The following is a 57671-nucleotide window of genomic DNA, read 5'->3' on the forward strand; positions in this document are numbered from 1 at the left end:
AGATGAACCCGCGCATCCAGGTCGAGCACACCGTGACCGAGGAGGTCACCGACGTCGACCTCGTGCAGTCCCAGCTGCGGATCGCGTCGGGCGAGACGCTCGCCGACCTCGGGCTCTCGCAGGAGACCGTCACCCTGCGCGGCGCCGCGCTGCAGTGCCGGATCACCACCGAGGACCCGGCCAACAACTTCCGGCCCGACACCGGCGTGATCACGACGTACCGCTCCCCCGGCGGCGGCGGCGTCCGACTCGACGGCGGCACGGTCTACACCGGCGCCGAGGTGTCGGCGCACTTCGACTCGATGCTCGCCAAGCTCACCTGTCGGGCCCGCACCTTCGACAAGGCCGTCGAGAAGGCCCGCCGGGCGGTCGCGGAGTTTCGGATCCGCGGCGTCTCCACGAACATCCCGTTCCTGCAGGCCGTGCTGGCCGACCCCGACTTCGCGTCGGGACACGTGACGACGTCGTTCATCGAGACCCACCCGCACCTCATGCGGGCGCGCGGAACGGGCGACCGCGGCAGCAAGCTGCTGAGCTACCTCGCCGACGTGACCGTCAACCAGCCCTACGGCAAGGCGCCGGTGAGCATCGACCCGGCGACCAAGCTGCCCGAGGTCAACCTCGAGGTCCCCGCACCCGACGGCAGCCGCCAGCTGCTGCTCGAGGTCGGGCCCGAGGAGTTCGCCCGCCGCCTGCGCGCGCAGAAGCAGGTCGCGGTCACCGACACCACGTTCCGCGACGCCCACCAGAGCCTGCTCGCCACGCGGGTCCGCACCCGCGACCTGCTCGCGGTCGCGGGCCACGTCGCGCGCACCACCCCGCAGCTGTGGTCGGTCGAGGCCTGGGGCGGCGCGACGTACGACGTCGCCCTGCGCTTCCTGGCCGAGGACCCGTGGGAGCGGCTGGCGGCGCTGCGCCAGGCGGTGCCGAACATCTGCCTGCAGATGCTGCTGCGGGGGCGCAACACCGTCGGCTACACGCCGTACCCCGCCGACGTCACGCAGGCGTTCGTCGAGGAAGCCGCGGCGACCGGCATCGACGTGTTCCGCATCTTCGACGCGCTCAACGACGTCGAGCAGATGCGGCCCGCGATCGAGGCGGTGCGCTCGACCGGCACCGCGGTCGCCGAGGTCGCGCTCTGCTACACCGGCGACCTCTCCGACCCCGACGAGACGCTGTACACGCTCGACTACTACCTCGGCCTCGCCGACCGGATCGTCGACGCCGGCGCGCACGTGCTCGCGATCAAGGACATGGCCGGGCTGCTGCGGGTGCCGGCCGCACGCACGCTGGTGACGGCGCTGCGCGAGCGGTTCGACCTGCCCGTGCACCTGCACACGCACGACACCCCCGGCGGCCAGCTCGCCACGCTGCTCGCGGCGATCGACGCCGGCGTCGACGCCGTCGACGCGGCCACCGCGTCGATGGCCGGCACCACCTCGCAGCCGCCGCTGTCGGCCCTGGTCTCGGCCACCGACCACGGGCCGCGCGACACCGGACTGTCGCTCGCGTCGGTCTGCGCGCTCGAGCCCTACTGGGAGGCGACCCGCCGGGTCTACGCGCCGTTCGAGTCGGGCCTGCCCTCCCCCACCGGCCGCGTCTACCGGCACGAGATCCCGGGCGGCCAGCTCTCCAACCTGCGCCAGCAGGCGATCGCGCTGGGCCTCGGGGAGAAGTTCGAGCAGATCGAGGACATGTACGCCGCGGCCAACGACATCCTCGGCAACATCGTCAAGGTCACCCCGTCCTCGAAGGTCGTCGGCGACCTCGCGCTGCACCTGGTGGCGGCGGGCGCCGACCCGGCCGAGTTCGCCGAGGACCCCGGCAAGTTCGACATCCCCGACTCCGTCATCGGCTTCCTCAGCGGCGAGCTCGGCGACCCCCCGGGCGGCTGGCCCGAGCCGTTCCGCACCAAGGCACTGGCCGGCCGCACCCACAAGCCACCGGTCGAGGAGCTCACCGACGAGCAGCGCGAGGGGCTTGCGGGCACGAGCGACACGCGCCGCCGTACGCTCAACGAGCTGCTGTTCCCCGGGCCGACCAAGGAGTTCACCGAATCGCGCAACCGGTACGGCGACACCTCGGTGCTGCCGACCCTCGACTACCTCTACGGGTTGCGGCGCGGCGAGGAGCACGAGGTCGAGATCGAGGAGGGCAAGACGCTGATCCTCGGCGTCCAGGCGGTGACCGACCCCGACGAGCGCGGCTTCCGCACCGTGATGACCACGATCAACGGCCAGCTCCGGCCGATGAGCGTCCGCGACCGCAGCGTGGCGGCGGAGGTGGCCGCGGCCGAGAAGGCCGACACCTCCAAGCCGGGTAACGTCGCCGCGCCGTTCCAGGGCGTCGTCACGATCGTCGTCGAGGAGGGCCGGCAGGTCGCCGCCGGCGACACCGTGGCCACGATCGAGGCGATGAAGATGGAGGCCGCGATCACCGCACCGGTGGCCGGCACGGTCGAGCGGCTCGCGCTGTCCGGCACGCAGGCCGTCGAGGGCGGCGACCTGGTGCTGGTGCTCGGCTGAGGCGGATCAGGTCGGCGTCACGATCACGTTGATCGCGCGCAGCGGGCCGTCGCCGGTGGCCGTGTAGCGGTGCGGGACGTCGGCCGGCCAGGCGGCATGGCCGCCGGGCGGCACGTCGAGCCGGGTGCCGGCGTACTCCACCCGGCAGCTGCCGGAGAGCACGAGCAGCTGCTCGACCGCGCCGGACGCGTGCGCGGGCGAGCTGCGGGTGACGCCGGGCGCGACCCGGAGCAGGTAGACCTCGGCCGTCGACGTCTCGTCACGCTCGGTGTGCAGGAGCACCCCTTCGAAGCCTCCGTCGGATGCGACCGCGCCGGCGCTGAAGTCGAGCAGGGCGGCGAGCGGTACGCCGAGCGGCCCGGCCACGGCGTACAGCGTGTCCAGCGTGGGGTTGCGGCGGCCGGACTCCAGCTCGGAGAGCGAGCCCTTGCCGATGCCGGCCGCCGCGGCCAGCGCGGTCAGCGTCAGGCCGCGCTGGTGCCGCAGCGCCCGGACCCGGGCCCCGGCGGCAGCTCCCGGCTCGCTCGACATGGCCACCTCCGCTACGGTTGCGTTCTGTTTACAGAACCCCCTGGTGACGGAGTCTGCCCGATGACGACAACCACGACAACCGCGCGTGACCACACCCCGGTGGTCGCCGGGATCGTGACGGCGGTCGTCGGGTCCAGCAGCTCGTTCGTCGTGGTGCTCACCGGGCTGGCCGCCGTGGGAGCGTCCGCGGCCGAGGCGGCGTCCGGCCTGCTCTCCCTGCTCGTCACCCAGGCGCTCGGCATGCTCTGGCTCAGCGTCCGGCACCGCCGGCCGATCACCCTCGCCTGGTCGACCCCCGGCGCCGCGCTGCTCGTCAGCACCGGCACCGTCGAGGGCGGCTGGCCGGCGGCCATCGGGGCGTTCGTGGTGACGGCGGGGCTGATCCTGCTCACCGGCCTGGTCCCCGCGTTGGGCGAGCTGATCTCGCGCATCCCGGTCTCGCTCGCGCGGGCGATGCTCGCCGGTGTGCTGCTGCCGATCTGCCTCGCCCCCGTCACCGGGATCGCGGACTCGCCGTACCTCGTCGGCCCGGTGGTGCTGGCCTGGCTGCTCATGCACCCGGTGTCGCGACGCTGGGCGGTGCCGGTCTCGCTGCTGGTCGCGCTGGTCGTGGTCGTCGTCGAGGCGGGGTCGTCGGTCGCCGCCGGCGACCTGGTGCCGACCGTCGCCTGGACCACGCCGGCGTGGACCCTGCCGGCCGTGGTCAGCATCGCGGTGCCGCTGTTCGTGGTCACGATGGCGTCGCAGAACGTCCCCGGCGTCGCGATCACCGCGAGCTTCGGCTACGAGGTGCCGTGGCGCGAGACGATGACGGTCACCGGTCTCGGCACCCTGGCCGGTGCCCCCTTCGGTGGGCACGCGATCAACCTCGCGGCGATCACGGCCGCCCTCGCCGCCGGTCCCGCGGCGGGCGCGGACCGCTCCCGCCGCTGGATCGCCTGCGCGAGCGCGGCGGTCACCTACCTGGTGCTCGCGCTCGGATCCGCAGCGCTGGCCGCCCTGGTCGCCGCCGGCCCCGGCGACGTGATCCAGGCGGCCGCCGGCCTCGCGCTCCTCGGCACGCTGGGCGCGGCCCTCTCCGGAGCGCTCGCCGACGAGGACGGCCGCGAGGCCGCGGTGGTGTGCTTCCTGGTCGCCGCGTCGGGGATCACCGTGCTCGGGGTCGGAGCGGCGTTCTGGGCGCTGCTCGCCGGCCTCGTCCTGCGTCCGGTCCTCGAGCTCACGCCCCGACGGTGACCGCAGGGTCCGCGGTCGCCGCGGCGAGCAGGCGCACGGCCGCACCGGCCGCCCGTGCGACCGCGGCCGGCGAGCGGAGCCGACGGCTCGAGAGCGAGACGTCGCGCAGCTGCGCGTAGCCGTGGGCGACTGCGAAGACCTGCTCGAGCAGCACGATCGCGCCGTCGGCACTCCCGGCGATCTCCCGCGCGACGGGGAGGACGCAGTCCATCACTCGCCGTCCCGCCCCGGCGAGCTCCGCGTCCCGGAGGGTGCGCAGCTCGGCGAGGTAGACCAGGTCGAGACCGGCGCCGCGCTCGAGGTAGAAGAGCGTGTACGCCTCGGCACACGCGGCGAGCGCCTCGGCCGGCGCGCTCCGCCGCCCACCTCCCCCGGCCCTTTCCAGCCGGTCCGCGAGTGCACGAGCCGTGTCGACGGCCGTGGCGAGCAGCAACGCCTGGCGGCCCGCGAAGTGGCGGTACGGCGCGGCCGGACTGACCCCCGCGCGCCGGGCGGCGTCCGCCATCGACACCGATGCGACCCCGCCTTCAGCCACGGCCTCGAGGGCGGCCTCCACGAGGGCCTCACGGAGACGACCGTGGTGGTAGGCGCCCTTGGGGCTCATCGAGACTCCGGTGATCGACGACGGATGTGACGACACTCTAACTTTGACTGGATGTAATTGGTCTCTTACATTGAAAGTAAGAGGTCACTTACATCGGTGGCCGTGGCGGGACGGATGACGAGATGACCGGCATCGAAGGCAAGGTGGTGGCCATCACCGGCGCCAGCAGCGGTATCGGCAGGGCGGTCGCGACACTGCTCGCGGAGCGCGGGGCGCACGTCGTGCTCGGCGCCCGTGGGCAGGAGCGGCTCGAGGCGATCACGCGCGACATCCGGGACGCGGGCGGCTCCGCGACCTGCCGCGTCACCGACGTGACCCGCCGCGAGGACCTCGTCGGCCTGGTCGAGACCGCTCGCTCGGAGTTCGGCCGGCTGGACGTGCTCGTCAGCAACGCAGGCGTCATGCCGGTGTCACCCCTCGACGACCTGCGCGTCGACGACTGGGACCTGATGGTCGACGTCCACGTGAAGGGCCTGCTCCACGGCATCGCGGCTGCCCTGCCGGTCTTCCGCGCGCAGGGCGGCGGCCACTTCGTCACCACCGCGTCGACGGCGGGCCTCAAGATCGTCCCGACGATGGCGGTGTACGCCGGCACCAAGTTCGCCGTCCGCGCGATCTGCGAGGGCCTGCGGCAGGAGGCGGGCCCCGATCTGCGGGTGACCCTGGTGACGCCGGGGCTGACCGCCACCGAGCACACCCTCGGCATGGGTGACGACGAGGCCCGCGCCCGGTTCGGCGCGACGGTGGCGGAGCTGGCGTTGCCCGCCGACGCGGTCGCCGCGGCGATGGCCTACGCCATCGAGCAGCCCGCGACGGTGGACGTCAACGAGGTCGTCATCCGACCGACTTCTCAGGGGTGAGGGCTCCCCCACGCTACCGGGGCCTGCTCGGACCCGCCGTCGGAGGCGGCGCGGACCAGGCCCGTCTGGTAGGCGATGACGACGAGCTGTGCGCGGTCGCGCGCCTGCAGCTTGGTCATCGCCCGCTGCACGTGGGCGCGGACGGTGAACGGGCTGAGGAACACCCGCTCCGCGATCTCGGCGTTGGACAGGCCGGTCGCCACCAGGGCGACCATCTCGCGCTCGCGGGGTGTGAGCACGTCGAGCTCCGCGGGACGGTGCGGCGGGGAGTCGTCGGGTGCGGCCAGGAAGCGCTCGACGAGGGACCGGGTGGCGGCCGGCGAGAGCAGGGTCTCGCCGGCGGCGATCGTGCGCACGGCGTCGAGCAAGTCGTCGGCCCCGATGCCCTTGCTGACGAAGCCGCCGGCCCCCGCACGCAGGGCCCGGGCGACGTGCTCGTCGGTCTCGTAGGTGGTGAGGACCAGGATGCGGGTGCCCTCCAGCTCGGGGTCCGCGCAGATCTGCTCGGTGGCGGTGAGCCCGTCGACCTCGGGCATCCGGATGTCCATGACCACCACGTCCGGGCGCAGCTCGCGCACCAGCCGGACCGCCTCGCGGCCGTCCCCGGCCTCGCCGACGACGGTGAGGTCGTCGGCGGTCTCGAGGAGGGTCCGGAAGGCCTGCCGCAGCAGGGCCTGGTCGTCGGCGAGCAGCAGGCGCAGCGTCACCGGCTCGCCCCCGCTGCTCCGTCTCCGGCCCGTACGCCGCCAGACCTGGGCGTCGCGTCCTTGACGGGCGGCAGCGGCAGGTAGACGGTCACGAGGAACCCGCCCTCGGGTCGGTTGCTCGCGCGGAGGTCTCCCCCGACCGCGGCGGCGCGTTCGCGCATCCCGATCAGCCCATAGCCACCGGCACCCCCGGAGCCGAGCGAAGCGGCACCGGCACCCCTTCCGTCGTCAGCGACCGAGATCGTCATGCGCTCGCTGCCCCAGACGAGACCCACCTCCGCACGACCGGTACCCGAGTGCTTCGTGACGTTGGTCAGTGCCTCCTGGACGATGCGGTAGGCCGTGAGGTCCACTCCGGGCGGCAGCGGCCGGACCGCGCCCTCCTGGCGCAGTGTCACCTCCAGTCCCGCGCGGCGGAAGGACTCCAGCAGCGTGGGGAGCCGGGACAGCTCCGGCGCCGGCTCGACGGGCGAGTCGGCGTCCCCGGACTGGCGCAGCAGTCCCACCGTGGCGCGCAGGTCGTCGAGCGCGTCCCGGGTGGTGTCGACGAGCTCGTCCAGGCTCTCGCGGGCGCGCTCCGGACGGTCGTCGAAGAGGCGGGCGGCGACCATCGCCTGCGCGTTGGCCAGCGTGATCTGGTGGGCCACCAGGTCGTGCAGCTCCCGGGCGATGCGGACCCGCTCCTCGCCCACCCGGCGCCGCGCCTCGCTCTCGCGCGTCTCCTCGGCGCGTTGGGCTCGCTCCTCCACGGCCGCGAGGTAGGCGCGCCGGTTCTGCGTCGAGCGACCGAGCACGCCGGCGACCAGCGGGAACGCCGCCACGACCCCCAGCCGGGCCGCGTCCCGCCAGGACAGGTTCCCGAACACGGCGGTCGAGGCCACCAGCAGGCCGGCCGACACGAGCAGCGCGGTCGCCGTCGTACGCCACTCGGCACGGACGGCCAGTGAGTACGCCGCGATGACGGCAGGGGCGACGATCAGCGGGGTGAGCAGGAGGTCCAGCGGGGCGACCGACATGCCGGCGGCCGTCGTCGCGGCGACGGCGACCAGTGGTGCGCGGTGCCGCACCGGCAGCACGGCGCAGGACAGCGTGGCGATCGCGTAGGCCGACGCAGGTGGCCAGGACAGCGAGTCGTCGAGCCGCAGGGCGCCACCGAAGAGGCAGAGGACCAACGCCGTCGCCAGGATCGCAGCCTCCCGCCACCACGTGCTCCTTGGTCGCGGGAGGGCGCCACCCGTGCTCGTCATGGTCGGCCGCTGCTAGCCGACCGGTTGCCGCGGGTCCGCGGCGTCCTGGTCGGTCGCCGCGGACGGGAGGGTCCGGCTCAGCGCCTCGCCCTCGACATCGACGTTGGGCAGCACACGCTGCAGGATACGAGGCAGCCACCAGGCACGCTCGCCGAGCAGCGCCATGACCGCCGGCGCGAGCGCCATCCGGACCACGAACGCGTCGAACGCGACCGCCGAGGCGAGGCCGACGCCCATCGTCTGGATGGTCGACATGTGGATCCCGATGAACCCGGCGAACACGCTGGTCATGATGACCGCCGCGGCGGCCACGACCCGCCCGCTGTGCCGGAAGCCCGCGACGATCGCCTCCTCCGGCGATGCCCCGTGCACGTGCGCCTCCCGCATCCGGGTGAAGAGGAAGACCTCGTAGTCCATGGCGAGCCCGAACACGATGCCGATGACCAGGATCGGCATCAGTGACATCACGGGTCCGGTCTGCTCGATGCCGATCAGGTCCGCGCCCCAGCCCCACTGGAAGACCGCGACCAGGACACCGAACGCCGCACCCACCGACAGCAGGAAACCGAGCGCTGCCTTGATCGGCACGAGGATCGAGCGGAACACGACCATCAGCAGCAGCACGGCCAGGCCGATCACCAGCGCGAGGTACGGGAGGAGTGCGTCGGACATAGCGTCGGAGATGTCGATGTTGAGCGCGGTCTTGCCGGTGACCGAGATGTCGGCCCCGGTCGCGGCCTCGATGTCGGCTGCAGCGCGCCGGAGGTCGCCGACGAGGTTCTTGGTCTCGGCCGTGTGCGGCGCGGTCGACGGGACCGCGGTGATGATCGCGGTGTCCCCTGCCTCGTTGAGGACGGGGTCGCCGACCGAGGTGACGCCGTCGACGCCGTTCAGGGTCCCGACGACCCGATCCGTGGCGGCCCGGGGATCCGCCGCGTCGGCCAGGTCCACGACCACGGTCAAGGGGCCGTTGAAGCCGGGGCCGAACCCCTCCGAGAGCAGGTCGTAGGCGCGGCGCTGGGTGGTCTCCACCGACTTCGACTCGTCACCCGGCAGCCCGAGCTCGAGGCCGAGCGCCGGGAGCGCCGCCGCGCCGAGGCCGAGACCGGCGACCAGCAGGACCGCGATCGGCCTGCGCAGCACGAATCGTGCCCAGCGCGTACCGAGTCCGGTCCGGCCGGTCGGCGCGGGCACGGGATGCGGCTCCTGCGCTCCCGACCTGGCGGCGCGCCGGGCCGAGCGGGAGAGGACCCGGTCCCCGAGGAAGCCGAACAGGGCAGGGACCAGGGTGAGGGCGACGAGCACGGCGACGGCCACGGCGCCGGCACCGCCCAGGCCCATCTTTGTGAGCTCGGGGATCCCGACGACCCCCAGGCCGGCGAGGGCGATGACGACGGTCGTGCCGGCGAACACCACGGCGGACCCGGCCGTGCCCACCGCTCGGCCGGCAGCCTCCTCGGGATCGTCGCCCCGGGTGCGTTCGTCGCGGAAGCGGGAGGTGATGAAGAGCGCGTAGTCGATGCCGACCGCCAGGCCCAGCATCAGCGCCAGGATCGCGACCGTCGACGTCAGGCCGAGCGGATCGGCCAGCGCGGCGATCACGCCGAACGTGATCCCCACCCCGAGGAACGCGGTCACCAGCGGCAGGCCCGCCGCGACGAGCGATCCCAGGGTGAGGACCAGCACGACCGCGGCGACGGCCACGCCGACCAGTTCCGTCGTACCTCCCAACTCGGCCTCGGCCTCCAGGGCCGAACCGCCGATCTCCACCGACAGGCCCGCCGCCCGGGCCCGGTCCGCGGCGTCCTCGAGCGCGCTCTTCGACAACTCGGTCAGGTCGACGGCGTCGGCGGTGTAGGTGATCGTCGCGTAGGTGATCGTGCCGTCCTCGCTGACGGTGCCCTCGTCGAACGGGTCGCTCACCGCCGCCACCTGGTCACCGCCACTCAGCGCCTGGAGCGCGTCCTCGACGGCCCTCTCGTTGGCGCCGGCCGTCACCCGCTGCCCGTCGGGCGCCTCGAACACCAGGCGCGCGTCGGCGCCCTGGGCGTTGCTCTGGGGGAACCGTTCGTCGAGCAGGTCGAAGGCCTGCTGCGACTCCGTGCCCGGCATGGAGAGGTCCTCGTCCTGCGCGGACGGCGCGACGGCCGCCGCCACGCCGGCCAGCACCACGGCGATCAGCCAGAGACCTGCGACGAGCCGGCGCCTGCGGAAGGCCCACCGTCCGATCCCGTAGAGCATGGTTGCGACGATCGATCACTCCAGACGTCAGAGATTGAGGGGATCCGCGAGATCTCGCGTGCCCTCAACACTCGCGGCCGACGACCGGCACGGCATCGTCCCTGGCAACCGTCTTCCGACTGGTGCGCCTGGGCCAGCGGACGCGGAGCTAGTGCGTCCGCACTACAGATCGGCCCGGCGAGGGCCGGTCATCGGGCGGCGACCTTGAAGGTCAACCAGGTGGAGCGCAGGCCGAGCACGGCACGGAAGGTGTCGCCTGAGACGACGACCCGTCCCGCGGTGCCGCGCAGGGCGATCGAGCGGACCCGGCCGCCCCAGTCGCCGTTGCCGTCCCGGGCGGTCACCGCGATGCGGGTGAGGTTGCCGACGGCGGGCCAGGCCCGCTCGAGCCGGCTGTCGTCGGTCGCCGTCGTCCAGGTGTGCACGGGGTTGCCCGACCAGCCGTCGTACGGGTCGACCTTCGCGGGGAGGTAGGGCACCGAGCCGGCCGACGTCCAGCCGCCGTTGCTCGACCCGAACTGCGTGAACGCCGGCTGCCCGTCGCTGGTGAGGATCGTCCCGGCGGTGGCGTCCACGGCACGGTTGGAGGCGGGGTACTCCGCGTCGACGCCGCCGTAGACCTGGCAGGACCAGGTGTCGCAGAGCTGGTAGGCCGACGACTGCGGGTGGCGGCGCTCGTACGACGCGTACGTGCGCGCCGCGACCGCCTGGGCCCGGACCGCCTCGGTGCTCCACGAGGCGGGGATCTCCAGCGGCACGACGCCCTTGAGGTAGCTCTCGAGGGCGAGTGCGTTCACCGTCACCCGATCCCCCGACGCGGTGACCCCGACGCGCAGCCGGCCACGGTAGGACCGCTCGCCGCTCGGTGTCAGGAGCGTGATCGGCTCGCCGGCGGCGTAGAACTCACCCTGGCCCTCGAGCACCTTCCAGGCGTGCCAGCGGCGGTCGCGGTAGGAGACCCGGTTGACGCCGTCACGCCCGACCGCGACCCGCCAGCGCTGCGCGCCGTTCTCGGGCAGCGCGAGGCGTCCCTCGACCGCGGTGTCGCGCACGGTCAGACCGGGACGCGCGGCCACGACCAGGTCGTCGGAGGTGTCCGCGGTCAACAGCACGGTGACCAGGCCCTTGCTGGTCCCCCACTCCGTGCCGGGGTAGTAGAACTCCGCGATCTGCCGGTGGGTCAGCCCCTGGCGGGCGGCCCCTTCGGCACCGTACTGCGACATGCCGTGCCCGTGCCCGTAGCCGTGCCCCTTGACCGTGATCGTCGCGCTCGCGGGCACCCGCCAGACGTCCTGGTCGGCCGCGGTCGCCGGACCCGTGGTCGTCAGGACGGCCGCGACGAGCGCAGCCGCCGACAGGCTGGAGACGGCGCGCATGGGTGACCTCTGAGACGACTGGGACGGGTGGGAACCCCAATCGCATCACGGGTCACAGGGCCCTGCAACGCGATCGCCCGAACTACAGATCTGTAGTTCAGGAGACGGTGAACATCGTCGAGCGCAGGCCGAGGAAGCGGGCGAAGGCGCTGCCGGTGGTGACCTGGGTGCGCAGGGTGCCGGTGACCGTCACCTCGGTGACGTGTCCCTGGTGCACGCCGTCGTCGTCACGCTCGGTCACCTCGACCGAGACCAGGTCGCCCAGGCCGGTCCAGTGCCGGGTGATCTCCTCGCCGGTGAACGTCCGGGTGCGCGGGTCGTCCGGCATCCCGCGGTCGAACTCGTCCCACTCCGCCACCAGGTAGGGGAAGTCGCCGGCGGTCGAGTAGCCGCCGTTGCTGGCGGAGAACTGCGCGAAGATCGGCTCGCCCTCGTAGGTGAGCACCTGACCGGCGGTCGCCGCCACCGCAGCGTTGGAGCCGGGGTGTTCGGCGCCGGCGCCGGCGTACACCTGGCAGGCGGCGGTGTCGCAGAGGTCGTACTCCCGGCTCGGCGAGACGTTGCCGCGCTCGAAGACCGCGTAGGTGCGCGCCGCGACCGCCTGCGCCTTCACGGCCTCCCCGGGCCACTCGGCCGGCACCTCCCGCGGCACCACGCCGCGCAGGTAGGCCTCGAGGGCGACGGTGTTGACGACGCCGGAGGAGGTGAGGCGCAGCGCGCCGCGGTACGTCGACGCCCCGAGCAGGGTCATCGGCCGGCTCGAGACGAACTCCACGCTGCCGGGCCGGGTCTTCCACACGTGCCAGGACCCGGTCCGGTACGAGAGCTCCGAGCGCCCGGCGGACGGCTTGATCCGCCACCGCTTGACGACCTTGCCGTCGCGCTTGACCGGGAGCTTCCAGGTCCGGCCGGTCCCGACGTGGCGCGCCTTGAGCCCCGACCGCGCGAGGACGACGAGGCTCTTCTTGGGTGCCGCGGTGAGCAGCACCCGGATCGAGCCGCCGGCCGACCCCCACGCGGTGCCCGGGTAGTAGTGCTCGACGATCTGGCGGTAGTCCTGCCCGGCGTTGGCGCGGTTGCGGGCGCCGTACTGCGACAGGCCCTTGCCGTGGCCGTTGCCCGTCGTAGCGATCGTGACGCTGGCGGGTTCACGCTGGACCGGCTCGGCGTGCGCCGGCGTGGCGGGCAGGGCGAGCGCGGCAGCGGTGAGCAGGACGGCGAGCCGTCGGATCATGAGTTCCCCCGAGAGTTGGGTCGCCGGATGTGGCTAGATGCGATGCAGTCGGCGAGCGGCCTCGGCGATCGAGCCGCTCATGGACGGGTACACCGTAAACGCCTGGGCCAACTGGTCGGCCGTCAGCGACTCGGCCACCGCGACCGAGACCGGGTGGATCAGCTCGCTGGCGCGAGGGCCGACCACCACTCCCCCAACGACGATGCCGGTGCCGGGCCGGCACAGCAGCTTGACGAAGCCGTCGCGCACGCCCTGCATCTTCGCGCGCGGGTTTCCCGAGAGCGGCAGCATCACGATCTCGGCCTGCATCTCGCCGGCCTCGACCGACTGCTGGGACCAGCCGACGGTGGCGATCTCGGGGGCCGTGAAGACGTTGGAGGAGACCTTCTTGAGGTCCAGCGGCTGGACCGCGTCGCCCAGGAAGTGCCACATCGCGATCCGGCCCTGCATCGCGGCCACGCTGGCGAGCATCAACACGCCGGTGCAGTCGCCGGCGGCGTACACACCGCGCGCCGACGTACGGGACACGCGGTCCACGTTGACGAAGCCGCCGTCCTTGAGCCCGACGCCGGCCTCCTCGAGGCCCATGTCGCCGGTGTTGGGCACCGAGCCCAGCGCGAGGATGCAGTGCGAGCCCTCGACGGTGCGGCCGTCGGTCAGCGTGACCGTGACCCGGTCGCCGTCGCGGGTCACCGACTCCATGCGCGACCGCGAGAGCACGTTCATGCCGCGGCGGGTGAGGACGTCCTCGAGGACCTTGGCGGCGTCGGCGTCCTCGCCGGGCAGCACCCGGTCGCGGGAGGAGACCAGCGTGACCGGGATGCCGAGGTTGAGGTAGGCGCTGGCGAACTCCGCACCGGTGACGCCCGAGCCCACCACGATCAGGTCGGTCGGCACCTCGGTGAGGTCGTAGACCTGCTCCCAGGTGAGGATCCGCTCGCCGTCGGGCTGGGCGGTCGGCAGCGTGCGGGGCGCGGCGCCGGTCGCCACCAGAACGGCGTCGGCGGGCAGCTCCTCCTCGGAGCCGTCGGGCAGCTGGGCGACCACCCGGTCGGGCGCGGCGAGGCGGCCGCGGCCCTTCAGGATCGTCACGCCGTCGCGCGCGAGCCGGCGCCCGATGTCGGCGGACTGGTCGGCGGCGAGCTGCTTGACGCGGGCGTTGACCCTCGCGAGGTCGACCCGGATCGAGGTGGCCGCGTCGCCCTCGGCGTCATGGAAGTTCACGCCGAGCTCGGCCGCGTCCGCCAGGTCGCTCATCACCTCGGCGGTGGCGATCAGCGTCTTGCTGGGCACGCAGTCGGTGAGGACCGCGGAGCCACCGACGCCGTCGGTGTCGACGATCGTGACCTCCGCACCGAGCTGGGCGGCGACGTGGGCGGCCTCGTAGCCGCCGGGGCCACCGCCGATGATGACGACGCGTTCGCTGGCCATTACAGGTTGATCATGTGGCCGGCGATACCCTCGACGGCCTCCTTCATGGCCTCCGACAGCGTCGGGTGGGCGAAGATGTTGCGGGCCACCTCGTCGGCGGTGAGGTCCCACTGCTGGGCCAGCGTCAGCGCCGGCAGCAGCTCGGTGACCTCGGGGCCGATCATGTGGGCGCCGATGATCTCGTTGTACGTCGCGTCCGCGACGATCTTCACGAACCCGACGCCCTCGGCCATCCCGCGCGCCTTGCCGTTGGCGCTGAACGGGAACATCGCCGTCTTGACGTCGTACCCCTTCTCCTTGGCCTGCGCCTCGGAGTAGCCGAACGACGCGATCTGCGGCTGGCAGAACGTCGCCCGCGGGATCATGTCGAAGTTGATCTCCTGGGTCTCGGCGCCCGCGATCGTCTCGGCGGCGACCACACCCATCGCCTCGGCGGTGTGGGCGAGCATCAGCTTGCCGGTGACGTCGCCGATCGCGTAGACGTTCTCGACGTTGGTGCGGCCGCGCGCGTCGACCTCGATCGCACCGCGGTCGCTGACCTTAACGCCGGCGTTCTCGAGGCCGAAGCCGTCGATCCGCGGGGCGAACCCGAACGCCGCCAGCATCTTGTCGGCCTCGAGGACCTGGCTGTCGCCGCCGGAGGCGGGGCTGACCGTGACGCGGACGCCGGAGCCGGTGTCCTCGACCTGGTCGACCTTGGTGGAGAGCAGCACCTTCACGCCGAGCTTCTTGTACTGCTTGAGCAGCTCCTTGGAGACGTCGGCGTCCTCGGTGGGGACCATCCGGTCGAGGAACTCCACGATCGTCACGTCGACGCCGAAGTTGGTGAGGACGTAGGCGAACTCGACGCCGATCGCGCCGGAGCCGCCGATGATGATCGAGCCCGGCAGCTGGTCGGTGAGGATCTGCTCCTCGTAGGTCACGACGTTCTGGCTCACGCTCATGCCCGGCAGCATCCGGACCTTCGCGCCGGTCGCGATGATCAGGTTGTCGCAGGTGTAGGTCTGCTTGTTGCCGTCCTTGTCGACCTCGACCTCGGTCGGGGACTTGATCGTCCCCCAGCCGTCGAGCTCGGTGATCTTGTTCTTCTTCATCAGGTAGTGCACGCCCTTGGCGCTGGCCTCGGCGACGCCGCGGCTGCGCTTGTGGGTCGTGCCGAAGTCCATGGTCGCGTCGCCGCTGATCCCGAAGGTGTCCTTCTCCTTCGTGAGGATGTGGGCGATCTCGGCGTTGCGCAGCAGCGCCTTCGAAGGGATGCACCCGACGTTGAGGCACACGCCTCCCCAGTACTTCTCCTCGATGACGGCGACGGACTGGCCCAGCTGGGCGGCGCGGATCGCGGCGACGTACCCACCGGGGCCGGCACCGAGGACGAGGACGTTGAAGTGGGTCACGGTCGCCAGCCTACTGAGGTGAGCGAGGTCACCCGCCAGCCGCTCTACTACTCTTCAGCCGTGACGCTCTACGCCGCCTACGGGACCAACCTCGATCCCGCACGGATGAGCGATCGGTGCCCGCACTCGCCGCTGTCGACGACGGGCTGGCTCCAGGGCTGGCGGCTCACGTTCGGCGGCGAGGAGCACGGCTGGGACGGCGCGCTCTCCACGATCGTGGAGGACCCGATCGAGCAGGTCTTCGTCGCGGTCTACGACATCACCCGCGAGGACGAGGCCGCCCTGGACGGCTGGGAGGCGGCCGACCTCGGGCTCTACCGCAAGACCCGGGTCCGCGTCGCCACCATGACCGGCGAGCTCGTCGTGTGGACCTACGTGCTGGACGCCTACGAGGGCGGCCTGCCCTCCGCGTCGTACCTCGGCGTCCTCGCCGACGCCGCCGAGGCCGCCGACGCCCCCGCCGACTACGTCGCCCGCCTCCGCAACCGGCCCTGCCGGTCGATCGGCCAGTAGTCGGGCCGAGCGGAGAATCCCCGGTGTACCGGGGAACTTGGCGCTTGTCGGCCGTTGCAACGGCTGACAAGCGCAAGAAGTCGCCGAGAAGTACGTCAGGCTGCCGTCGACGACGGGTAGAGAGCACGCCGGATCAGAGCGGCGGTGCGAAGCGGATCCGCCAGGTCCGCCCAGGTGATCCGGATGCACCGCCAGCCCGTCAGCCGACAGATCAGCTCTTCGCGCGCCTTCTCGCGGACGACGACATCGCTCGCGCGTTCGCCCTCCTTGAGGAGCTTCTCGTACTTGATCTTCCCGTCGAACTCGAGGAAGACCCCTAGCTCGGGCCACGCGAAGTCGACTCGCGCCACGACCACCCCGTTGGGGTCGCGGATCTCGACCTGGGGTGTCGGCATGGGCAGGCTCTGGCTGAAGCAGAGGTGGAGCGTGCGGGCCTCGCCGACCGTCTCGATCCGTGGATCGGCCAATCGCAGGACGACCTGGGTCGCCAGGGAGTTCGGCCACTGCTCCATCCGTGCGTACCGCGCGGAGAGGTCCTGCAACGTCGTCAGCCGGCGGTGCAACAGGTCGCAGACGACGACGAGGGCACGCTCTGAGTCGGTCATCGTGGTGACCTCCAGCGCCAGCCGCGCCGGACACGTCACCGCCACGCCGTTGCGCTTGACAACGTCACCTGGGCGAACCACGCCTGCGTGTTGCCGGATGCCTGCTTCATGTCGACCGATGCGTCCGTCGAACCTGGTCACGTGCACGTCACTGAGATCCAGGTCCCAGATCGGAACGTCGAACTCGAGAGCTCCGCTGACGTGCGAGAGCGCGCCAGGTGCCTTGGCCTGCGCCAAGGCGGCCCGGGCCCGGACCGAGTGGCGGCCCACCTCATCGAGATCTCGCCAGACGGGTCCAGCGACGTAGGCTCCGCGACGGGCGCGCGCCAGGGTGCCATCGCGCACCATCCGCATCAGGGCGCGATCGGTGTAGCCGCTGGCGACGTACGCCTGGCGCAGCGTCACCGGCGTCAGGCGCGGGTCATCGGGCGGCCATTCCTTCGGTGGTCTCTTCATGACCGAGGGGATTCCCCGCGCTCGTCCGGCCCACCCCTGTCGATGCGCCGGCTGTGGAGAACGCCGACCTCCAGGACTTGTCGGCCGACTCTCCCGCTTCTCGGCCGTTGCAACCCCCGAGAAGCGGCAACTTCCCCGGTGTACCGGGGAAACTGCCCCCCGTCACTGCTCGAATCGTGCACCCACCAGCCCCCGCACTAGAGTCCGACCCGTGACGCAGCCCGAGACTTCCACGCCGTACGACCACGCGAACCAGGCCGCCGCGCGGCTCGCCGAGCTGACCGGGATCGAGCGACACGACGTCGCCCTGGTGCTCGGGTCGGGCTGGCTGCCCGCCGTGGACGCGCTCGGCGAGGCGACCGCCGAGATCGCCACCACCGACCTGCCCGGCTTCTCCGGGGCCGCGGTCGCAGGCCACTCCGGCAAGATCCGCTCGGTCAAGGCCGGGGACAAGCAACTGCTGGTGTTCCTCAGCCGCACCCACTACTACGAGGGCAAGGGCGTCGCCGCGGTGGTGCACGGTGTGCGTACGGCGGCGGCCGCCGGCTGCCGCGCCATCGTGCTGACCAACGGCTGCGGCGGACTGAAGCCGACCTGGACGCCCGGCACGCCGGTGCTGATCAGCGACCACATCAACCTGACCGGCCGCTCCCCGATCGAGGGTGCGCGCTTCGTCGACCTCACCGACCTCTACAGCTCGCGGCTCCGCGCCATGTGCCGCGAGGTCGACCCGACGCTCGACGAGGGCGTCTACGTGCAGTTCCCCGGCCCGCACTACGAGACCCCGGCCGAGGTGCGGATGGCCGGCATCCTCGGCGGTCACCTGGTCGGCATGAGCACGACGCTCGAGGCGATCGCGGCCCGCGAGGCCGGCATGGAGGTGCTCGGCATCAGCCTGGTCACGAACCTCGCCGCCGGCATCAGCGACCAGCCGCTCAACCACGAGGAGGTCCTCGAGGCCGGCCGCGCCGCGGCCTCGCGGATGGGCGACCTGCTCGGACGGATCGTGCCCAGGATCTGATGGACACCCGCCGGGCGCTGGTCGAGGCCGCCACGACCGCCTTCGCCGAGCACGGCGCGTTCACCGCGTCCCTCGTCGACATCACCCGGCGGGCCGGCCAGCGCAACCGCGGGGCGGTCCACTACCACTACGGCTCCCGGGAGGGGCTGCTCGTGGCCGTGCTCGAGCAGCACGCGGGGTTCCTCGCCGACCGCGAGGGCGAGCTGCTCGCGCACGCCCGCACGACCCCCGACGACGACCTCGCATCCGTCATCGAGGCGATCGTCCGGCCGGCGGTCGAGCTCGCCGAGACCGGCCCGTCCGGCCGCGACTACCTGGTGATCGTCGGGCAGCTGGTCGAGGAGTACGACCGCCTCGACCCGGCCGTCGACGAGGCATTGCGCCGGACCGGCGGGTACGCCGTGTACGACCTGCTCGCCGCCCGGATGCCCACCGTGGACGAGCCCCTGCACAACGAACGGCTGGCGCTGGTCACCGGGTTCATCCTGCGCGCGGTCGCCGACCGCGCCCGCGCCCAGCAGGCGGCGGCGCCGGGGCGCGCCCAGCTGCCCACGGACCGGTTCGTCGCCAACCTGGTCGCGATGGCGGCCCGGATGGCGAGCACCCCGGCCCTTGACGGTTAATACACCCTCTTAGTACGGTCGCCGCCATCCGTCGTGATGGAGGTCACATGAGGGCTGTCCGCGTGGTCCGGCACGGCGAGCCGCACGAGGCGATCGAGGTGCGCGCCGACGTGCCGGTCCCCGAGCCGGGCCCCGGCGAGGTGCGGGTCGCGGTCGCCGCCGCGTCGGTCAACTTCGGCGACGTCGCCCGCTGCCACGGCGGGGTCGCGGCGGTGATGGCGCCGCCGCCGTTCACGCTCGGGATGGACGTCGCCGGTGTCGTCGAGGCGACCGGCCCCGGCGCCGAGGCGTGGCTGGGCCGTCGCGTCGTCGGCATCACGCCGCAGTCGCTCGGCGGTCTGGCCGAGCACGCGCTGGCCGCCACCGTGTTCGACGCTCCCCCGAGCCTCGACGACGCCGAGGCCGCGGCGTTCACGCTGCCCTTCCACGTCGGCTACCTCGCCCTCCACGAGCGTACTGGACTCCTGCCGGGCGAGACCGTGTTGGTCCGCGGTGGCGCGAGCGCGGTCGGTACGGCGGCGATCCAGCTCGCCCGGGCGGCGGGCGCCCGGGTGATCGCGACCGCGGGCGGACCCGACAAGACGCGCCTGTGCGCGGAGCTGGGCGCCGACGTGGTCGTCGACCACACCGACGAGGACGTCTTCGACGCCGTCATGGACGCCACCGGCGACCGCGGCGCGGACGTGATCTTCGACCCGGTCGGCGGCGAGCAGACCGAGACGATCTGGACCTGCGGAGCACTCGGCGGCCGCTACCTCGCGGTCGGGTTCAACGACGACCCGCAGTCCGGGCTGACCGGGCGGCCGCTGCGCAAGCTTTCGATGGCCAACCTCTCCGTGCTGGGCGTGCTGCTCGCCTACCTCGACGTGCCGCGCGACTTCCGCCGCTTCGGCATCAACCCGTTCCCGCCCGAGACCGGCCGCCGCGTGCACGCCGCGCTGCTCGACCTGGTCGCCGCCGGGACGGTCCGGCCGGTGATCGGGCGCCGGATCGGCCTCGACGACGTCGCCGGCGCCCTCGAGGACCACGCCGCCCGCCGTACGACGGGTCGCACCGTCGTCGAGATCAGCCAGGAGACCAGATGAACCCAGCGATCGACCCAGCCGAGCTGATGGCCCAGGCCGGCGAGCAGACCGGCCTCGACGACTTCGGGGACCCGTCGTTCCGCGAGGGCCTGGAGCGCTACTGCGCCGCGCTCGTCGACGAGGCAGGGCTCAACGACCTCGGCGCGGTCGCGCTGCCGGCGTCGCTGGTCGGCGCCCTGGTCAACCGGCTGAGGGTCGTCGACTGGGCACGCCGGCACCCGGCCGTCACCGAGGAGCGCATCGAGGCCCCGGTCGTGGTGATCGGCATGTTCCGCGCGGGCACGACGTTCCTGTCCAACCTGCTCGACAACGACCCGGCCAACCGGGCCCTGCTGGCGTGGGAGTCGCTGGACTCGGTGCCGCCGCCCACGCCCGCGGAGCGGCGCAGCGGCCCGCGGGTGGACGCCGCCCAGGGCGGGGTCGACATGCTCGAGGCACTCAACCCCGCGATCAGCGCGATCCACCACGAGGGCGCGGCCGACCCGACCGAGTGCATCGCGGTGATGGGGCAGGCCTTCCAGAGCATCTCGTGGGAGGCGATCGCCAACGTGCCGTCGTACGGCGCCTGGTGGCGCGCGGTCGACAACACGCCCGCCTACGACTACCACCGGCTGGTGCTCCAGACCCTCCAGAGCGGCGGCGTCCGCGGCCGCTGGACGCTGAAGAGCCCCCATCACGCGATGGCGCTCGACGCGCTGGTCACGACCTACCCCGACGCCCGGCTGGTGCTGCTGCACCGCGACCCGGTCGAGCTGGTGGGCTCCGTCTGCAGCCTCATCGACACGATGTCGAGCACGTTCAGCGACGCCGACCACCGCGCCTACATCGCTCGACACTGGACCGGCACCCTCGAGGAGACCATCCGGCGCGTCGAGGACTTCCGGGTCCGTCGCCCCGACCATCCGATCCACGAGGTGCACTACGCCCAGCTCGCCCGCGACCCGGCCGGCACCGTGCGCGGCATCTACGACGCGCTCGGCCTCGAGCCGGCGCCGGGCGGCTTCGAGGCGGTGGAGGCCCACGCCACCGCCCGGGTGCGCAACGAGTTCGGGGGCCACGTCTACGACGTCGCGCGGTTCGGCCTCACCGAGGTCGAGGTGCGTGAGCGGTTCAGCGAGTACGTCGAGCGCACCGGCGTCGAGCCGGAGCACGCGCCCGCAGGCCGGCGCATGCCTTAGCCTTCGCCGCGTGAAGGTTCTCGTCACCGGCGCCGCCGGCAGCATCGGACGTGTGGTCACCGTCGGCCTCGTGGACCGCGGGCACACGGTCGTCGGCCTCGACCGGGTCCCGCAGCCCGACGGGGACGAGGGCGCCTGGTACACCGTCGACGCGACCGATCCCGACGCCGTCGCCGCGGTGTTCGAGGAGGAGCCGCTCGACGCGGTCGTCCACCTCGCCGGACACCCGGGCGAGGCCAGCCTCCCCGACTCGCTCGCCTCGCACGTGATCACCACCGGCGCCCTGCTGGACGCGATGGTCGAGCACGACGTACGCCGCTTCGTCTACGCCTCCTCCAACCACGCCGTCGGCCGCACACCGCGCGCGGGCCTGGCCGACGGCGTGCTCAGGGTCGACGCCCGGCCCCGGCCGGACACGTTCTACGGCGTGGGCAAGGTGGCCGCGGAGGCGTTGATGAGCCTGTACGCCGACCGCTACGGCCTCGACGCCGTGGCCTGCCGGATCGGGTCGTTCCTGGAGCGACCCGAGACGGTGCGCAACCTGTCCACCTGGCTCTCCCACGACGACTGCGTGCGGATGGTGGACGCGGCGCTGACCGCGACCGCACCGGGCTTCGCGGTGCTGTACGGCATCTCGCGCAACACCCGGGCGTGGTGGGACCTCGAGCCCGGGCGGGCGCTGGGCTACGACCCGCAGGACGACGCGGAGCGCTTCCTCGACTCGATCGTCGCGGGCGAGTGGGACGAGGCCCACGGCGCGCACGTCGGTGGTCCGTACGCGACCGCGGAGTTCGAGCGCCCCGCACTGGACCGCTCGTCCTGACCCGCTTGACCTGGAGTGCACTCCAGGGTCGAGACTGCTCGGGTGAGCTACTCCATCGCCGAGGCCGCCGCTGCGACGGACCTGACGCCCGACACCCTGCGCTACTACGAGCGCGACGGGCTGATGCTGCAGCCGGTCACCCGGTCGGCGACCGGTCACCGTCGCTACTCCGAGCGGGACCTGACCTGGATCCAGCTGATCACCTGCCTGCGCGGCACCGGCATGCCGATCCGCGACGTACGCCGCTATGCCGAGCTGGTGCGGCAGGGCGACGGCAACGAGCAGGCCCGGCTCGACCTGCTGCGCGCCCACCGCGCCCGCGTGCTCGCCCAGCTCGCCGAGGTGCAGGAGCACCTCGGCGCGATCGACCGCAAGATCGGGATCTACCTCGAGAAGGTCGACACCGAGAACGTCGACCAGGGTCTTGACCTGGAGCGCACTCCAACCGCTTGAGTGGTGGGCATGACTCTCCAGAAGCGCACTCTCGGCACCGACTCCACCATCTCCGTCTCCGAGCTCGGCCTCGGCTGCATGGGCATGTCGGAGTTCTACGGCCGCGGTGACGAGGGCGAGGCGGTGGCCACCATCCACCGCGCCCTCGACCTCGGTGTCACCTTCCTCGACACCGCGGACATGTACGGCCCGTTCACCAACGAGCAGCTGGTCGGCAAGGCGATCGCCGGCCGCCGCGACGAGGTCCAGCTCGCCACGAAGTTCGGCAACGAGCGGCTCCCGGACGGCACCCGCGTCGGCATCAACGGCAAGCCCGAGTACGTCCGCCAGGCCTGCGACGCCTCGCTCCAGCGGCTGGGCGTCGACCACCTCGACCTCTACTACCAGCACCGCGTCGACAAGACCGTCCCGATCGAGGAGACCGTCGGCGCGATGGCCGAGCTGGTCGCGGCCGGCAAGGTCCGCCACCTCGGGCTCTCCGAGGCCTCGGCCACGACGATCCGCCGCGCGCACGCCACCCACCCGATCACTGCCCTGCAGTCGGAGTACTCCCTGTTCACCCGCGACCTCGAGGACGAGATCCTCCCGGTCCTGCGCGAGCTCGGCATCGGCCTCGTGCCCTACTCCCCGCTCGGGCGCGGCATCCTGACCGGCGCGATCACCTCCGAGTCGTCCCTGGACGAGGACGACTCGCGTCGCTCGGCGTACTTCCCCCGCCTCAACGGCGAAGGCCTGCGCGCCAACCTCCAGCTCGTCGACCGCGTGCGCGCGATCGCCGACGAGAAGGGCTGCACGCCCGGCCAGCTCGCGCTCGCCTGGGTGCTCGCCCAGGGCGACGACGAGCTCGGCGTCGCGCCGATCCCCGGCACCAAGCGGGTGAAGTACCTCGAGGAGAACGTCGGCGCCGCCGCGATCGAGCTGACCCACGCCGACCTCGCCGCGCTCGACCAGGCGGTCCCGCGGGACGCCGTGGTCGGTGACCGGTACGGCGACATGAGCTCGATCGACGCGTAGGGGTCGGCGCCGCGCCAGCCTGCGGTTTCGGCTGCTGGCAGCCGAACCCCGCGGCCCGCGCCCGACCCCGCGGCCCGCACACCTGAGGGGTCCCGCCGAGATCACGCCAGCGCGGCGACCCGCTCCGAGAGCCCCGCCACACAGCCGGCCATCATCCGGTGGTGGTTCCAGCGCAGCACCGGGCGGGCGACGTACGACGCCAGGCCGAGCAGCCCGCCGACGGTGACGTGCTGGTCGAGGTCGAGGCGGGTGCCGCCGTCGTCGGGCGCGAGCGTGAAGCCCACGGTGCCCGCGAGGTCGCCGGACACCTCGACCTCGAGCCGCGACGGCGAGCGGTCGGCGGCGTGCAGGACCAGGTCGAGGGTGTAGGGCAGGGCCGAGCGGCACAGCACCCGCGCGTCGTCCGGTCCGAGCGAGGCGACCGCGACGACCTGGGGCCACCACTCGGGGTAGCGCTCCAGGTCGAGGAGCACGTCGTGGACGGCGGCAGGGGGTCCGGGGACGTGCCAGCGACCACCGAAGACGAAGGAGGGACTCACCCTCGTATCGTGCCCCTATGACGTCCGCCGATGTGAGCACCGAAGTGCGCGCCCTGCTCGAGACCGCCCGCGCCTGGGCCGCCGACGACCCCGACGAGCAGACCCGTGCGGAGCTCGAGGCGGTCATCGCCGCGGTCGAGGCGGGCGGCGACGCCGCCGACCTGCACGACCGCTTCGACGGCACCCTCGAGTTCGGCACCGCCGGCCTGCGCGGGGCGCTGGGCGCGGGCTCCAACCGGATGAACCGGGTCGTCGTGACCCGCGCCGCCGCAGGGCTGGCGGCGTACCTCATCGAGGCCACGCTCCGCGATCCCGCGGCCGGTCGCGGCGCGGTCGTGATCGGGTACGACGCGCGGCACAACTCCGACGTGTTCGCCCGCGACACGGCCGAGGTGATGACCGGCGCCGGCCTCACGGCGTACCTGCTCCCCCGCCCGCTGCCGACGCCGCTGCTGGCCTACGCCATCCGCGAGCTCGGCTGCGTCGCCGGGGTCATGGTCACCGCCAGCCACAACCCGCCGCAGGACAACGGCTACAAGGTCTACCTGGGTGACGGCAGCCAGATCGTGCCGCCGGCCGACGCCGAGATCGCCGCCCGGATCGCGGCCGTCGGCCCGGTCTCCCGCGTGCCCCGCGGTGGCGGTGGGACGACCCTCGACGAGGAGATCATCGACCGTTACCTCGACACGGTGGCGAGCCTGGCCGAGGACGGCCCCCGCGACCTGTCGATCGTCTACACGCCGCTGCACGGGGTGGGCGGCACGACCGTCCAGCGGGTGCTCGAGGCCGCGGGCTTCTCGGAGCCGGCCGTCGTCGAGCAGCAGGAGCAGCCCGACGCGGACTTCCCGACCGTGGCCTTCCCCAACCCCGAGGAGCCGGGGGCGATGGACCTCGCCATGGCGCTGGCCCAGGCCCGCGGCGCGGACCTCGTGGTGGCCAACGACCCGGACGCCGACCGGTGCGCCGCCGCCGTGCCCGACCCACACGGCTGGCGGATGCTGCGCGGCGACGAGGTCGGCGCGCTCCTGGCGCACGGGCTGCTGAGCCGCGGCAAGCAGGGCACCTACGCGACCAGCATCGTCTCCTCGAGCCTGCTCGGGAAGATGGCCGCCGCCGCAGGCCAGCCGTACGCCGAGACCCTCACGGGCTTCAAGTGGATCGGCCGCGTCGAGGGCCTCGCGTTCGGCTACGAGGAGGCGCTCGGCTACTGCGTCGACCCGGAGCACGTGAAGGACAAGGACGGCGTCTCGGCGCTGCTGCTGCTGTGCGAGCTGGCCGCGGCGGCCAAGGCCGAGGGCCGCGGGCTGGTGGACCTGCTGGACGACATCGCGGTCGAGCACGGCCTGCACGCGACCGACCAGCTCTCGGTGCGGGTCTCCGACCTCGGCGAGATCGCGGCGGCCATGGCCCGGCTGCGCGCGGCGCCGCCGACCGAGCTCGGCGGGCTCGCGGTCGAGCGGGCCGACGACCTCGCGACCGGCGGTCCGGACCTGCCGCCGACCGAGGGGCTGCGCTACTACCTGGCCGACGGGGCGCGGGTGGTCGTGCGTCCGAGCGGCACGGAGCCCAAGCTCAAGTGCTACCTGGAGGTCGTGGTGCCGGTGGACCCCGACGGCGGCGTGGACGCCGCCCGGATCGTGGCGGCCGGCCGGCTCGACGCCCTGCGCGACGGCATCAAGGCGGCCGCCGGGATCTAGGACCCTCTAGAGGACGATCGCCACCACGAGCGCGACGACCAGCACGACGGTCGCGACGATCTCGGGCCAGGCCCAGGTCCGGCGTACCGGCTCCTCGACGTCGCCGTGGAGCTCGCGGTGCTCGGCGGCGAGGTGGAGGATCCGCTCCTCGACGAACACCTGGTAGGTGTCCGCGGCCGTGGCCGGCCGCTTGTCACGGGCGGCCTTCGACCGCAGGACCTGGCGCGCCGTGTACGCGACCACCGGCGACGCGTACCGCTTGCCGGCGGCCTGGACTGCGAGCACCTGGCCGACGACCACCTTGGTGATCGCCCCCAGGGGGACGTGGTCGGTGTGGAACATGCTGCGCATCACCAGGTGGTCGGTGGTCACCCACAGCGCGGGCCGCAGCAGCGCCATCCAGACCAACACCGCGCCGAGCAGTGCCGAGATCGCGATCACGGGCCCGTGCTCGCCGTCCCAGGACCGGAGGGCGAGCACCAGCACGACGGCCGCGGCCGCCAGCCCGACGTAGCCGCTGACCCGCCCGTTGGTCGCATGGAAGCGCTGCACGACGGCCTTCGAGTCGGGCTCGGTCATGGTGGTGCTCTCCTGGTTGTGGTCCGTTGCGCGGACAACCCTATGCTGGGCCGGTGAGCAGCACTCCCACGATCCTCGAGGACGTCACCGGATCGGAGGCCTCCCTACGGAGGTTCCTCCACGGCTTGCCGGGGGTCGACCAGGTCGGCGCGGAGGCGCGGGCCGCCGGGCTCGCCACACGGTCGATCAAGACCACCGCCAAGGCGTACGCGCTCGACCTCGCGATCCGCATGGTCGACCTGACCACGCTGGAGGGTCAGGACACCCCGGGCAAGGTGCGGGCGCTCTCGGCGAAGGCCATGCGCCCCGACCCCTCCGACCCGACCTGCCCGGCCACCGCCGCGGTCTGCGTCTACCCCGACATGGTCGGCATCGCGAAGGAGGCGCTCGGCACGAGCGGGGTCCACGTCGCCGCGGTGGCCACCGCCTTTCCCAGCGGTCGCGCCGCTCTCGACATCAAGCTCGCCGACACCCGTGACGCGGTCGAGGCCGGCGCCGACGAGATCGACATGGTCATCGACCGGGGCGCGTTCCTCGCCGGCCGCTACCAGCACGTGTACGACGAGATCGTCGCCGTCCGCGAGGCCTGCCGCCGCCCGGACGGCGAGGACGCCCACCTCAAGGTGATCTTCGAGACCGGCGAGCTGCAGACCTATGACAACGTCCGCCGCGCCAGCTGGCTGGCGATGATGGCCGGAGCCCACTTCATCAAGACCTCCACCGGCAAGGTCCAGCCCGCCGCGACGCTGCCGGTGACGCTGGTGATGCTGCAGGCCGTGCGCGACTACCGCGCACTCACCGGCCAGATGGTCGGCGTCAAGCCCGCCGGCGGCATCCGCACCGCCAAGGACGCGATCAAGTACCTCGTGATGGTCAACGAGGTGGCCGGCGAGGAGTGGCTCGACCCGGCGTGGTTCCGCTTCGGCGCCTCCACCCTGCTCAACGACCTGCTCATGCAGCGCACCAAGATGACCACCGGCCGCTACTCCGGTCCCGACTACTTCACGCTGGACTGATCTGATGCCTTCACCATTCGAGTACGCCCCGGCTCCCGAGTCCCGCGCGATCGTCGACCTCAAGCCGTCGTACGGCCTGTTCATCGACGGCCAGTTCGTCGAGGGCCACGGCACGCCGTTCAAGACGATCAGCCCCGCGACCGAGGAGGTGCTCTCCGAGATCGCCGAGGCCGACCAGGCCGACATCGACGCCGCCGTCAAGGCCGCGCGCCGGGCCTACGACCGAGTCTGGTCGCGGATGCCGGGCCGTGAGCGCGCGAAGTACCTCTACCGGATCGCGCGGATCATCCAGGAGCGCAGCCGCGAGCTCGCGGTGCTGGAGTCGCTCGACAACGGCAAGCCGATCAAGGAGTCGCGCGACGTCGACGTCCCCACGGTCGCCGCACACTTCTTCTACTACGCCGGCTGGGCCGACAAGCTCGAGTACGCCGGGCACGGCGCCGACCCGCAGCCGCTGGGCGTGGCCGCGCAGGTGATCCCGTGGAACTTCCCGCTGCTGATGCTCGCGTGGAAGATCGCCCCCGCGCTCGCCTGCGGCAACACCGTGGTGCTCAAGCCCGCCGAGACCACCCCGCTGACCGCGCTGCTGTTCGTGGAGATCTGCCAGCAGGCCGACCTCCCGCCGGGCGTGGTCAACATCGTGACCGGCGCCGGTGCGACCGGTCAGGCGCTCGTGGGTCACCCGGGCGTCGACAAGGTGGCGTTCACCGGCTCGACCGAGGTCGGCAAGGCGATCGCCCGCTCGGTCGCCGGCACCAGCAAGCGGGTGACGCTCGAGCTCGGCGGCAAGGCCGCCAACATCGTGTTCGACGACGCGCCGATCGACCAGGCCGTCGAGGGCATCGTCGACGGGATCTTCTTCAACCAGGGCCATGTCTGCTGCGCAGGCTCGCGGCTGCTGGTGCAGGAGAGCGTCGTCGAGGACGTCCTCGAGCGGCTCAAGGCGCGCATGTCGACGCTGCGCATGGGCGACCCACTGGACAAGAACACCGACATCGGCGCGATCAACTCCGGCGAGCAGCTCAAGCGGATCCGCGAGCTCTCCGAGGTCGGCGACGCCGAGGGCGCCGAGCGCTGGGAGGTCGCCTGCGACCTGCCCACCAAGGGCTTCTGGTTCCCCCCGACGCTGTTCACCGGCGTCTCGCAGGCCCACCGCATCGCGCGCGAGGAGATCTTCGGCCCGGTGCTGTCCGTGCTGACCTTCCGCACGCCGGCCGAGGCGCTCGAGAAGGCCAACAACACGCCGTACGGCCTGTCCGCCGGCGTCTGGACCGACAAGGGCTCGCTGATCCTCAAGATGGCCAGCTCGCTGCGCGCCGGCGTGGTCTGGGCCAACACGTTCAACAAGTTCGACCCCACGAGCCCGTTCGGCGGCTACAAGGAGTCGGGCTACGGCCGCGAGGGCGGCCGCCACGGTCTGGAGGCCTATCTGAGAACACCCCACGAAAGCGCGCGATGAGGGCGCTTCGCGCCGAGCGCGCACGCTTCCGCGGGGACCCCGTTCGCCACGTAAGGATGTACCAGTGAGCAGGATCGACGTTCGCAAGACCTACAAGCTCTACATCGGGGGCGCGTTCCCCCGGTCGGAGTCCAGCTACACCTACGAGGTCCTGGACAGCAAGGGGAAGTTCGTGGCCAACGCCGCCCTCGCCTCCCGCAAGGACGCTCGCGACGCAGTCGTCGCCGCCCGCAAGGCCTTCGGCGGCTGGTCCGGGCGCACGGCGTACAACCGGTCGCAGATCCTGTACCGCGTCGCCGAGGTCATGGAGGACCGCCGCCCGCAGTTCGTGCAGGCGGTGTCGCAGTCCGAGGGGCTGACGGCCAGCAAGGCGGGCGCGGTCGTCGACCAGGCGATCGACCGCCTGGTCTGGTACGCCGGCTGGGCGGACAAGCTCGCGCAGGTCGTCGGCAACGCCAACCCGGTCGCCGGGCCGTTCTTCAACCTCTCGACGCCCGAGCCGACCGGTGTGGTCGCCGTGCTGGCGCCGCAGGACTCCTCGCTGCTCGGCCTGGTCAGCGTGGTCGCCCCCGTGATCGTGTCCGGCAACACCGTCGTCGTGGTGTCGTCGTACGAGCGGCCGCTCCCGGCCGTGACGTTCGCCGAGGTGCTCGCGACCTCCGACGTGCCCGGGGGCGTGGTCAACGTGCTGACCGGGTCGGCTGCCACGGTCGGTCCGTGGCTCGCCTCGCACATGGACGTCAACGCGATCGACCTGACCGGCGTCGCCGGTGACACCGAGCTCGCCACCGAGCTCGAGGTCGCGGCCGCCGAGAACCTCAAGCGCGTGCGCCGGGCCCCGGCCGCGGAGCCCGACTGGGCCCTCGACCCGGGTCTCGACCCGATGACGGCGTTCCTCGAGACGAAGACCGTGTGGCACCCCATCGGGGTGTGAGAACGAAGCGTTGCAAGCACGTGTGATCGTCCTGGCCGGGCCCTCGGGGGCGGGGAAGTCCCGTCTCGCCGAGCGCGTCGGGCTCCCGGTGCTCCGGCTCGACGACTTCTACAAGAACGGCGACGACCCGACGCTCCCCCGGATCGCCGAGGGCGCGAACGCCGGCCTGGTCGACTGGGACGACCCGCGGTCGTGGTGGCTCGAGGACGCGCTCGCGGCGCTCGACACGCTGTGCCGCGAGGGCAGCGCGCAGGTGCCCGTCTACGACATCTCCCGGGACGGCCGGTGCGGCGTGCAGACTCTCGACCTGCAGGGCTCAGGGCTGTTCGTCGCGGAGGGCATCTTCGCCCAGGAGGTCGTCCCGCACGTCGGCGAGACCGGCCAGCTGGCCGCGGCGTACTGCGTGCGCCAGCACCCCATCGTCACCTTCTGGCGCCGGCTGACCCGCGACCTGCGGGAGCACCGCAAGCCGCCCCTGGTGCTGGTGCGCCGAGGCATGGCCCTGATGCACGACCAGCGAGGGGTGGTCGCCCACGCGGTCGACCGGGGCTGCCAGCCGGTGACGCCGGACCAGGGGTACGCCGCGATCACGGCGCTGGCCGAGAGGAGCGCGCTGCGGTGAGCGAGGACTGGCCCGAGCGGGTCTTCCGCGAGCGTCTGGTCCAGCCCGACCGGGTCTCCTGCGGCGCCACGGTGCTGGTGGTCGCCCGGATGATCCTCGACCACGTGTACGGCGAGCACATCGGCGCGGCGCCCTCGGTGCCCGACCGGTTCCGCGAGGAGGTCCTCGCGACGCACCGGCGGGTGACCGCCGCCGTCGACCGCGGCCACCTCCAGCTGCCCTGGCCGCGCGCGCTCGGGACGCCCCCGTGGGCCGTGGCCCGCCAGCTCGGGGACCGCGAGGTCCGCTGGATCCGCACCTCCCCCGGCCCCGGCTACGACGCCGTGGTCGCGGCGACCCGGCGCCGGCAGCCCGTGCCGGTCTACGTCGGCAGCCGGTGGCTGCCCCGACACGTGGTGCTCGCCCTGGGCGAGCACGACGGCGCCCTGCGGTTCTACGAGCCCGCGCGTGGGCGGCTCATGGACGTCTCCCGCCCCGAGTTCGCCGACGGACGGGTCGGGCTGGCCGGCTGGGACCACGCCTGGTGGGCGGTCCTGCCCGACTGATCGGGCCGGGAGGTCAGCTCGTCCAGACGACGAACACCAGCACCAGCCAGGCGGCGGGCGTGGCGAGCGCGACCGCGAGGGTCAGCCGGGCGAGCAGGAACGACGTACGTCCCGCGCCCTCGGCGGTCGCCTCGGTCGCGACCAGGTCGACGCGCCGCGGGTGCTCCGGGTCGTAGGCAACCGCCACGCGGTCGCCGACCCGCGGCGGCGGGTAGGGCGCGTCCGTCAGCGTCTCCGCCTCGACCGCCTCACCCTGCGCCGGGGTGAAGCGCACCCGGAGGAAGTAGCGGGTGTCCGGCGACGACCCGAGCGAGACGTCCTTGGCCTCGAGTCCGACGACCTCCGCCTCGGTCTCCACCGCCCGGTCCCGGAAGCCCTCCGCGAGGCGGCGCTGACGGATCCCCCGGGCGAACAGCACCCCGGCGACGACCAGCAGCACCGCGCCGGCGCCGAGCAGGAGCAGCGACGGGACCGGGTGGACGCTCACCCGACCTCCCGGAGTGCTCGGTACTCGGGCTTGATGAGGTCGTTGATCAGCGTCAGCCGCTGGTCGAAGGGCAGGAACGCCGACTTCATGGCGTTGATCGTGAACCACTCCAGATCGCGCAGGCCGTAGTCGAAGGCCTCGACCAGCGACCACAGCTCGTGGGTCACCGATGTCCGGCTCATCAACCGGTTGTCGGTGTTCACCGTGACCCGGAAGCCGAGCTCCTTCAGCAGCCCGATCGGGTGCTTGGCGATCGACTCCGCGGCGCCGGTCTGGACGTTGGACCAGGGGCACATCTCGAGCGGGATGCGCTTGTCGCGCACGTACGCCGCGAGCAGCCCGAGGGTGACCTTGCCGTCCTCGCCGACCGTGATGTCGTCGATGATCCGCACGCCGTGCCCGAGCCGGTCGGCACCGCACCACTGGATGGCCTGCCAGATCGACGGCAGCCCGAAGCCCTCGCCGGCGTGGATCGTGAAGTGCGCGTTCTCCCGCTGGAGGTACTCGAACGCGTCCAGGTGGCGGGTCGGAGGGTAGCCCGCCTCCGCGCCGGCGATGTCGAACCCGGCCACACCCCGGTCGCGCCAGGCCACGGCCAGGTGGGCGATCTCCATCGACCGCGCCATGTGGCGCATCGCGGTCAGCAGCTGACGTACGACGATCCTGCCGCCGGCCGCCTCGATGCCCTGGTCGAAACCCTCCTGCACGGCCCCGACGACCTCGTCGAGGGTGAGCCCCTGGGTGAGGTGCTGCTCGGGGGCGTAGCGCACCTCGGCGTACACGACGCCGTCGGCGACCAGGTCCTCGACGCACTCGCGCGCGACCCGGGTGAGCGCCGAGGTCGTCTGCATCACCGCGACCGTGTGGTCGAAGGTCTCCAGGTAGCGCTCCAGCGAGCCGGAGTCCGAGGCCTCCGCGAACCAGCGGCCGAGCGACTCGGCGGACAGGTCGCCCTCGACCTCGGGCAGCTTGTGCCCGGTCTCCGCGGCCAGCTCGATGATCGACCGCGGTCGCAGACCGCCGTCGAGGTGGTCGTGCAGCAGCGCCTTGGGCGCCCGCAGCACCTGGTCGCGGGTCGGGGTCGGGTTGGGGGACGCGGTCATGCCCCCGATCCTTCCACCTGCGGGACCCGGTAGGTTCCCGGCATGCGCGTCTTCACCACCCTGGACGAGGTCGCCGCCGCGAGCGGCGAGGAGCTGGGCACCTCCGAGTGGCTCCCGATCGAGCAGGACCGGGTCGACCGGTTCGCCGACGCCACCGGCGACCACCAGTGGATCCACGTCGACCCCGAGAGGGCCGCGGGCGGCCCCTTCGGCGGCACGATCGCCCACGGCTACCTCACGCTCTCCCTGGTGCCGTTCCTCGGCAGCCAGGTGTTCGCGCTCGAGACTCCTGGCGCCAAGCTCAACTACGGCGTCAACAAGGTCCGCTTCCCGCACCCGGTGCTGGTGGGCAGGCGGGTCCGCGCGCACGTCGCGCTCGCGGACGTCCAGGACCTCCCCGCCGGCAAGCAGCTCACACTGCGCTACACCGTCGAGATCGAGGACGAGGCCAAGCCGGCCTGCGTCGCCGAGACCGTCGTCCTGCTGCTCCCCTGACCGGGTCCGGCGCGCGTCAGCCGATCCGGTCGATCACCAGCGGCGCCGGGTCGTACGGCGTGCCCGCGGCCGCGATGTCGTAGCCGCCCTCGAGCGAGGCCAGGGCGCGCTCGAAGCGGTGCTCGTCGTCGGTGAGCAGCGTGAACAGCGGCTGGCCCTCCGTGACCTCGTCGCCGGGCCGGGCGTGCCACACCACGCCGGCACCGGCCTGCACCGGGTCCTCCTTGCGGGCGCGGCCGGCGCCCAGCCGCCAGGCGGCCAGGCCGACAGCCATCGCGTCGAGCCGCGACAGCACGCCGGTGGACGGCGCGACCACCACGTGGCTCTCCCGGGCCATCGGCAGCGTCGCGTCCGGGTCGCCGTCCTGGGCTCGGATCATCGCCTTCCAGGCGTCCATCGCGGAGCCGTCGGCGAGCTTGTCCGCCGGATCCACGTCCCCGCGCCCGGCGCCGGCGAGCATCTCGCGAGCCAGGGCCAGGGTCAGCTCGACCACGTCGGCTGGCCCGCCGCCGGCGAGCACCTCGACCGACTCGGCCACCTCGATCGCGTTGCCGGCCGTGAGGCCGAGCGGTGTCGACATGTCGGTGAGCAGCGCGACCGTGTGGACGCCGGCGTCCTTGCCCAGCGCCACCATGGTCTCGGCGAGCTCGCGCGCGGCGTCGACGTGCTTCATGAAGGCACCGGTGCCGACCTTGACGTCGAGCACCAGCGACCCGGTGCCCTCGGCGATCTTCTTCGACATGATCGACGACGCGATCAACGGGATCGCCTCGACGGTGCCGGTGACGTCGCGCAGCGCGTAGAGCTTCTTGTCCGCCGGCGCCAGACCGTCGCCGGCGGCGCAGATCACCGCGCCGACCGACTCGAGCTGGGCCAGCATCTCCTCGTTGCTCAGCGCGGCGCGCCAGCCGGGGATGGACTCGAGCTTGTCGAGGGTGCCGCCGGTGTGGCCCAGTCCGCGCCCGGAGAGCTGGGGTACGGCGACGCCGCACGCCGCGACCAGCGGCGCGAGCGGGAGCGTGATCTTGTCGCCGACGCCGCCGGTCGAGTGCTTGTCGGCGGTCGGCCGGGAGAGTCCGGAGAAGTCCATCCGCTCCCCCGAGGCGATCATCGCCTGGGTCCAGCGGGTGATCTCGCGACGCTCCATGCCGTTGAGCAGGATCGCCATCGCGAGCGCCGACATCTGCTCGTCGGCCACCTCGCCCCGGGTGTAGGCGGCGACGACCCAGTCGATCTGGCTGTCGCTGAGCTCACCTCGGTCCCGCTTGGTGGAGATGACCTCGACGGCGTCGTGCTGCGGTGACATTGGATGTGAGGGGCACGGCGCCGATGCGGCCGCCTCCCCTATCCCCTTTCGATCCGTGCGTGCGGGCAACCCGCACTGGCCTGATGACGGTCCACATGCCGGTGCGAGGCACCCCCGGGTACGGCGCATGTCCACCGAAACCGTAACGCCTCGGACCGTCGCACCCGGCGTGGGCCGGCGTGGTCGGGCCCGGCCTCAGGCCAGGTCGGCCGGGCCGAAGGCCTGGGGCAGGACCTCGGCGATGCTGCGCACGCCCTCGGGGGTGAGCAGCTGCAGGTCGGACCTGCCGTTCTCGGAGAGCAGCTGGCGGCATCGCCCGCACGGCATGATCACGTCACGGTCGCCGTTGACGCACACGAAGTGGGACAGCTTCCCGCCACCCGTCAGGTGCAGCTGGGAGACCAGGCCGCACTCGGCGCACAGGGTCACGCCGTACGCCGCGTTCTCGACATTGCAGCCCACCACGAGCCTGCCGTCCTCGGCGAGCGCGGCGGCGCCGACGCGGTACTTCGAGTAGGGCGCGTAGGCCCGCTCCATGGCGTCTCCGGCGGCCTCTCGGAGGTGGTCCCAATCGACGTCGTGAGCGTCTGTAGTCAAGCGGACGGGACCTCCGGCACGAAGTGATGGGACCAACAGCACAACATGGTAACCGTTGGGTAGTTCAGCCGACATCGACCGTCGTCTTCGGTACCGTGCAGACCGTTGCCTCGCACCCGTCGAGGCCATGACTGGAGGCAGTAGTGAACAACTTGAGGAAGGCCGTTTGCGGCAGCGTCGCCGCACTCCTCTCGGCTTCGATCCTGACCGCATGTGGCTCCGAGCCGGAGGACAAGGCGGGCGACAAGCCCAGCGCCGGCGGCGAGTCCAGCGCAACGGCTCCGGACTTCAAGCCCTGCATCGTCTCCGACGCCGGTGGCTTCGACGACAAGTCGTTCAACCAGCTCAGCTACGAGGGCGCCAAGCAGGCCGCCGACGAGCTCGGCGTGAAGCTCACGGCCGTCGAGTCCAACAGCGAGAACGACTACGCACCTAACCTGGAGAGCCTGGTCGCCGAGGGCTGCGACTCCATCGTGACCGTCGGCTTCGCGCTCTCCGCGGCCACCGTCGAGTCCGCCAAGGCGAACCCCGACATCATCTACATCCTGATCGACGACGCGGCCGACAACGACTTCAACGGCGAGAAGGATGCCGAGAACGTCAAGCCGCTGCTCTACGACACCGCCCAGGCCGCGTTCCTGGCCGGCTACGCCGCCGCCGACTACACCAAGACGGGTGTCGTGGGCACCTACGGCGGCCAGCCGTACCCGACCGTGACGATCTTCATGGACGGCTTCAAGCAGGGCGCCGAGTACTACTCCAAGGAGAAGGGCAAGGAGGTCAAGGTCGTCGGCTTCGAGGGTGGCGACAAGGGCGTGTTCACCGGCGGCTTCGAGGCCAACGAGAAGGCCACGAACACCGCGACCCAGCTGCTCGACCAGGACGTCGACGTGATCCTGCCCGTCGGCGGCCCGATCTACCAGGGCGCGCTCACCGCGATCGACTCCACCGGCAAGGACGTCGCGCTCATCGGTGTGGACGCCGACTTCTTCGAGACCGACCCGAACACCCAGGACGTGGTGCTCACCTCGATCCTGAAGAACATGAAGGTCTCGACCTACGAGGCGATCATGGCTGCTAGCACGTCGGTCAGCGACGGCAGCGAGTTCGACTTCTCGCCGTACATCGGCACTCTCGAGAACGACGGTGTCGGCATCGCGCCGTTCCACAACTTCGAGAGCAAGGTGTCCGACAGCCTCGCCGGCGAGCTGGACACCGTGAAGGCGGGCATCATCGACGGTTCGATCAAGGTCGACTCCTACCTGAAGTAGTCCCGGCTCGTAGTCAGCTCAAACACAGGGGAGGTCGGGCTCGTCCCGGCCTCCCCTGTGCTTGTTGCCTCCGTCGAAATCTAGGATCGCCAACCATGCAGCTTGTCCTTCGTGGCATCACCAAACGCTTCGGGACCCTGGTCGCCAACGACCGGATCTCCCTCACCGTCGAGTCGGGGGAGATCCACTGCCTCCTCGGCGAGAACGGCGCCGGCAAGTCGACACTGATGAACGTCCTCTACGGCCTCTACCAGGCCGACGAGGGCGAGATCGAGCTCGACGGCGTCGTCCAGCACTTCACCGGGCCCGGCGACGCGATGGCCGCCGGCATCGGCATGGTGCACCAGCACTTCATGCTCATCCCGGTGTTCACCGTCGCCGAGAACGTCATGCTCGGCAACGAGTCCACCGGCTTCGCCGGCTCGCTCGACACCCAGGCCGCCAGGGAACGGGTACGGGAGATCTCCGAGCGGTTCGGGTTCGACGTGAACCCGGACGCGGTCGTGGAGGACATCCCGGTCGGCGTCCAGCAGCGCGTCGAGATCATCAAGGCCCTCTCCCGCGACGCCGAGGTCCTCATCTTCGACGAGCCGACCGCGGTGCTGACCCCGCAGGAGACCGACGAGCTGATGGAGATCATGCGTCAGCTCAAGGGCGCGGGCAAGGCGATCGTCTTCATCACCCACAAGCTGCGTGAGGTCCGCGAGGTTGCGGACAAGATCACCGTCATCCGGCTCGGCAAGGTGGTCGGCGAGGCCGACCCGAAGTCCAGCAACGCGGAGCTGGCGTCGATGATGGTCGGCCGGCCCGTCGAGCTGACCGTCCACAAGGGCCCCGGGAACTTCGGCGACGAGGCGCTCGTGGTCGAGGGTCTCACCGTCCACGACGACCTCGGCCGGGTCCACGTCGACGACGTGAGCTTCACGATCAGGCGTGGCGAGATCCTCGCGGTCGCCGGTGTCCAGGGCAACGGCCAGACCGAGCTCACCGAGGCCCTGCTGGGGCTGCAGGCGCACGTCCGCGGGTCGATCCGTCTCGACGGCTCTGAGCTGGTCGGCCGTTCGGTGCGCCGCATCCTGGAGGCCGGTGTCGGGTTCATCCCCGAGGACCGGACGACCGACGGCCTGGTCGGCGGCTTCACGATCGCCGAGAACATGATGCTCAACCGCAGCCACGGCGAACCGTTCGTGAGCCACGGCTCACTGCGCCTCGACGAGCTCCACGAGTTCGCCAGCGACAAGCTGAAGGAGTACGACGTGCGCGCCCCGGGCATCGCCACGCTGGCCAGCCAGCTGTCCGGCGGCAACCAGCAGAAGCTCGTGGTCGCCCGCGAGCTCTCCCGTGACCTGCGGCTGCTCGTGGCGGCCCAGCCGACCCGCGGTGTCGACGTCGGCTCCATCGAGTTCATCCACAAGCAGATCGTGGCCGGCCGGGACGCGGGCGTCCCTGTCCTGGTCGTCTCCTCGGAGCTCGACGAGGTGGTCGCGCTCGCGGACCGGATCATGGTCCTCTACCGGGGCCGCGTCGTGGGCGTCGTCCCGAGTGACACACCCCGCGAGGTGCTGGGCCTGATGATGACCGGCGAACGTCCGGAAGGGGCCGTCGCATGAGCACGCCAGACAACGAGCCCGGCAGCGAGCCGGGCACCGAGCCCGGCACCGAGCCCGGCGACACCCGGACCCAGGAGTCCGCGCGTCCCGAGCCCGAGCACCGCGACGCCGACCGTTGGGGCGGCGTCCTGCGCGAGATCGCCTCCGGCCGGGCGATGACGGCGTTCCTCTCCGTCCTCCTCGCCGTGATCGTCGGGTCGCTGCTCATCGCGGCGACCGACGAGGCCGTCCGGGACGCGTCCAAGTACCTGTTCGCCGCACCGGGCGACTTCTTCAGTGCCGCGTGGGACTCGATCTGGGGCGCCTACACCGCACTGTTCCGCGGCTCGATCTACAACACCAACGGCGCGGACTTCGAGACGAAGATCCGGCCGCTCACCGAGACCTGCAAGTTCGCGGCCCCGCTGATCGCGGCCGGCCTGGGCGTCGGTCTGGCGTTCCGGGCGTCGATGTTCAACATCGGTGGCCGCGGCCAGATGCTGATGGCCGGAGCCGCTGCCGGCTGGGTCGGCTACCAGTTCGACCTGCCGTGGCCGCTGCACCTGACCCTGGCGGTCGTGGCCGGCATGGTGGCCGGCGCCCTGTGGGGTGGCCTGGCCGGATTCCTCAAGGCCCGCACCGGCGCCCACGAGGTGATCCTCACGATCATGCTCAACTACGTCGCGTTCTACCTGTTGTTCTACGCGCTCTCCGAGCAGAGCCTGCTGCAGGCTCCAGGATCGTTGAACCCCAAGTCGCTGCCGATGAAGGAGTCGGCGGTGATGCCGAAGCTCCTCGGTGACCGGTACAACCTTCACCTGGGGTTCGTCCTCGCACTCGTCGCGGTGGCGGTCGTGTGGTGGATCCTGAACCGCTCGGCCCTCGGCTTCCGGATCCGGGCTGTCGGCCTGAACGCCGACGCCGCGCGCGCCGCCGGCATCAACGTCGGACGCACCTACACCACGGTGATGCTGATCGCCGGTGCGCTGGTCGGCCTGGCCGGCGCCAACCAGGTCCTCGGCACGGTCACCAGCGGCATCGGTGTCGACCTCGACGCCGGCATCGGCTTCGACGCGATCACGGTGGCACTGCTCGGCAGATCCCGTCCGCTGGGCATCCTCGGCGCCGGGCTGCTGTTCGGCGCCTTCAAGGCCGGCGGGTTCGCCATGCAGGCCTCCCAGAACATCCCGGTCGACATCGTGCTGGTCGTGCAGTCGCTGATCGTGTTGTTCATCGCGGCTCCGCCGCTGATCCAGGCGATCTTCCGACTGCCCGCCAAGGAGGCGAAGTGAGCACCGACGTCAGCATGCCGATCGAGCAGACCCCGATCGCTGGGGTCACCACGATCGTCGACCGCAAACCGGCCGTGATCTTCGGGCTCGCGACGGCCGGGCTCGCCCTGATCCTGCTGTTCGCAGGGGTCTCCGACGACACCACGTTCCGCCTGGCGACACCGGACGACTGGGCCGAGCTGCCGGCCGTGACCGTGCCGGCCGCGCCGACCGCGTGGCTGCTCGTGCTGATCTGCGCGCTCTGCACCGCCGTATCGGTGAGCCTGCTGCTCAAGGAGCGGCGTACGCCGATGGTGCTGGTGGTCGTGTTCGCGATCTCCTGGATGATCGGCTTCCTCACCTGGGCCGCAGCCGGCGCGTCGATCCCGATGGTCGGGCTGCTCGCGGGGTCGCTCGCGCTCGCCGTACCCCTCGTCTTCGGGGCGCTCGGCGGCGTGCTCGGCGAGCGCGCGGGCGTGGTGAACATCGCGATCGACGGGCAGCTGCTCGCGGGCGCGTTCGCGGCCGCGGTCGTCGGCTCGATGACCGGCGTCACGTGGTTCGGCCTGGTCGCAGCGATGGCGGCCGGCATGCTGGTGGCGCTGCTGCTCGGCCTGTTCGCGATCAGCTACTTCGTCGACCAGGTGATCGTCGGCGTGGTGCTCAACGTGCTGATCATCGGCCTGACGAGCTTCATGTTCAGCCAGGTGCTCGCCCCGAACGCCGAGTCGCTCAACAACCCGCCGCGCTTCGACAAGATCGACATCCCCGTGCTCGGCGGCATCCCGCTGATCGGTCCGATCCTGTTCCGCCAGACCGCGGTCGTCTACATCCTGTACGTCGTGGTCGCGCTGGTGACGTGGGCGCTCTACCGCACCCGGTGGGGGCTGCGGGTCCGCGCCGTCGGCGAGCACCCGCAGGCGGCCGACACCGTCGGCATCAAGGTCAACCGCACCCGCTACCGCACGATCATCCTCGCGGGAGCGATCGCCGGCATGGGTGGCGCGTTCTACACCCTGGTCTCGGTGCCGCAGTTCAACCGCGAGATGACCGGGGGCGCGGGCTACATCGCGCTCGCCGCGGTCATCTTCGGCAAGTGGGACCCGATCCGGGCGACGCTGGCCGCACTCCTGTTCGGGTTCGCCTCGAACCTCCAGGGTGTGCTGTCGGTCATCGGCTCGCCGGTGCCCAGCCAGTTCATGCTGATGCTGCCCTACGTCGTGACGATCTTCGCCGTGGCCGGGCTGGTCGGGCGGTCCCGGGCGCCAGCAGCGGACGGTGTGCCCTACATCAAGGGCTGATCAGGCGACGGATGCGGAGGCGAGCGCGGCGACGGCCGCGCTCGCCAGCACCTTGGCGCCGATGCCGACCGACCGGTCGTCGACCCGCAGGTTGCCCTGGTGGAGGTCGTACGTCGGGCCACCGGGGGTGCGCGTGCCGAGCCGGCCCATCGCGCCCCGCACCCGGTCGAGGTACCACCCGAAGTCCTCGCCCCCCAGGCTCTGCTGGGTGGGCACGTGCCCGTCGGGGCCGAGCACCCGCTCCACGGCCCGCCCGAGCAGCACGATCGAGTCGAGGTCGTTGACCACGGGCGGCACGCCGCGCTGGTAGTCGACCTGCGCGTGCACGCCGTACGGCGCGACGATCTGCTCGACCAGCAGCGGCACGAGCTTCTCCGCCTCACCCCAGGCGATCGCGTCGAGCATCCGGACGGTGCCGCCGATGCGGCCGGTGGCGGGGATGACGTTGTGGGCCGAGCCGGCGCGCACGATGCCCCACACGACGCTCACCCCCGAACGCGGGTCGAGACGCCGGGACAGGATCGCGGGCAGCTCGGTGACGACCTTGCCGAGCGCGTAGGTCAGGTCCTCGGTCAGGTGCGGCCGGGACGTGTGCCCGCCCGATCCGGTGAGGGTCACCTCGAGGTGGTCCGCGGCGCCGGTGATCGGCCCCTCCCGGAGCCCGACCTGGCCGACGTCGAGCGTGGGATCGCAGTGCAGGCCGAACAGCTGGTCGACATCGTCGAGCGCACCGAGCTCGATGAGGGACAGCGCGCCACCGGGCATCACCTCCTCCGCAGGCTGGAACAGCAGCCGGACCCGACCGGGGAGCAGGCCCCGGGCGTGCACCCGGCCGAGTGCGACGGCAGCGCCGACCAGTGCCGAGGTGTGGACGTCGTGCCCGCAGGCGTGCGTCACCCCGTCGACGGTGCTCACCCAGGGGTCGTCGGTCAGGTCGGGCACCGGGAGCGCGTCGAGATCGGCCCGCAGGGCGACGACGGGCCCGCCCTCGCCGATGTCGGCGACCAGGCCGCTGCGGGCCAGCTCGGTCACGCGCCAGCCGGCGCGGCGCAGCCGGGCCGCGACCAGCGCCGTGGTGCGCAGCTCGCGCCAGGACAGCTCGGGATGGGCGTGCAGGTCCCGGCGCAGGGCGACGAGGTCGTCGCCGACGTCGTCGACGGCGGACTCGATCAGCAGGTCGACGGCGAAGGGGGCGGGCGCGGGCTCGGACATCGAGTCGAGATTAGTTCACCCGGGGTTCACCGCGCTCCGGCACCGGGGTCCGGTGAGCAGACCCGCTCCGGTCGTCGCCCGCCGGAGTGCGGGGCCCGCGTGCGTGGCCGGGTCCAGATCGGATCAGCGGGTCCGGTCGAAGGCCGCCAGGATACGGTCCGCGGCGACCGTCGCGGGCAGCTCGCCGGACAGCACCGCGTCCCGGAGCTCCTCCCGGATCTCCCGGACCCCCGGGGAGTGCCGGAGCCGCTGCTCGAGCTCGTCCCGGACGAGGGCCCAGGTGAAGTCCAGCTGCTGGAGCGCGCGCTTGTGCGCCAGGCCGTCGGCCCCCAGGTGCTCACGATGCGCGAGAACGCGCGCCCACACCTCGTCGACGCCGATGTCGTCGAGCGCCGAGCACGTCACGACCGGCGGCGCCCACTCGCCGTGGCCGCGCACCAACCGCAGCGCTCCGGCCAGGTCTCGGGCCGCGACCCTGGCCTCCATCTGACGGTCACCGTCGGCCTTGTTGACCGCGATCACGTCCGCGATCTCGAGGATGCCCTTCTTGATGCCCTGCAGCTGGTCGCCGGTGCGAGCGAGGGTGAGGAACAGGAACGTGTCGACCATACCGGCCACGGTCACCTCGGACTGGCCGACGCCGACGGTCTCGACGAGCACGACGTCGTACCCTGCGCCCTCCAGCACCGCCATCGCCTGCACGGTCGCGCGGGCGACGCCGCCGAGGGTGCCGGCCGACGGCGAGGGCCGGATGAACGCTCGTGGGTCCTGCGCCAGGCGGGCCATCCGGGTCTTGTCGCCGAGCACCGAGCCGCCGGTCCGCACCGAGCTGGGGTCGACCGCGAGCACGCCGACGCGGTGCCCCGCTGCCGTCAGCCGGGTGCCGAGCGCCTCGATGAACGTGGACTTCCCGACTCCGGGCACGCCGGAGATGCCGACCCGCACCGCGTCCTGTCCGTTCGCGGCGAGCTCGGTGAGGAGCTCCCGGGCCTGGGCACGGTGCTGCGGGCGGGTCGACTCGACCAGGGTGATCGCCTGGGACACCGAGGCACGTGCGCCACCCCGGATGCCCTCGACGAGGGCCTGGACGTCCGGCATCAGTGGCCGAGCTGCTCGCGCAGCCGGGCCAGCAGGTCGAGTGCGGACTCGGCGATGACCGTGCCGGGCAGGAACACCGCGGCGGCCCCCATCTCCAGCAGGGTCGGGACGTCGTCGGGCGGGATCACGCCACCGATCACGATCATGATGTCGGGGCGGCCCTGGTCTGCCAGCGCCTTCTTCAGTGCCGGCAGCAACGTGAGGTGGCCGGCCGCGAGCGAGGAGACCCCCACGATGTGGACGTCCGCGTCCACAGCCTGCTGGGCGACCTCCTCGGGCGTCGAGAACAGCGGCCCCACGTCGACGTCGAAGCCGAGGTCGGCGAAGGCGCTGACCACGACCTTCTGGCCGCGGTCGTGGCCGTCCTGGCCCATCTTCGCAACGAGGATGCGGGGACGACGTCCCTCCGCCTCCTCGAACGCCTCGGTCTCGGTGAGCACCCGCGCCACGGCGGCGTCGCCGGCCTCGTCTGCCTCGGCCCTGTACACGCCGCTGATCGTACGGATCACGGCCTGGTGCCGCCCGTAGACCTTCTCCAGCGCGGCGGAGATCTCGCCGACCGTGGCCTTGGCCCGGGCCGCGTCGACGGCCAGGCCGAGCAGGTTGCCCTCGAGGGTGCTCGACTTGCCCCGCTCGGCGGACTGGGTGAGTGCCTCGAGGGTGCGCTCGACCTCGTGGTCGTCGCGCTCCGCGCGGAGCCGCTCGAGCTTGGCGATCTGCTGGCGGTAGACGTCGTCGTTGTCGACCCTGAGGACATCGAGCTTGTCCTCGACATCGAGCCGGTAGGTGTTGATGCCGATGACCTTCTGGGCACCGGAGTCGATCCGGGCCTGGGTGCGGGCCGCGGCCTCCTCGATACGCATCTTCGGGATGCCCTGCTCGATCGCGGCGGCCATGCCGCCGGCCTGCTCGGCCTCGAGGATGTGCGCCCAGGCGCGCTCGGCGAGGTCGTGCGTGAGCCGCTCGACGTAGTAGGAGCCGGCCCACGGGTCGATCGTTCCGGTGGTGCCGCTCTCCTGCTGCAGCAGCAGCTGGGTGTTGCGGGCGATGCGGGCCGAGAAGTCGGTCGGCAGCGCGATCGCCTCGTCCAGCGCGTTGGTGTGCAGCGACTGCGTGTGGCCCTGGGTCGCGGCCATCGCCTCGATGCAGGTGCGCCCCACGTTGTTGTAGACGTCCTGGGCGGTCAGCGACCAGCCGGACGTCTGGCTGTGCGTGCGCAGGCTCATCGACTTGGGGTTCTGGGGGTCGAACTGGCGGACCAGGCGGGCCCAGAGCGCGCGGGCCGCGCGCATCTTGGCGACCTCCATGAAGAAGTTCATGCCGATCGCCCAGAAGAAGGACAGTCGCGGCGCGAACTGGTCGATGTCGAGCCCGGCGTCGAGCCCGGCACGGATGTACTCGACACCGTCGGCCAGCGTGTAGGCCAGCTCGAGGTCGTTGGTCGCCCCGGCCTCCTGCATGTGGTAGCCGGAGATCGAGATCGAGTTGAACCGCGGCATCTTCTCGGCGGTGAACTGGAAGATGTCGCTGATGATCCGCATGCTCGGGGCCGGCGGGTAGATGTAGGTGTTGCGGACCATGAACTCCTTGAGGATGTCGTTCTGGATCGTCCCCGCGAGCTGCTCCGGCTTCACCCCCTGCTCCTCGGCCGCAGCGATGTAGAGCGCCATGATCGGCAACACCGCGCCGTTCATCGTCATCGAGACCGACATCGCGTCGAGCGGGATGCCGTCGAAGAGCGTGCGCATGTCGTAGATCGAGTCGATCGCCACGCCGGCCATGCCGACGTCACCGCGCACCCGCGGGTGGTCGGAGTCGTAGCCGCGGTGGGTCGCGAGGTCGAACGCGACCGAGAGTCCCTTCTGGCCGGCGGCGAGGTTGCGGCGGTAGAACGCGTTGGACTCCTCGGCGGTGGAGAAGCCGGCGTACTGCCGGATCGTCCACGGCTGGGTGGTGTACATCGTCGGGTAGGGCCCGCGCAGGAAGGGGCTCAGGCCCGGCAGCGTGTCCAGGGCGTCGAGGCCCTCGAGGTCGGCTGGTGTGTAGAGCCCCTTGACCTCGATGCCCTCGGGCGCCAGCCACGGCTTGCCGACCGAGTCGGCGGGGCCGGTCTCCGCACCGCCGGCGAGCGGCAGGCCTGCGAAGGTCTCGGGGATGGTCACGACAGCTTCTCCCTCGTCCGGGTCAGGAAGTCCAAGGCGTCGACACCCAGCGCGCAGGAGTCGTCGGTGTAGTCGGTGGGCTTGCCCGCGATGATCACGTGCTGGGCACCGGCGGCGCGCAGGGCGGCGGCCGCCTCGGCGCCCCACTCGGCGTACGTCGAGTCGGCCCCGGCCAGACACACGACCGGCTGGCCGGCGTAGGCCGCGACCACCTCGGGCGGGTCGGCGGTGGCGCCGGCGACCTCGACCGCGATGCCGCCGGCGGCGAACAGGTTGGTGGCGAAGGTCGCGCGTGCCGTGTGGGTGGCGATGGCGCCGAGGGTGGCGAGGAAGACCGGCGTCGCCGCCGGCGCATCGCGCAGCGCCTCGAACGCGGCGCCGTACGGCTGTACGCCGTCCCAGGCGTCCCAGGCCACCCGGTCGGGCAGCACCTCGGCGCCGTTGGGGAACTCCGAGAGCCCCGTGATCGGGCGCTTGCGCCGTGCGATCTCGGCCGCCCGCTTGGCGACGGTCGCAGCGATCGCTTCGTCCAGCGACTCACCGGCGTCGAGCTTGCCGAACAGCTCCCAGGCGACCAGCGCGAGGTCGTCGGTCAGCTTCTCGACCGCGTAGGAGCCGCCGGCCGGGTCGACCACGTGCGCCACGTGCGCCTCGTCGATGAGCAGATGGGAGATGTTGCGCGCGATGCGACGACCGAGCTGCTCGGGCCGGCCCAGAGGGCTGTCGAAGGACAGCACCGTCACCGCGTCGGCGCCGCCCACACCGGCGGCGAAGGCCGCGACCGTGGTGCGGAGCATGTTCACGTAGGGGTCGTAGCGCGTCATCATCGGGCGGCTGGTGACCACGTGCTGGCGCTGCGGCACGTCGGGCGACTCGCTGAGCTCGAGCACGCGGGCCCAGAGCCGGCGCGCGGCGCGGAGCTTGGCGATCGTGGGGAACTGCTCGTCGGTCGCGGCGTAGCGGAACTCGACGAGCTGCGCGGCCTGCTCGACCGGGACGCCGGCCGCACCCAGCGCCCGCAGGTAGGTGACACCGGCCGCCATCGACGACGCCAGCTCCTGGGCGTCCGAGGCACCGCGGTCGTGGACCGTGGTCGCGTCGACCACGAATCCGAGCACGTGGCGGTCGAGCGCCTGGCGCGCCACCTCGGCGGTCGCCTCCGCGGCGGGCACGCCCAAGTTGGTGGCGGGGTGGAGCTCGCGCCCCTCGGCGTACAACAGGAAGGCAGCGGGGTCGACGCCGTCGAGGACGACGGGGGCGAGGTCGAGCTTGACGCCGTCCAGTGCGGTCGGGAGGTCGGTGCCGCCGCGGAGCCACAGCGAGGTGACCCCGCCCTCGAGATCGTTGAGGGCCTCGCCGTTCGCGGCCTTCGCGTCGGTGGCCTCGACGAAGGACCGGACGTCCCAGTCACCCTGGCGGACGGGGCGACCGTGGGTCGCCACGTCGTCGAGGAGGGCGCGGGTGCCGAGCGGGGTGATGCCGATGCCGTCGAGGGTGGTGCGGGTGAGCTTCTGCCAGACCAGGTCGTCCGGGTCCTCCTCGGTCAGCCGCCGTGCCTTGCGCAGGACCGCCGCGGCGCCCTTCTCCCAGTCGGCGATCGTCCAGGCGTCCTCCGGAGAGGCGAGGTCGAGCGACCCCTGCTCGGGCTCGAGCTTCGCGGGCTCGTCCAGGCCGCCTTCCACTCCACCATCGACACTCATGACTTGCACGATAGGCCGAGCGCACACCCCCGGGCCACGCGATGTGACGTTTTCGGACCAGGTCACGACCTAGGTCCTGCACCCCCGGGCCGAAGGTCGGTCGACGCCCGGTGGTCGCTCAGCCACGACTCGATCGCGTCTTTGAGGACGTCGTCGCGGGATCGCCCGCCCCGGACCGCATCGATGCTCGCGACCATCCCCGCCGGGACCGACAGGGAGACCGCGCCGGCCTGCGGGCCGAAGCGGCTCAGGGCCGACACGACGACCGTGCCCAGCACGTCGAGGATCGCGACCACGCCCATGCCGCGGAGCACGCCGGACGGCGGGTCGTCCTGAGCGACGATCACGACCGAGAGCGCGACGGCGAGCACCGAGGCCAGCACCAGCGTGCCGGCCAGCAGCCCCCGCAAGGTCGGCCGTCCGCGCGCCCCCAGCACGAGCAGCAGGCAGGCCTGGGCCAGGGTGGCGGCCACCGTGGTGCCCGCACCGAACGTGCGGCCGGCCGCGTCCTGCGGACCGGAGCCGAGATCGGCCCAGATCAGCAGCAGCCCGGTCACGACCGGCACAGCCACGGTGACCCCACCGGCGACACCGACGGTCTGGAACGACGTGCCGGCGGTCGCGAGATAGCACAGCACCGCGACGCTCGCGACGCCGACGAGCAGCGTCGTCAACAGCACCCGGCCCTCGGTGCGACCGAAGGAGCCGCCGCTCAGCAGCGCCGCGACCCCCATCAGCGCAGCGACCGAGAAGGAGCCGATCGTCAGGCGCACGATGACGGCTCGGGCGCTGGTCCCGATCTTCGCTGCCATGCTCCATCGTCCCTCCGATGCGGCCCGGCGGCATCGGCCGCACGGCCCCTCCTGCGGGGGACCTTGTGCTCAGCCGAGGCTCACGCTCTGCGCCCCGCGGTCCGCCACCAGGTCGGCTGCGATCCCGCGGACAGGTCGAGGGCTGCCCGCCGGTCGGCGATCACGCCCAGCGCCCGGGCCATCCGCACCTCCAACGGACTCCGGTCACCGACAACCTCCGGAGCCTCGGGTGCGTCCCACGGGCGAAGACGAGAGCTCGGGGGAGGTTGTCATGGGCATGGAGTCGAGGCGGTCGGCGATCGTGCGTGCGGTGGTCACGGTCGTGCTCGTCACGATGGTCGTCGCGGCGGCGCTCGGAGGTGCGACGTACGTCGTCTCCCGGGCGCTGGTCGGGATGATGTCGTAGCCGCGGCAGGACGGTCGGCCCCACCGGCCGGGCGGCCCGCGAGGTTCACACGACATCCACTTGGCGGCAGTGACCCGGACACCGGCCGGAGGGACCGTGGCGGCATGCGGATCGCGTTGGTGACCGAGACGTTCTTCCCCGCCGTGGACGGCACCACGACCACGGTGAAGGCGGTCGCGGATCGGCTCGTCGGGGCGGGCCACACCGTGCTGGTGATCGCGCCCGGCCCCGGCCTGTCGACGTACGGTGCGAGCGAGGTGGTCCGCATCAGGTCACTGGAGCGCACGGGCGGCCAGGTGCGGACGGCGCTCGAGCGGTTCGGGCCGGACCTGGTGCACGTGACCTCGCCGGGGGCCGTCGGTCGCAAGGCGCTCAAGCACGCCGGCCGGCTCGGCGTCCCGGCCCTGGTCGTCGAGCAGTCCCCGCTCCTCGACGTCACCGCCGACTACTGGCGGGGCCGGGTGGCCGAGCGGGCCGACCGGGTGCTCGTGACCTCGCGGTGGATGGTCGACCGGCTGGCGGAGTTCGAGGTCGACGCCGACCTCTGGGCACCCGGCGTCGACACGGCCGCCTTCACCCCGGCGCTGCGCGACCAGTGGCTCCACGACCGGTGGTCGCGCGCCAGGTCCCGGACCGGCCCGCTGGTGGTGGTCGGCTACGTGGGCAGCCTGCGCAAGCGCCACGACGTACGCCGGCTCGCGGCCCTGTCCACGGTCCCCGGCATCCGTCCGGTGATCGTCGGCGACGGGCCGCAGCGCGGCTGGCTCGAGGGCCGGCTGCCCGGGGCGAAGTTCCTCGGGGAGCTCCCGACCGGCGACCTGACCGCCGTGCTGCCCAGCCTGGACGTGCTCGTGCATCCGGGCGAGCACGAGACCTGCTGCCACGCACTGCGCGAGGCGGCTGCGTCCGGGGTGCCGGTCATCGCGCCTCGCTCGGGAGGCGCACCGGACGTCGTACGCAACCTGGAGAGCGGCCTTCTCTACGACCCGACCGGCGACCACGCGCTGGCTCGCGCGGTCGCGGCGGTGGCGGCGGATCGGCACCGGGGGCTGCTCGGCTCCCGGGCGCGCGAGCTCGCCACCCGCACCTGGCACGACGCCGTCGACGAGCTCGTCGACCGCCACTATTCCCCGCTGACGGTCCCGAACGCGGGGACGAAGGTCCTGAATTCTTCCTGATTCGGCCTATGTCACACGGTCGGGTGGGGCTACCGGTCAGTAGCACCGGTAGCGTGTCGCAACGTGGCAACGACGACCTTGGTCAAGGGGGCGCGAGCATCACGCTCGACGATCACCCTGAAGCTCCTCATGGCCGTGAGCGGCCTCCTGTTCATCGCCTTCGTGCTCCTGCACATGTACGGCAACCTCAAGGCCTTCGCTGGCCATGACTCGTACAACACGTATGCCGAGCACCTGCGCACCTTCGGCGAGCCGATCCTCCCGCGGGAGGGTCTGCTCTGGATCCTCCGCCTCGGGCTGATCGCGGCGCTCGCCCTCCACCTCTACAGTGCCCTGGCGCTGTGGCACCGGTCCGGCAAGGCGCGCACCAGCAAGTACGTCGTGAAGAAGAACCTGGGCTCCAGCTTCTCCTCGCGGACGATGCGCTGGGGCGGCGTCACGCTGCTGCTCTTCGTGGTGTGGCACCTGATCCACTTCACGATCGTCAAGGTCAACCCGGACGGCGGGGCGACCAACGATCCCTACAACCTGGTGGTCGACTCCTTCCAGGTGTGGTGGATGACGATCATCTACCTGGTCGCGATGGCCGCTCTGGGCCTGCACCTGCACCACGGCACGTGGAGCTCGCTCCAGACGCTCGGGTGGACCAGCACCGCCGCGGCGCGCACGCGCGCCAAGATCGCCGGCTGGGTGGTCGCGATCGTCATCGCAGGCGGCTTCTCGCTGGTGCCCCTGTTCGTCCTCTTCGGCGTCATCGACTAAGGAGTCGCGTTCATGGCATCCTCCCTCGACCCCTCCCACAGCACCGCGACGAACCAGCCGTCGGTGCAGGTCTCCGACGACGCCCAGGGCTACTACGTGCCCGGCGAGCCGCTGGTGGACCCACGGACCCCGGCCGGCCCCATCCAGGACCGCTGGACGACCCGCAAGTTCGAGAACCGCCTGGTCAACCCGGCCAACCGGCGCAAGCTCTCCGTGATCATCGTCGGCACCGGCCTGGCGGGCGGCGCGGCCGCCGCCACGCTCGGCGAGGCCGGCTACAACGTGAAGTCGTTCTGCTACCAGGACTCCCCGCGGCGCGCGCACTCGATCGCGGCGCAGGGCGGCATCAACGCCGCCAAGAACTACAAGGAGGACGGCGACTCGACGTTCCGTCTCTTCTACGACACCGTCAAGGGCGGCGACTACCGCGCCCGCGAGTCGAACGTCTACCGCCTGGCCGAGGTCAGCGCGAACATCATCGACCAGTGCGTCGCGCAGGGCGTCCCGTTCGCCCGTGAGTACGGCGGCCTCCTCGACAACCGCTCGTTCGGCGGCGTGCAGGTCTCCCGCACCTTCTACGCCCGCGGGCAGACCGGTCAGCAGCTGCTGATCGGCGCCTACCAGGCGATGGAGCGGCAGGTCGCGGCCGGCACGGTGGAGGAGTTCACCCGCCACGAGATGCTCGAGCTGATCGTCGCCGACGGGCGGGCCCGCGGCATCATCGCCCGCAACATGGTCACCGGCGAGATCGAGACGCACCTCGCGGACGTCGTCGTGCTCGCCAGCGGCGGCTACGGCAACGTCTTCTACCTGTCGACCAACGCGATGGGCTCCAACGTCACGGCCACCTGGCGAGCGCACCGCAAGGGCGCCTACTTCGCCAACCCGTGCTACACGCAGATCCACCCGACCTGCATCCCGGTGGCCGGCACGCACCAGTCGAAGCTGACGCTGATGTCGGAGTCGCTGCGCAACGACGGCCGGATCTGGGTGCCGAAGAACAAGGCCGACTGCGACAAGGACCCGCGTCAGATCCCCGAGGCGGACCGCGACTACTACCTGGAGCGGATCTACCCGTCCTTCGGCAACCTGGTCCCTCGCGACATCGCGTCGCGCGGCGCGAAGAACGTCTGCGACGAGGGCCGCGGTGTCGGGCCCGAGGTCGACGGCGTGCGCCGCGGCGTCTACCTCGACTTCAGCGCCTCGATCGAGCGTCTGGGCGAGGACGCCGTACGCGAGAAGTACGGCAACCTCTTCGACATGTACCAGCAGATCACCGGCGAGAACCCGTACGAGGTTCCGATGCGGATCTACCCCGCCGTGCACTACACGATGGGCGGCCTGTGGGTCGACTACGACCTGCAGGCGTCGATCCCCGGCCTGTTCGTCACCGGTGAGGCGAACTTCTCCGACCACGGCGCGAACCGCCTGGGCGCGTCGGCCCTGATGCAGGGCCTGGCGGACGGCTACTTCGTGCTGCCGAACACGATCCGCGAGTACCTCGCCGACGGCCCGTTCGAGCCGATCCCCGAGGAGCACCCGGCGGTCGTCGAGGCGAAGAAGTCGGTCGAGGACCGCGTTGCGCACTTCCTCAGCACCAACGGCACCCGCAGCGTCGACTCCTACCACCGCGAGCTCGGCAACATCATGTGGGAGTACTGCGGCATGGAGCGGACCGAGGACGGGCTGAAGAAGGCGATCGACCTGATCCGCAGCCTGCGCGAGGACTTCTGGCGCAACGTCAAGGTCCTCGGCACCGCGGACAGCCTGAACCAGTCGCTGGAGAAGGCCGGTCGCGTGGCCGACTTCTTCGAGCTCGGCGAGCTCATGTGCGTCGACGCGCTGAACCGCCGCGAGTCCTGCGGCGGCCACTTCCGCGCCGAGTCGCAGACCGAGGACGGCGAGGCGCTGCGCCACGACGACCAGTTCGCGTACGTCGCGGCCTGGGAGTTCGGCGGTGACGGCGCGCTGCCTGTCCTGCACAAGGAAGACCTCGTCTACACGGCCATCGAGATGAAGCAGCGGAGCTACAAGTGAAGGTCACTCTCAAGATCTGGCGCCAGCCGGACAGCGCGTCCCAGGGTGCGATGCACACCTACGAGGTCGACCAGGTCTCGGAGGACATGTCGTTCCTCGAGATGCTCGACGTCCTCAACGAGCAGCTGAACACCCAGGGCGAGGACCCGGTCGCGTTCGACTCCGACTGTCGCGAGGGCATCTGCGGCATGTGCGGCCTGATGATCAACGGTCAGGCCCACGGCCCGGAGGTCACCACGACCTGCCAGCTGCACATGCGGTCGTTCAAGGACGGCGACGAGATCGTCGTCGAGCCGTGGCGCTCCGACGCGTTCCCGGTCCTCAAGGACCTGGTCGTCGACCGCGGCGCGCTGGACCGGATGATCCAGGCCGGCGGGTTCATCTCCGTCAACACCGGATCGGCTCCCGAGGCCCACTCGGTGCCCGTCCCCCGCGACGACGCGGTCCGCGCGTTCAACGCCGCCGCCTGCATCGGCTGCGGCGCGTGCGTGGCGGCCTGTCCGAACGGGTCGGCGTCGCTGTTCCTCGGGGCCAAGATCACCCACCTCGGCGAGCTGCCGCAGGGTCAGCCGGAGCGGCACTCCCGGGTGGTCGACATGGTCGCCCAGCACGACCACGAGGGCTTCGGTGGCTGCACCAACATCGGCGAGTGCACCGCAGCCTGCCCCAAGGAGATCCCGCTCGACGTGATCTCCCAGCTCAACAGGGACCTGCGCGTCGCGATGGCGCACGGCCACTGACCACTGCTCCACGTCGACCCGCCCGAGAGCTTCGGGCGGGTCGACGTCATTTACGCCGGCAGCAGCCAGACCTCGTCGTCACCGGCGAGGGTGGGGCAGCGCGCGCCGGGGACGACCTGCACGTCGAAGATCTCGGTGACGCCGGCGTCGAACTGGAGCGTGGCGACGGTCGTGCCCGTCGCGAGCTCGATCACCCCGACGCCGCACACGAGCCGGTCGTGGTAGGCCGCGATCGGCGCACCGCCGAAGATCGCGGTCTCGCGGATCTTCGAGAGCCCCACGAAGGCGAGCCCGCCGTGCAGCGCGAGCCCGCGGGCATAGCCCGGGACGGCGGCGACCGCGTCCCGCTGCCCGGTCGCCGGGTCGACCCGCTCGAGCCGGCCCAGGCCGGAGTTCAGCACGAACAGGTTGCCGTCCTGCCAGCGTGGCGAGTGGGGCATGGCCAGGCCGGTGGTCACCGGCTCGCCCGAGGCGACGTCGAGCACCGCTCCGCTGTCGTTGCGCGCCGCGCGCCACCCGGCCGGCTCGTCGGTCTGCGCCATCACGGTGACGAACGCCGGGGCACCGTCGCGCATCGCCACGCCGTTCAGGTGGCACCGGTCCTGCGCGGCCAGGCCCGAGATGAACGGCGGGCGCCACCGCGGCACGAAGCTGTAGCTCGAGTCGAGGCCGGCCAGGCAGGAGAACAGCGTGTTCACGACCCACAGGTCCGGGTCGCCGGCGGCGGTGGTGCCCCACGCGACCTCGTGACACTGGATCGAGCCGGTCACGACGGACGTGCGCGGCAGCCAGCACCGGTCGTAGCGACCGGCGGGCTCGATCGCCGGCGCGAGCTCGGAGTGGTCGCGCAGGGACCAGACCTGCCCCTTGCCCCCGATCGCGACCCGGTCGGGCCCGACCGCGATGCCCATGGCCTGGTCGAACCTGCGGAACGAGAGCGTCGGCCGGCCGTCGTGCACGCCGATGGCGACCAGCTGGCCCGCCTGGTACGTCGAGACCAGCAGCGAGCACCCTGCCGCGCCGAGGACCTCGGGGAACGATGCGCTGTAGTGGAAGCCGATCTCGGTGGCGTCCCCCGCAGCTCTCACCGCAGCCTCAGGGTGTACCGATGGACCTCACTGCTGCCGGCTCCGCCGCAGGGAGTGAACCTGAACCGTGCCCGGACCTTCAGCTCGCCCTTCTCGCGCAGCTCCCGCATGCCGGCCTTGGTGGGCTCCAGCGTCACCGCGACCTTGCGGGCTCGACCCACGTCGGTCACCGAACGTTTGATCTGGGACCCGGCCACCGGGGCGACCACCAAGGTGCCGGCGCCTTCGACCTCGACGACCACCCGCACCGTGCCCGCCGTCGTGTCGACCTTGCCACGGCCGACCTCGAAGCCTCCGCCTGTGTTGATGTCGGCGACCATCCTCGTGCCCACCGTAGTGCCGTCGGACTCCCAGAGCTCTCCACCGTGGACGCCGTCGTCGGCGCGGAAGAACACGGTCCCGCCGACGGCGGCGAGGGAGTTCGGGCTGCCATCGACACCTGACGGCTGGATGTCCTCGACCATTCTGGTCCCGGCCTCGGTGCCGTCGGACGTCCACAGCTCACGGCCGTGGAACCCGTCACCCGCAACGAAGAACAGCCTGCCCGCCGCGTTCGTCAGCCAGTACGGCGAGCTGCCGTAGACGTCGGCGTTGATGTCCTTGACGAGCACGGTGCCCGCCTCGGTTCCGTCCGACTTCCACAGCTCCTGCCCGTGGACGCCGTCGTCGACGCGGAAGAACAGGGTCCCGCCGACGTCGGTCAGGTCCGCGGCGCCGTAGTCGGAACCGCCCGGGTCGACGTCCTTGACCAGGACGGTGCCGGCCTCGGTGCCGTCCGACGTCCACAGCGCCCCGTCGAGCTGACCGTCGTCGGCGATGAAGAACACCGATCCGCCCGACTCGGTGAGGTACCTGGGGCCGGCCGACGCGGCGCCCGGGTTGATGTTGTCGACCATCACCGTCCCGGCGCCGGTCCCGTCCGACGTCCACAGCTCGGCGCCGTGGACGCCGTCGCGGGCGCTGAAGAACACCGTGTCGCCGCTGGCGGTGAACCCGGTGGGCGAGCTGCCGTACTCACCGGGCCGGATCTCCTTGAGCATCGCCGTGCCCGCGGGGGTGCCGTCAGACGTCCACAGCTCCTCGCCGTGCGTGCGATCGGCGGCCGAGAAGAACAGCGTGTCCCCCACTGCGGTCAGCTCGGCGGGGCCGATGTCCCCGTAGTACCCGCCGGAGGAGGGGATGTCCGTGAGCCTGACGGTGCCCGCACGGGTGCCGTCGGACCTCCACAGCTCCCGGCCGTGCGTGCCGTCGTCGGCGGTGAAGAACAGCGTGCCGCCCAGCGCGGTCAGGAAGGCCGGCCCGCCGTAGTAGGAGTCGTCGGCGGAGTCGATGTCCTTGACCATCACGGTGCCCGCACGGGTGCCGTCGGACTTCCACAGCTCCCGGCCGTGCGTGCCGTCGTCGGCGATGAAGAACAGCGTGTCTCCGACGGCGGTGAGTTGGGTCGAACGGCCGTCGTAGTAGCTGTCGCCGGCAAGGTCCTGGATCAGCACGGTGCCGGCCGCGCTCCCGTCCGTGGTCCAGAGCCCACGCCCGCGCACACCGTCGTCGGCCACGAAGAAGACCGCACCGGCCACCTCGACGATGTCGGACGGTGAGCTCCCCGGCGTCGGCACGTCGGCGCCACACTGCGCCCCGGCGGAGGTGCTCGTGGGAGCGGCGACGGCCTGCTGCGCCCCAGTCAGACCGGCCAGGCCGACCGCGGCCACCGTCGCCGCGCCGGCCGCCCGGCTGACCCGGGCGCGGCGACGGCGGCCCTTGGCCTCGACGACCCGGCGTCGCAGCGCCTTCTCGTGGGCAGTTCGACGCCGACGACTCATGTCAGACCTCCGGTACCGGGACGTGGCTGGATGCTATGCCTTCAGACGTCGACGGGAGGCGTTCGGTTGCGTGTCGGTCGCCCCCGCCCGGCGCCGCCTCGACAACCGCCTCGCCACGGCCACGACCCCCAGCGTGCTGACGGCCCCGGCGACGTACGGCGGCAGCCAGGCCGGTCGAGACGCGGGCTCGGGCCGGGCGACCGGCGGTGAGGGCGGGCCCTGCACGGGCGGCGCGTCCTCGGTGACCCGGGCCGCCCGCGCCTCGCGCGAGGTGTGCGCGAACGCCGCGGCGTACAGGACCACCCGCGAGAAGTAGTTGATCCACACCAGCAGGATCAGCGCGATTCCGAAGGCCTGGAACGCCGGCTGCTCCTTCGTGCTCTCCAGGAGGTACTTCGACACCTGCTTGAGGGCCTCGAAGCCCAGTGCGCCGAGGACGGCACCTCTCCACAGGGACCGGCGCGGGGTATGCGGATCGGCCGGCAGCCGGAACAGCAGGTAGAACAGCAGCGCGTTGGCGGCGAGCCCGAGCGCCACCGTGACCAGCGTGGCGATCCAGCCGAGCTCGGTGCCGAGTCCGAACCACCCCACGACCTCGCCGGAGAAGCCGCTGACGAAGCCGGTCACCGCGACGGCGACGAGCAGGACCACGCCGAGGGACGCGAGGGTGACGAGGTCGCGCAGCTTGCCGCCGACGAAGCCCGGCTGCTCGCGCGCGGGGATCTCGAAGACCACCACGAGCGCGTCACGCAACGCGGACACCCAGCTCAGCCCCGAGTAGAGCACGCCGGCGAGCCCGAGCAGTCCGGCCCAGCCGGAGAACGTGCGGATGTCGTCGAGCGAGAGCTTGCCCTCGCCGGAGCCGACGATGCCGGGCAGGATCGAGTTGATCGCGCGGCGCAGGTCCGCGTCCGCGCCGTCGTAGACCTGCGAGACGAGCCCGACGACGAAGAACGCCAGCGCGAGGATCGGGAAGAAGGAGAGGAACGCGAAGTACGTCATCGCCCCGGCCTGCTGGCCGGCCAACACCTTGCCGTAGTGCTCCTGCATCCGCACCAGGTGGTCGACCAGGGGCCGGCGCCGCCGCAGAGCGGTCACCCGGCCGCCGATGCCGCCCCCGAGCGAAGACATCAGCGCGGCGCCATCAGCGGCCCTGGGCCGCCTGCAACGGGAAGTCGCGCGTGGGACGCCAACCGTCGCGGTCGTCGTGCACGTAGAGGTGGAAGCGCTCGACGTCGAACTCGCACTCGAAGCCCGCGAGCTCGGTGAAGGCCTGGTCGAGCAGGTCGTCCTCGAGGTGGTGGGCGATCGTCACGTGCGGGTGGTAGGGGTACTGCAGCTCGACCTCGAGGGGTCCCCGTCGCAGCGCCTTCGCGAGCTGCTCGCAACGCGAGATGCCCTCCACCAGGGTCACGAACACGACCGGCGAGACCGGACGGAAGGTGCCGGTGCCGCGCAGGTGGACGCAGAAGCCCGTGGTCTCGGCCGCCACCTCCTCGAGGTGCTTCTCGACGTCGGCGAGGTGCACGTCGTCGATCTCGGTCGGCGGCACCAGGGTGATGTGGGTGGGGATCATCGCGGCGGTGTGGTCGCCGACGCCCTTCCGGTAGTCCTGGAGCTCGGAAGCCCACGGCTCGGGGATCGCGACCGCTACGCCAATCGTCGGCACGTGGGAGACCCTACTGGCCCGCGGCGACGAAGCCGACGCGCTGGTAGACGTCGCGCAGGGTCGCCTGGGCGACGGCGCCCGCCTGCTCGGCCCCTCGGCGCAGCACGCCGGTGAGGTAGGACTGGTCGTCGAGCAGCTCGAGGGTGCGCTCGCGGAACGGCGTCACGAACTCGACCACGACCTCGGCCAGGTCCTTCTTGAGGTCGCCGTAGCCGCGACCGGCGTACTCCTGCTCGAGGTCGGCGATCCCCCGCCCGGTGAGCGCGGAGTAGATCGTGAGCAGGTTGCTGACGCCGGGCTTGTCCTCCGGGTCGAACCGGATCGCCGAGCCCGAGTCGGTGACCGCGGAGCGGATCTTCTTCGCCGATGCCCTGGGGTCGTCGAGCATCTCGACGATGCCTGACGGCGAGGACGCGGACTTGGACATCTTCGCCGTGGGGTCCTGGAGGTCGGTGATCTTGGCGGTCGCCTTGAGGATGTAGGGCTCGGGCAGCCGGAACGTCTTCTTGTAGCGGCTGTTGAACCGCTGCGCGAGGTCGCGCGTCAGCTCGAGGTGCTGGCGCTGGTCCTCCCCCACCGGCACGTAGTGCGGCCGGTAGAGCAGGATGTCGGCGGCCTGGAGGATCGGGTAGGTGAACAGCCCGACGCTGGCCGCTCCTTCTCCGCCCTTGGCGGACTTGTCCTTGAACTGGGTCATCCGGCGGGCCTCGCCGAAGCCGGTGAGGCACTGGAGCACCCAACCGAGCTGGGCGTGCTCGGGGATCTGCGACTGGACGAAGATCGCGGACCGGTCGGGGTCGATGCCCATCGCGATCAGCTGCGCGGCCGCACGGAGCGTGCGCTCACGCAGCACGCGGGGGTCCTGCTCGACGGTGATCGCGTGCAGGTCGGCGATGAAGAAGAACGGCTGGTAGTCCTGCTGCAGGTCCACCCACTGCTGCAGCGCTCCGAGGTAGTTGCCGAAGTGGAACGAGTCGGCGGTCGGCTGGATGCCGGAGAGCACTCGCGGCCGGGTCGTG

General features: G+C 71.8%; 53 protein-coding genes (1 of these 53 running past the window's edge). 27 read left to right on the plus strand and 26 right to left on the minus strand.

Features of this window, described 5'->3' with window-relative positions:
- Positions 1-2525 (plus strand): pyruvate carboxylase (locus QQZ14_RS06925; protein ID WP_284533499.1); only part of this gene is annotated, 2525 nt, incomplete at its 5' end.
- A 6-nt stretch (positions 2526-2531) separates the two neighbouring features.
- Here the strand turns inward: QQZ14_RS06925 and QQZ14_RS06930 are convergent.
- Positions 2532-3056: a helix-turn-helix domain-containing protein gene (locus QQZ14_RS06930; protein ID WP_284533500.1), complete on the minus strand. Its 525-nt coding sequence runs from the start codon at positions 3054-3056 to the stop codon at positions 2532-2534.
- Between the two features lie 60 nt (positions 3057-3116).
- Between QQZ14_RS06930 and QQZ14_RS06935 the strand changes: the two genes are divergently transcribed.
- The gene (locus QQZ14_RS06935; RefSeq protein WP_284533501.1) at positions 3117-4292 is read left to right on the plus strand and encodes a benzoate/H(+) symporter BenE family transporter; all 1176 of its coding nucleotides are present in this window, start codon (positions 3117-3119) and stop codon (positions 4290-4292) included.
- Here the strand turns inward: QQZ14_RS06935 and QQZ14_RS06940 are convergent.
- Positions 4276-4896, minus strand: coding sequence for a TetR/AcrR family transcriptional regulator (locus QQZ14_RS06940; protein WP_284533502.1), 621 nt, complete (start codon positions 4894-4896; stop codon positions 4276-4278). The two genes, QQZ14_RS06935 and QQZ14_RS06940, sit on opposite strands and share 17 nt — an antisense overlap.
- A gap of 122 nt (positions 4897-5018) precedes the next feature.
- Here QQZ14_RS06940 and QQZ14_RS06945 point away from each other — a divergent pair, with 122 nt between their 5' ends.
- Entirely contained in the window at positions 5019-5756 is a 738-nt protein-coding gene (locus tag QQZ14_RS06945) for an SDR family oxidoreductase (protein WP_284533503.1), read from the plus strand.
- Here the strand turns inward: QQZ14_RS06945 and QQZ14_RS06950 are convergent.
- From QQZ14_RS06950 to lpdA, 7 genes are all read right to left on the minus strand, one after another.
- Entirely contained in the window at positions 5747-6463 is a 717-nt protein-coding gene (locus QQZ14_RS06950) for a response regulator (protein ID WP_284533504.1), read from the minus strand. The genes QQZ14_RS06945 and QQZ14_RS06950 overlap by 10 nt on opposite strands.
- Positions 6460-7710: a sensor histidine kinase gene (locus QQZ14_RS06955; RefSeq protein ID WP_284533505.1), complete on the minus strand. Its 1251-nt coding sequence runs from the start codon at positions 7708-7710 to the stop codon at positions 6460-6462. The genes QQZ14_RS06950 and QQZ14_RS06955 overlap by 4 nt, the downstream gene beginning before the upstream one ends.
- A 12-nt stretch (positions 7711-7722) precedes the next feature.
- Positions 7723-9951 (minus strand): MMPL family transporter, encoded by a 2229-nt coding sequence (locus tag QQZ14_RS06960; protein WP_284533506.1) that lies wholly within the window; start codon positions 9949-9951, stop codon positions 7723-7725.
- A gap of 188 nt (positions 9952-10139) precedes the next feature.
- Positions 10140-11327, minus strand: coding sequence for a SpoIID/LytB domain-containing protein (locus QQZ14_RS06965; protein ID WP_284533507.1), 1188 nt, complete (start codon positions 11325-11327; stop codon positions 10140-10142).
- Between the two features lie 97 nt (positions 11328-11424).
- Positions 11425-12561, minus strand: coding sequence for a SpoIID/LytB domain-containing protein (locus tag QQZ14_RS06970; RefSeq protein ID WP_284533508.1), 1137 nt, complete (start codon positions 12559-12561; stop codon positions 11425-11427).
- Positions 12562-12594: 33 nt separating this feature from the next.
- Positions 12595-13992, minus strand: a complete 1398-nt coding sequence (locus tag QQZ14_RS06975; RefSeq protein WP_284533509.1) for an NAD(P)H-quinone dehydrogenase — start codon at positions 13990-13992, stop codon at positions 12595-12597.
- Entirely contained in the window at positions 13992-15386 is a 1395-nt protein-coding gene (gene lpdA / locus QQZ14_RS06980) for a dihydrolipoyl dehydrogenase (RefSeq protein ID WP_284533510.1), read from the minus strand. Before lpdA ends, QQZ14_RS06975 begins: the two co-directional genes overlap by 1 nt.
- A gap of 18 nt (positions 15387-15404) precedes the next feature.
- Between lpdA and QQZ14_RS06985 the strand changes: the two genes are divergently transcribed.
- Complete coding sequence (locus QQZ14_RS06985) at positions 15405-15899, plus strand: gamma-glutamylcyclotransferase (protein WP_284533511.1); 495 nt, start codon at positions 15405-15407, stop codon at positions 15897-15899.
- Between the two features lie 95 nt (positions 15900-15994).
- Here the strand turns inward: QQZ14_RS06985 and QQZ14_RS06990 are convergent, their stop codons facing one another.
- Complete coding sequence (locus tag QQZ14_RS06990; protein ID WP_284533512.1) at positions 15995-16960, minus strand: type IV toxin-antitoxin system AbiEi family antitoxin domain-containing protein; 966 nt, start codon at positions 16958-16960, stop codon at positions 15995-15997.
- A gap of 211 nt (positions 16961-17171) precedes the next feature.
- Between QQZ14_RS06990 and QQZ14_RS06995 the strand changes: the two genes are divergently transcribed.
- The 7 genes from QQZ14_RS06995 to QQZ14_RS07025 are packed head-to-tail and all read left to right on the plus strand — an operon-like array spanning position 17172 to position 23157.
- Positions 17172-17981 (plus strand): purine-nucleoside phosphorylase, encoded by an 810-nt coding sequence (locus tag QQZ14_RS06995; RefSeq protein WP_284533513.1) that lies wholly within the window; start codon positions 17172-17174, stop codon positions 17979-17981.
- Positions 17981-18604, plus strand: coding sequence for a TetR family transcriptional regulator (locus QQZ14_RS07000; RefSeq protein WP_284533514.1), 624 nt, complete (start codon positions 17981-17983; stop codon positions 18602-18604). Before QQZ14_RS06995 ends, QQZ14_RS07000 begins: the two co-directional genes overlap by 1 nt.
- Before the next feature lie 47 nt (positions 18605-18651).
- A complete protein-coding gene (locus tag QQZ14_RS07005) occupies positions 18652-19689 on the plus strand; it encodes a zinc-binding dehydrogenase (RefSeq protein WP_284533515.1) in 1038 nt (345 codons plus the stop codon).
- Positions 19686-20867: a sulfotransferase family protein gene (locus QQZ14_RS07010; protein ID WP_284533516.1), complete on the plus strand. Its 1182-nt coding sequence runs from the start codon at positions 19686-19688 to the stop codon at positions 20865-20867. The genes QQZ14_RS07005 and QQZ14_RS07010 overlap by 4 nt, the downstream gene beginning before the upstream one ends.
- Before the next feature lie 10 nt (positions 20868-20877).
- Entirely contained in the window at positions 20878-21690 is an 813-nt protein-coding gene (locus QQZ14_RS07015) for an NAD-dependent epimerase/dehydratase family protein (RefSeq protein WP_284533517.1), read from the plus strand.
- A gap of 42 nt (positions 21691-21732) precedes the next feature.
- Complete coding sequence (locus tag QQZ14_RS07020) at positions 21733-22143, plus strand: MerR family transcriptional regulator (RefSeq protein ID WP_284533518.1); 411 nt, start codon at positions 21733-21735, stop codon at positions 22141-22143.
- Positions 22144-22152: 9 nt separating this feature from the next.
- Positions 22153-23157: an aldo/keto reductase gene (locus QQZ14_RS07025; protein WP_284533519.1), complete on the plus strand. Its 1005-nt coding sequence runs from the start codon at positions 22153-22155 to the stop codon at positions 23155-23157.
- 101 nt (positions 23158-23258) lie between these two features.
- Here QQZ14_RS07025 and QQZ14_RS07030 read toward each other — a convergent pair whose 3' ends face one another.
- Complete coding sequence (locus QQZ14_RS07030) at positions 23259-23696, minus strand: SRPBCC family protein (protein WP_284533520.1); 438 nt, start codon at positions 23694-23696, stop codon at positions 23259-23261.
- Between the two features lie 17 nt (positions 23697-23713).
- Here QQZ14_RS07030 and QQZ14_RS07035 point away from each other — a divergent pair, with 17 nt between their 5' ends.
- Positions 23714-25393 carry a phospho-sugar mutase gene (locus tag QQZ14_RS07035; protein ID WP_284533521.1) on the plus strand — a complete coding sequence of 560 codons (1680 nt, stop codon included), beginning with the start codon at positions 23714-23716 and terminating at the stop codon, positions 25391-25393.
- A 6-nt stretch (positions 25394-25399) separates the two neighbouring features.
- Here the strand turns inward: QQZ14_RS07035 and QQZ14_RS07040 are convergent, their stop codons facing one another.
- Positions 25400-25972, minus strand: a complete 573-nt coding sequence (locus QQZ14_RS07040; protein ID WP_284533522.1) for a hypothetical protein — start codon at positions 25970-25972, stop codon at positions 25400-25402.
- Between the two features lie 53 nt (positions 25973-26025).
- Between QQZ14_RS07040 and deoC the strand changes: the two genes are divergently transcribed.
- The 5 genes from deoC to QQZ14_RS07065 all read left to right on the plus strand — a co-directional run bounded on the left by deoC (position 26026) and on the right by QQZ14_RS07065 (position 30548).
- Positions 26026-26988, plus strand: coding sequence for a deoxyribose-phosphate aldolase (gene deoC, locus QQZ14_RS07045; protein WP_284533523.1), 963 nt, complete (start codon positions 26026-26028; stop codon positions 26986-26988).
- 4 nt (positions 26989-26992) lie between these two features.
- Entirely contained in the window at positions 26993-28447 is a 1455-nt protein-coding gene (locus QQZ14_RS07050; RefSeq protein ID WP_284533524.1) for an aldehyde dehydrogenase family protein, read from the plus strand.
- A gap of 64 nt (positions 28448-28511) precedes the next feature.
- Complete coding sequence (locus QQZ14_RS07055) at positions 28512-29381, plus strand: aldehyde dehydrogenase family protein (RefSeq protein WP_284533525.1); 870 nt, start codon at positions 28512-28514, stop codon at positions 29379-29381.
- Between the two features lie 10 nt (positions 29382-29391).
- Positions 29392-30003: an ATP-binding protein gene (locus QQZ14_RS07060; RefSeq protein ID WP_284533526.1), complete on the plus strand. Its 612-nt coding sequence runs from the start codon at positions 29392-29394 to the stop codon at positions 30001-30003.
- Entirely contained in the window at positions 30000-30548 is a 549-nt protein-coding gene (locus QQZ14_RS07065; RefSeq protein WP_284533527.1) for a hypothetical protein, read from the plus strand. The genes QQZ14_RS07060 and QQZ14_RS07065 overlap by 4 nt, the downstream gene beginning before the upstream one ends.
- A 13-nt stretch (positions 30549-30561) precedes the next feature.
- Here QQZ14_RS07065 and QQZ14_RS07070 read toward each other — a convergent pair whose 3' ends face one another.
- Both QQZ14_RS07070 and QQZ14_RS07075 read right to left on the minus strand, forming a co-directional pair.
- Complete coding sequence (locus QQZ14_RS07070) at positions 30562-31035, minus strand: DUF3592 domain-containing protein (RefSeq protein WP_284533528.1); 474 nt, start codon at positions 31033-31035, stop codon at positions 30562-30564.
- Positions 31032-32138, minus strand: a complete 1107-nt coding sequence (locus tag QQZ14_RS07075; RefSeq protein WP_284533529.1) for an adenosine deaminase — start codon at positions 32136-32138, stop codon at positions 31032-31034. The genes QQZ14_RS07070 and QQZ14_RS07075 overlap by 4 nt, the downstream gene beginning before the upstream one ends.
- 42 nt (positions 32139-32180) lie before the next feature.
- Between QQZ14_RS07075 and QQZ14_RS07080 the strand changes: the two genes are divergently transcribed.
- Positions 32181-32633: a MaoC family dehydratase gene (locus tag QQZ14_RS07080; RefSeq protein WP_284533530.1), complete on the plus strand. Its 453-nt coding sequence runs from the start codon at positions 32181-32183 to the stop codon at positions 32631-32633.
- A gap of 16 nt (positions 32634-32649) precedes the next feature.
- On the opposite strand, the gene QQZ14_RS07085 is transcribed toward QQZ14_RS07080, so the two are convergent.
- A complete protein-coding gene (locus tag QQZ14_RS07085; RefSeq protein WP_284533531.1) occupies positions 32650-33939 on the minus strand; it encodes a thymidine phosphorylase in 1290 nt (429 codons plus the stop codon).
- A 195-nt stretch (positions 33940-34134) separates the two neighbouring features.
- Complete coding sequence (locus tag QQZ14_RS07090; protein ID WP_284533532.1) at positions 34135-34536, minus strand: cytidine deaminase; 402 nt, start codon at positions 34534-34536, stop codon at positions 34135-34137.
- Between the two features lie 143 nt (positions 34537-34679).
- On the opposite strand from QQZ14_RS07090, the gene QQZ14_RS07095 reads away from it, so the two are divergent.
- The 4 genes from QQZ14_RS07095 to QQZ14_RS07110 all read left to right on the plus strand — a co-directional run bounded on the left by QQZ14_RS07095 (position 34680) and on the right by QQZ14_RS07110 (position 39968).
- Positions 34680-35807, plus strand: coding sequence for a BMP family lipoprotein (locus tag QQZ14_RS07095; protein WP_284533533.1), 1128 nt, complete (start codon positions 34680-34682; stop codon positions 35805-35807).
- 95 nt (positions 35808-35902) lie between these two features.
- Positions 35903-37417 (plus strand): ABC transporter ATP-binding protein, encoded by a 1515-nt coding sequence (locus QQZ14_RS07100; RefSeq protein ID WP_284533534.1) that lies wholly within the window; start codon positions 35903-35905, stop codon positions 37415-37417.
- The gene (locus QQZ14_RS07105; RefSeq protein ID WP_284533535.1) at positions 37414-38688 is read left to right on the plus strand and encodes an ABC transporter permease; all 1275 of its coding nucleotides are present in this window, start codon (positions 37414-37416) and stop codon (positions 38686-38688) included. Before QQZ14_RS07100 ends, QQZ14_RS07105 begins: the two co-directional genes overlap by 4 nt.
- On the plus strand, positions 38685-39968 hold the full coding sequence (locus QQZ14_RS07110) for an ABC transporter permease (protein WP_284533536.1): 1284 nt from the start codon (positions 38685-38687) through the stop codon (positions 39966-39968). Before QQZ14_RS07105 ends, QQZ14_RS07110 begins: the two co-directional genes overlap by 4 nt.
- On the opposite strand, the gene QQZ14_RS07115 is transcribed toward QQZ14_RS07110, so the two are convergent.
- The 5 genes from QQZ14_RS07115 to QQZ14_RS07135 form a co-directional block, all read right to left on the minus strand.
- The gene (locus QQZ14_RS07115; RefSeq protein WP_284533537.1) at positions 39969-41180 is read right to left on the minus strand and encodes an amidohydrolase; all 1212 of its coding nucleotides are present in this window, start codon (positions 41178-41180) and stop codon (positions 39969-39971) included. It abuts the gene before it with no gap.
- Between the two features lie 123 nt (positions 41181-41303).
- Positions 41304-42278, minus strand: a complete 975-nt coding sequence (gene meaB, locus QQZ14_RS07120) for a methylmalonyl Co-A mutase-associated GTPase MeaB (protein WP_284533538.1) — start codon at positions 42276-42278, stop codon at positions 41304-41306.
- Positions 42278-44440 (minus strand): methylmalonyl-CoA mutase, encoded by a 2163-nt coding sequence (gene scpA, locus QQZ14_RS07125; protein WP_446740480.1) that lies wholly within the window; start codon positions 44438-44440, stop codon positions 42278-42280. Before scpA ends, meaB begins: the two co-directional genes overlap by 1 nt.
- Positions 44437-46140 carry a methylmalonyl-CoA mutase family protein gene (locus tag QQZ14_RS07130; RefSeq protein ID WP_284533539.1) on the minus strand — a complete coding sequence of 568 codons (1704 nt, stop codon included), beginning with the start codon at positions 46138-46140 and terminating at the stop codon, positions 44437-44439. The genes scpA and QQZ14_RS07130 overlap by 4 nt, the downstream gene beginning before the upstream one ends.
- 62 nt (positions 46141-46202) lie before the next feature.
- Positions 46203-46952, minus strand: a complete 750-nt coding sequence (locus tag QQZ14_RS07135; protein ID WP_284533540.1) for a ribbon-helix-helix domain-containing protein — start codon at positions 46950-46952, stop codon at positions 46203-46205.
- Positions 46953-47229: 277 nt separating this feature from the next.
- Here QQZ14_RS07135 and QQZ14_RS07140 point away from each other — a divergent pair, with 277 nt between their 5' ends.
- The 5 genes from QQZ14_RS07140 (at position 47230) to QQZ14_RS07160 (ending at position 52075) form a co-directional block, all read left to right on the plus strand.
- Positions 47230-47358 (plus strand): hypothetical protein, encoded by a 129-nt coding sequence (locus tag QQZ14_RS07140; RefSeq protein WP_284533541.1) that lies wholly within the window; start codon positions 47230-47232, stop codon positions 47356-47358.
- Positions 47359-47462: 104 nt separating this feature from the next.
- Entirely contained in the window at positions 47463-48536 is a 1074-nt protein-coding gene (locus QQZ14_RS07145) for a glycosyltransferase (RefSeq protein WP_284533542.1), read from the plus strand.
- Between the two features lie 63 nt (positions 48537-48599).
- Positions 48600-49298, plus strand: a complete 699-nt coding sequence (locus tag QQZ14_RS07150; RefSeq protein WP_284533543.1) for a succinate dehydrogenase cytochrome b subunit — start codon at positions 48600-48602, stop codon at positions 49296-49298.
- A gap of 12 nt (positions 49299-49310) precedes the next feature.
- Positions 49311-51335, plus strand: a complete 2025-nt coding sequence (locus QQZ14_RS07155; RefSeq protein ID WP_284533544.1) for a fumarate reductase/succinate dehydrogenase flavoprotein subunit — start codon at positions 49311-49313, stop codon at positions 51333-51335.
- Positions 51332-52075, plus strand: coding sequence for a succinate dehydrogenase/fumarate reductase iron-sulfur subunit (locus QQZ14_RS07160; protein ID WP_284533545.1), 744 nt, complete (start codon positions 51332-51334; stop codon positions 52073-52075). The genes QQZ14_RS07155 and QQZ14_RS07160 overlap by 4 nt, the downstream gene beginning before the upstream one ends.
- A 50-nt stretch (positions 52076-52125) precedes the next feature.
- Here QQZ14_RS07160 and QQZ14_RS07165 read toward each other — a convergent pair whose 3' ends face one another.
- The 5 genes in view from QQZ14_RS07165 to trpS are tightly spaced (at most 33 nt apart) and all read right to left on the minus strand, a layout consistent with a single transcriptional unit that may run on beyond the window.
- Entirely contained in the window at positions 52126-53163 is a 1038-nt protein-coding gene (locus tag QQZ14_RS07165) for a TIGR03032 family protein (RefSeq protein WP_284533546.1), read from the minus strand.
- On the minus strand, positions 53160-54983 hold the full coding sequence (locus tag QQZ14_RS07170; protein WP_284533547.1) for an ELWxxDGT repeat protein: 1824 nt from the start codon (positions 54981-54983) through the stop codon (positions 53160-53162). Before QQZ14_RS07170 ends, QQZ14_RS07165 begins: the two co-directional genes overlap by 4 nt.
- A gap of 33 nt (positions 54984-55016) precedes the next feature.
- Positions 55017-56114: a YihY/virulence factor BrkB family protein gene (locus tag QQZ14_RS07175; RefSeq protein ID WP_284533548.1), complete on the minus strand. Its 1098-nt coding sequence runs from the start codon at positions 56112-56114 to the stop codon at positions 55017-55019.
- A gap of 13 nt (positions 56115-56127) precedes the next feature.
- Positions 56128-56652 (minus strand): 2'-5' RNA ligase family protein, encoded by a 525-nt coding sequence (locus QQZ14_RS07180; RefSeq protein WP_284533549.1) that lies wholly within the window; start codon positions 56650-56652, stop codon positions 56128-56130.
- Positions 56653-56662: 10 nt separating this feature from the next.
- Positions 56663-57671 carry the 3' portion of a tryptophan--tRNA ligase gene (gene trpS, locus QQZ14_RS07185; RefSeq protein ID WP_284533550.1) on the minus strand. Its footprint extends 62 nt past the window's final position, so only the last 1009 of its 1071 coding nucleotides appear in the window; its start codon lies beyond the right edge, outside the window; it ends in the stop codon at positions 56663-56665.

The organism is Nocardioides sp. T2.26MG-1, from assembly GCF_950101795.1.
In the GTDB taxonomy this organism is placed as follows: Bacteria; Actinomycetota; Actinomycetes; order Propionibacteriales; family Nocardioidaceae; genus Nocardioides.

Excerpts from the sequence above, each read along its gene's own strand:
- QQZ14_RS06940 (WP_284533502.1), bottom strand. The coding sequence starts at position 4,896 with ATGAGCCCCAAGGGCGCCTACCACCACGGTCGTCTCCGTGAGGCCCTC.
- QQZ14_RS07135 (WP_284533540.1), bottom strand. The coding sequence starts at position 46,952 with ATGGCAGCGAAGATCGGGACCAGCGCCCGAGCCGTCATCGTGCGCCTG.
- QQZ14_RS07130 (WP_284533539.1), bottom strand. The coding sequence starts at position 46,140 with ATGAGTGTCGATGGTGGAGTGGAAGGCGGCCTGGACGAGCCCGCGAAG.
- QQZ14_RS06955 (WP_284533505.1), bottom strand. The coding sequence starts at position 7,710 with ATGACGAGCACGGGTGGCGCCCTCCCGCGACCAAGGAGCACGTGGTGG.
- QQZ14_RS06970 (WP_284533508.1), bottom strand. The coding sequence starts at position 12,561 with ATGATCCGACGGCTCGCCGTCCTGCTCACCGCTGCCGCGCTCGCCCTG.
- QQZ14_RS07005 (WP_284533515.1), top strand. The coding sequence starts at position 18,652 with ATGAGGGCTGTCCGCGTGGTCCGGCACGGCGAGCCGCACGAGGCGATC.
- QQZ14_RS06990 (WP_284533512.1), bottom strand. The coding sequence starts at position 16,960 with ATGAAGAGACCACCGAAGGAATGGCCGCCCGATGACCCGCGCCTGACG.
- QQZ14_RS07140 (WP_284533541.1), top strand. The coding sequence starts at position 47,230 with ATGGAGTCGAGGCGGTCGGCGATCGTGCGTGCGGTGGTCACGGTCGTG.
- QQZ14_RS07115 (WP_284533537.1), bottom strand. The coding sequence starts at position 41,180 with ATGTCCGAGCCCGCGCCCGCCCCCTTCGCCGTCGACCTGCTGATCGAG.
- QQZ14_RS07155 (WP_284533544.1), top strand. The coding sequence starts at position 49,311 with ATGGCATCCTCCCTCGACCCCTCCCACAGCACCGCGACGAACCAGCCG.
- QQZ14_RS07105 (WP_284533535.1), top strand. The coding sequence starts at position 37,414 with ATGAGCACGCCAGACAACGAGCCCGGCAGCGAGCCGGGCACCGAGCCC.
- QQZ14_RS06960 (WP_284533506.1), bottom strand. The coding sequence starts at position 9,951 with ATGCTCTACGGGATCGGACGGTGGGCCTTCCGCAGGCGCCGGCTCGTC.
- QQZ14_RS07075 (WP_284533529.1), bottom strand. The coding sequence starts at position 32,138 with ATGACCGCGTCCCCCAACCCGACCCCGACCCGCGACCAGGTGCTGCGG.
- QQZ14_RS07080 (WP_284533530.1), top strand. The coding sequence starts at position 32,181 with ATGCGCGTCTTCACCACCCTGGACGAGGTCGCCGCCGCGAGCGGCGAG.
- QQZ14_RS06935 (WP_284533501.1), top strand. The coding sequence starts at position 3,117 with ATGACGACAACCACGACAACCGCGCGTGACCACACCCCGGTGGTCGCC.
- QQZ14_RS07035 (WP_284533521.1), top strand. The coding sequence starts at position 23,714 with ATGACGTCCGCCGATGTGAGCACCGAAGTGCGCGCCCTGCTCGAGACC.
- QQZ14_RS07040 (WP_284533522.1), bottom strand. The coding sequence starts at position 25,972 with ATGACCGAGCCCGACTCGAAGGCCGTCGTGCAGCGCTTCCATGCGACC.
- QQZ14_RS07170 (WP_284533547.1), bottom strand. The coding sequence starts at position 54,983 with ATGAGTCGTCGGCGTCGAACTGCCCACGAGAAGGCGCTGCGACGCCGG.
- meaB (WP_284533538.1), bottom strand. The coding sequence starts at position 42,278 with ATGCCGGACGTCCAGGCCCTCGTCGAGGGCATCCGGGGTGGCGCACGT.
- QQZ14_RS07000 (WP_284533514.1), top strand. The coding sequence starts at position 17,981 with ATGGACACCCGCCGGGCGCTGGTCGAGGCCGCCACGACCGCCTTCGCC.
- QQZ14_RS07050 (WP_284533524.1), top strand. The coding sequence starts at position 26,993 with ATGCCTTCACCATTCGAGTACGCCCCGGCTCCCGAGTCCCGCGCGATC.
- QQZ14_RS07025 (WP_284533519.1), top strand. The coding sequence starts at position 22,153 with ATGACTCTCCAGAAGCGCACTCTCGGCACCGACTCCACCATCTCCGTC.
- QQZ14_RS06945 (WP_284533503.1), top strand. The coding sequence starts at position 5,019 with ATGACCGGCATCGAAGGCAAGGTGGTGGCCATCACCGGCGCCAGCAGC.
- QQZ14_RS06965 (WP_284533507.1), bottom strand. The coding sequence starts at position 11,327 with ATGCGCGCCGTCTCCAGCCTGTCGGCGGCTGCGCTCGTCGCGGCCGTC.
- QQZ14_RS07010 (WP_284533516.1), top strand. The coding sequence starts at position 19,686 with ATGAACCCAGCGATCGACCCAGCCGAGCTGATGGCCCAGGCCGGCGAG.
- QQZ14_RS07145 (WP_284533542.1), top strand. The coding sequence starts at position 47,463 with ATGCGGATCGCGTTGGTGACCGAGACGTTCTTCCCCGCCGTGGACGGC.
- QQZ14_RS06975 (WP_284533509.1), bottom strand. The coding sequence starts at position 13,992 with ATGGCCAGCGAACGCGTCGTCATCATCGGCGGTGGCCCCGGCGGCTAC.
- QQZ14_RS07100 (WP_284533534.1), top strand. The coding sequence starts at position 35,903 with ATGCAGCTTGTCCTTCGTGGCATCACCAAACGCTTCGGGACCCTGGTC.
- QQZ14_RS07175 (WP_284533548.1), bottom strand. The coding sequence starts at position 56,114 with ATGTCTTCGCTCGGGGGCGGCATCGGCGGCCGGGTGACCGCTCTGCGG.
- QQZ14_RS07085 (WP_284533531.1), bottom strand. The coding sequence starts at position 33,939 with ATGTCACCGCAGCACGACGCCGTCGAGGTCATCTCCACCAAGCGGGAC.
- QQZ14_RS06930 (WP_284533500.1), bottom strand. The coding sequence starts at position 3,056 with ATGTCGAGCGAGCCGGGAGCTGCCGCCGGGGCCCGGGTCCGGGCGCTG.